This is a genomic window from Paenibacillus sp. NPDC101420 (assembly GCF_050277435.1).
Lineage (GTDB): Bacteria > Bacillota > Bacilli > Paenibacillales > Paenibacillaceae > Paenibacillus_AQ.
Genome location: NZ_JBNNSE010000002.1, coordinates 346,030 through 401,400, shown reverse-complemented (window position 1 = coordinate 401,400; position 55,371 = coordinate 346,030). Strand labels below are relative to the sequence as shown.

50 protein-coding genes and 1 riboswitch (1 of these 51 only partly in view) are annotated in these 55,371 nt (G+C 44.1%); of the genes, 9 read left to right on the top strand and 41 right to left on the bottom strand.

The window, feature by feature from the left end; all coding sequences use genetic code 11:
- Positions 1 to 145: 145 nt before the first annotated feature.
- Positions 146 to 294: riboswitch (FMN riboswitch) on the bottom strand.
- A 208-nt stretch (positions 295 to 502) separates the two neighbouring features.
- Together ACQKMP_RS10570 and ACQKMP_RS10565 are read left to right on the top strand one after the other, a co-directional pair.
- Complete coding sequence (locus ACQKMP_RS10570; protein WP_427469355.1) at positions 503 to 1,693, top strand: substrate-binding domain-containing protein; 1,191 nt, start codon at positions 503 to 505, stop codon at positions 1,691 to 1,693.
- A gap of 207 nt (positions 1,694 to 1,900) precedes the next feature.
- Positions 1,901 to 3,403, top strand: a complete 1,503-nt coding sequence (locus ACQKMP_RS10565; protein ID WP_427469734.1) for an N-acetylmuramoyl-L-alanine amidase — start codon at positions 1,901 to 1,903, stop codon at positions 3,401 to 3,403.
- Between the two features lie 51 nt (positions 3,404 to 3,454).
- Here the strand turns inward: ACQKMP_RS10565 and ACQKMP_RS10560 are convergent, their stop codons facing one another.
- The 5 genes from ACQKMP_RS10560 to ACQKMP_RS10540 all read right to left on the bottom strand — a co-directional run bounded on the left by ACQKMP_RS10560 (position 3,455) and on the right by ACQKMP_RS10540 (position 7,375).
- The gene (locus ACQKMP_RS10560) at positions 3,455 to 3,859 is read right to left on the bottom strand and encodes a VOC family protein (RefSeq protein ID WP_379424383.1); all 405 of its coding nucleotides are present in this window, start codon (positions 3,857 to 3,859) and stop codon (positions 3,455 to 3,457) included.
- A 23-nt stretch (positions 3,860 to 3,882) separates the two neighbouring features.
- Positions 3,883 to 5,355: a carboxylesterase/lipase family protein gene (locus ACQKMP_RS10555; RefSeq protein ID WP_427469354.1), complete on the bottom strand. Its 1,473-nt coding sequence runs from the start codon at positions 5,353 to 5,355 to the stop codon at positions 3,883 to 3,885.
- A gap of 18 nt (positions 5,356 to 5,373) precedes the next feature.
- Positions 5,374 to 6,528, bottom strand: a complete 1,155-nt coding sequence (locus ACQKMP_RS10550; protein ID WP_339242793.1) for an AI-2E family transporter — start codon at positions 6,526 to 6,528, stop codon at positions 5,374 to 5,376.
- Between the two features lie 169 nt (positions 6,529 to 6,697).
- Positions 6,698 to 6,847 (bottom strand): hypothetical protein, encoded by a 150-nt coding sequence (locus tag ACQKMP_RS10545; RefSeq protein WP_427469353.1) that lies wholly within the window; start codon positions 6,845 to 6,847, stop codon positions 6,698 to 6,700.
- A gap of 168 nt (positions 6,848 to 7,015) precedes the next feature.
- On the bottom strand, positions 7,016 to 7,375 hold the full coding sequence (locus ACQKMP_RS10540; protein ID WP_042190321.1) for a (2Fe-2S) ferredoxin domain-containing protein: 360 nt from the start codon (positions 7,373 to 7,375) through the stop codon (positions 7,016 to 7,018).
- 145 nt (positions 7,376 to 7,520) lie between these two features.
- Here ACQKMP_RS10540 and ACQKMP_RS10535 point away from each other — a divergent pair, with 145 nt between their 5' ends.
- Both ACQKMP_RS10535 and ACQKMP_RS10530 read left to right on the top strand, forming a co-directional pair.
- Positions 7,521 to 9,107 (top strand): AraC family transcriptional regulator, encoded by a 1,587-nt coding sequence (locus tag ACQKMP_RS10535; RefSeq protein ID WP_339242799.1) that lies wholly within the window; start codon positions 7,521 to 7,523, stop codon positions 9,105 to 9,107.
- Between the two features lie 103 nt (positions 9,108 to 9,210).
- Positions 9,211 to 10,230 (top strand): ABC transporter substrate-binding protein, encoded by a 1,020-nt coding sequence (locus ACQKMP_RS10530; protein WP_339242801.1) that lies wholly within the window; start codon positions 9,211 to 9,213, stop codon positions 10,228 to 10,230.
- Positions 10,231 to 10,373: 143 nt separating this feature from the next.
- Here ACQKMP_RS10530 and ACQKMP_RS10525 read toward each other — a convergent pair whose 3' ends face one another.
- The 6 genes from ACQKMP_RS10525 to ACQKMP_RS10500 form a co-directional block, all read right to left on the bottom strand.
- Complete coding sequence (locus ACQKMP_RS10525) at positions 10,374 to 11,399, bottom strand: iron-hydroxamate ABC transporter substrate-binding protein (protein WP_427469352.1); 1,026 nt, start codon at positions 11,397 to 11,399, stop codon at positions 10,374 to 10,376.
- 132 nt (positions 11,400 to 11,531) lie between these two features.
- Positions 11,532 to 13,157 (bottom strand): helix-turn-helix domain-containing protein, encoded by a 1,626-nt coding sequence (locus ACQKMP_RS10520; RefSeq protein WP_427469351.1) that lies wholly within the window; start codon positions 13,155 to 13,157, stop codon positions 11,532 to 11,534.
- A 143-nt stretch (positions 13,158 to 13,300) separates the two neighbouring features.
- Positions 13,301 to 14,341: an NAD(P)/FAD-dependent oxidoreductase gene (locus ACQKMP_RS10515; RefSeq protein WP_042190330.1), complete on the bottom strand. Its 1,041-nt coding sequence runs from the start codon at positions 14,339 to 14,341 to the stop codon at positions 13,301 to 13,303.
- A 42-nt stretch (positions 14,342 to 14,383) separates the two neighbouring features.
- On the bottom strand, positions 14,384 to 16,099 hold the full coding sequence (locus ACQKMP_RS10510; protein ID WP_042190332.1) for an ABC transporter ATP-binding protein: 1,716 nt from the start codon (positions 16,097 to 16,099) through the stop codon (positions 14,384 to 14,386).
- Positions 16,100 to 16,142: 43 nt separating this feature from the next.
- Positions 16,143 to 17,177, bottom strand: coding sequence for a FecCD family ABC transporter permease (locus ACQKMP_RS10505; RefSeq protein WP_042194295.1), 1,035 nt, complete (start codon positions 17,175 to 17,177; stop codon positions 16,143 to 16,145).
- 2 nt (positions 17,178 to 17,179) lie between these two features.
- Complete coding sequence (locus ACQKMP_RS10500; RefSeq protein WP_042190334.1) at positions 17,180 to 18,238, bottom strand: FecCD family ABC transporter permease; 1,059 nt, start codon at positions 18,236 to 18,238, stop codon at positions 17,180 to 17,182.
- A 213-nt stretch (positions 18,239 to 18,451) separates the two neighbouring features.
- On the opposite strand from ACQKMP_RS10500, the gene ACQKMP_RS10495 reads away from it, so the two are divergent.
- Positions 18,452 to 19,459, top strand: a complete 1,008-nt coding sequence (locus ACQKMP_RS10495; protein ID WP_379424389.1) for an ABC transporter substrate-binding protein — start codon at positions 18,452 to 18,454, stop codon at positions 19,457 to 19,459.
- Positions 19,460 to 19,550: 91 nt separating this feature from the next.
- On the opposite strand, the gene ACQKMP_RS10490 is transcribed toward ACQKMP_RS10495, so the two are convergent.
- The 13 genes from ACQKMP_RS10490 to ACQKMP_RS10430 form a co-directional block, all read right to left on the bottom strand.
- Entirely contained in the window at positions 19,551 to 19,772 is a 222-nt protein-coding gene (locus ACQKMP_RS10490) for a hypothetical protein (RefSeq protein WP_042190339.1), read from the bottom strand.
- A gap of 18 nt (positions 19,773 to 19,790) precedes the next feature.
- Entirely contained in the window at positions 19,791 to 21,794 is a 2,004-nt protein-coding gene (locus ACQKMP_RS10485) for an FtsX-like permease family protein (RefSeq protein WP_427469350.1), read from the bottom strand.
- Complete coding sequence (locus ACQKMP_RS10480; protein ID WP_427469349.1) at positions 21,784 to 22,551, bottom strand: ABC transporter ATP-binding protein; 768 nt, start codon at positions 22,549 to 22,551, stop codon at positions 21,784 to 21,786. The genes ACQKMP_RS10485 and ACQKMP_RS10480 overlap by 11 nt, the downstream gene beginning before the upstream one ends.
- Positions 22,552 to 22,687: 136 nt before the next feature.
- Complete coding sequence (locus tag ACQKMP_RS10475; protein WP_427469348.1) at positions 22,688 to 24,094, bottom strand: MFS transporter; 1,407 nt, start codon at positions 24,092 to 24,094, stop codon at positions 22,688 to 22,690.
- Between the two features lie 191 nt (positions 24,095 to 24,285).
- Positions 24,286 to 25,290 carry a helix-turn-helix transcriptional regulator gene (locus ACQKMP_RS10470; protein ID WP_427469347.1) on the bottom strand — a complete coding sequence of 335 codons (1,005 nt, stop codon included), beginning with the start codon at positions 25,288 to 25,290 and terminating at the stop codon, positions 24,286 to 24,288.
- Positions 25,291 to 25,483: 193 nt separating this feature from the next.
- Positions 25,484 to 26,569 (bottom strand): chemotaxis-specific protein-glutamate methyltransferase CheB, encoded by a 1,086-nt coding sequence (gene cheB / locus ACQKMP_RS10465; protein ID WP_427469346.1) that lies wholly within the window; start codon positions 26,567 to 26,569, stop codon positions 25,484 to 25,486.
- A gap of 41 nt (positions 26,570 to 26,610) precedes the next feature.
- Positions 26,611 to 28,209, bottom strand: a complete 1,599-nt coding sequence (locus tag ACQKMP_RS10460; protein ID WP_427469345.1) for a HAMP domain-containing methyl-accepting chemotaxis protein — start codon at positions 28,207 to 28,209, stop codon at positions 26,611 to 26,613.
- 204 nt (positions 28,210 to 28,413) lie between these two features.
- Positions 28,414 to 29,076: a response regulator transcription factor gene (locus ACQKMP_RS10455; protein ID WP_427469344.1), complete on the bottom strand. Its 663-nt coding sequence runs from the start codon at positions 29,074 to 29,076 to the stop codon at positions 28,414 to 28,416.
- Between the two features lie 40 nt (positions 29,077 to 29,116).
- Positions 29,117 to 32,050: a PAS domain S-box protein gene (locus ACQKMP_RS10450; protein ID WP_427469343.1), complete on the bottom strand. Its 2,934-nt coding sequence runs from the start codon at positions 32,048 to 32,050 to the stop codon at positions 29,117 to 29,119.
- A gap of 97 nt (positions 32,051 to 32,147) precedes the next feature.
- Positions 32,148 to 32,903, bottom strand: a complete 756-nt coding sequence (sigF, locus tag ACQKMP_RS10445; protein ID WP_042129724.1) for an RNA polymerase sporulation sigma factor SigF — start codon at positions 32,901 to 32,903, stop codon at positions 32,148 to 32,150.
- 11 nt (positions 32,904 to 32,914) lie between these two features.
- The gene (gene spoIIAB / locus ACQKMP_RS10440; protein WP_042129726.1) at positions 32,915 to 33,370 is read right to left on the bottom strand and encodes an anti-sigma F factor; all 456 of its coding nucleotides are present in this window, start codon (positions 33,368 to 33,370) and stop codon (positions 32,915 to 32,917) included.
- Complete coding sequence (gene spoIIAA, locus ACQKMP_RS10435; RefSeq protein ID WP_042129729.1) at positions 33,367 to 33,720, bottom strand: anti-sigma F factor antagonist; 354 nt, start codon at positions 33,718 to 33,720, stop codon at positions 33,367 to 33,369. The genes spoIIAB and spoIIAA overlap by 4 nt, the downstream gene beginning before the upstream one ends.
- A gap of 175 nt (positions 33,721 to 33,895) precedes the next feature.
- On the bottom strand, positions 33,896 to 35,083 hold the full coding sequence (locus tag ACQKMP_RS10430; protein ID WP_042194299.1) for a D-alanyl-D-alanine carboxypeptidase family protein: 1,188 nt from the start codon (positions 35,081 to 35,083) through the stop codon (positions 33,896 to 33,898).
- A gap of 324 nt (positions 35,084 to 35,407) precedes the next feature.
- Between ACQKMP_RS10430 and ACQKMP_RS10425 the strand changes: the two genes are divergently transcribed.
- Positions 35,408 to 36,421: a serine hydrolase domain-containing protein gene (locus ACQKMP_RS10425; protein WP_427469342.1), complete on the top strand. Its 1,014-nt coding sequence runs from the start codon at positions 35,408 to 35,410 to the stop codon at positions 36,419 to 36,421.
- Between the two features lie 104 nt (positions 36,422 to 36,525).
- Here ACQKMP_RS10425 and ACQKMP_RS10420 read toward each other — a convergent pair whose 3' ends face one another.
- The 9 genes from ACQKMP_RS10420 to ACQKMP_RS10380 all read right to left on the bottom strand — a co-directional run bounded on the left by ACQKMP_RS10420 (position 36,526) and on the right by ACQKMP_RS10380 (position 44,782).
- Positions 36,526 to 37,857, bottom strand: coding sequence for a pyrimidine-nucleoside phosphorylase (locus ACQKMP_RS10420; RefSeq protein ID WP_042190358.1), 1,332 nt, complete (start codon positions 37,855 to 37,857; stop codon positions 36,526 to 36,528).
- 152 nt (positions 37,858 to 38,009) lie between these two features.
- Positions 38,010 to 38,834 carry a purine-nucleoside phosphorylase gene (locus ACQKMP_RS10415; protein ID WP_076284512.1) on the bottom strand — a complete coding sequence of 275 codons (825 nt, stop codon included), beginning with the start codon at positions 38,832 to 38,834 and terminating at the stop codon, positions 38,010 to 38,012.
- Positions 38,835 to 38,879: 45 nt separating this feature from the next.
- On the bottom strand, positions 38,880 to 40,058 hold the full coding sequence (gene deoB, locus ACQKMP_RS10410; RefSeq protein WP_042190363.1) for a phosphopentomutase: 1,179 nt from the start codon (positions 40,056 to 40,058) through the stop codon (positions 38,880 to 38,882).
- 227 nt (positions 40,059 to 40,285) lie between these two features.
- Positions 40,286 to 41,179 carry a site-specific tyrosine recombinase XerD gene (xerD, locus tag ACQKMP_RS10405; protein ID WP_042190365.1) on the bottom strand — a complete coding sequence of 298 codons (894 nt, stop codon included), beginning with the start codon at positions 41,177 to 41,179 and terminating at the stop codon, positions 40,286 to 40,288.
- 158 nt (positions 41,180 to 41,337) lie between these two features.
- Positions 41,338 to 41,571: a DUF4227 family protein gene (locus ACQKMP_RS10400; RefSeq protein WP_076284510.1), complete on the bottom strand. Its 234-nt coding sequence runs from the start codon at positions 41,569 to 41,571 to the stop codon at positions 41,338 to 41,340.
- Between the two features lie 162 nt (positions 41,572 to 41,733).
- A complete protein-coding gene (locus ACQKMP_RS10395) occupies positions 41,734 to 42,198 on the bottom strand; it encodes a Fur family transcriptional regulator (RefSeq protein WP_042129744.1) in 465 nt (154 codons plus the stop codon).
- 89 nt (positions 42,199 to 42,287) lie between these two features.
- Positions 42,288 to 42,938: a stage II sporulation protein M gene (gene spoIIM / locus ACQKMP_RS10390; RefSeq protein ID WP_339242821.1), complete on the bottom strand. Its 651-nt coding sequence runs from the start codon at positions 42,936 to 42,938 to the stop codon at positions 42,288 to 42,290.
- Positions 42,939 to 43,019: 81 nt separating this feature from the next.
- Positions 43,020 to 44,219 carry an endonuclease Q family protein gene (locus ACQKMP_RS10385; protein WP_427469341.1) on the bottom strand — a complete coding sequence of 400 codons (1,200 nt, stop codon included), beginning with the start codon at positions 44,217 to 44,219 and terminating at the stop codon, positions 43,020 to 43,022.
- Positions 44,210 to 44,782 carry an NUDIX hydrolase gene (locus tag ACQKMP_RS10380; RefSeq protein ID WP_076299537.1) on the bottom strand — a complete coding sequence of 191 codons (573 nt, stop codon included), beginning with the start codon at positions 44,780 to 44,782 and terminating at the stop codon, positions 44,210 to 44,212. The genes ACQKMP_RS10385 and ACQKMP_RS10380 overlap by 10 nt, the downstream gene beginning before the upstream one ends.
- A 77-nt stretch (positions 44,783 to 44,859) precedes the next feature.
- Between ACQKMP_RS10380 and ACQKMP_RS10375 the strand changes: the two genes are divergently transcribed.
- Entirely contained in the window at positions 44,860 to 45,033 is a 174-nt protein-coding gene (locus ACQKMP_RS10375) for a hypothetical protein (RefSeq protein ID WP_379424399.1), read from the top strand.
- 95 nt (positions 45,034 to 45,128) lie between these two features.
- On the opposite strand, the gene ACQKMP_RS10370 is transcribed toward ACQKMP_RS10375, so the two are convergent.
- Entirely contained in the window at positions 45,129 to 46,256 is a 1,128-nt protein-coding gene (locus ACQKMP_RS10370) for a tripeptidase T (RefSeq protein ID WP_339266270.1), read from the bottom strand.
- Positions 46,257 to 46,354: 98 nt separating this feature from the next.
- Here ACQKMP_RS10370 and prli42 point away from each other — a divergent pair, with 98 nt between their 5' ends.
- On the top strand, positions 46,355 to 46,456 hold the full coding sequence (prli42, locus tag ACQKMP_RS10365) for a stressosome-associated protein Prli42 (protein ID WP_094872112.1): 102 nt from the start codon (positions 46,355 to 46,357) through the stop codon (positions 46,454 to 46,456).
- 82 nt (positions 46,457 to 46,538) lie between these two features.
- Here prli42 and lipB read toward each other — a convergent pair whose 3' ends face one another.
- The 5 genes from lipB to lpdA all read right to left on the bottom strand — a co-directional run bounded on the left by lipB (position 46,539) and on the right by lpdA (position 52,400).
- Positions 46,539 to 47,249, bottom strand: a complete 711-nt coding sequence (gene lipB / locus ACQKMP_RS10360) for a lipoyl(octanoyl) transferase LipB (RefSeq protein ID WP_076284505.1) — start codon at positions 47,247 to 47,249, stop codon at positions 46,539 to 46,541.
- A gap of 57 nt (positions 47,250 to 47,306) precedes the next feature.
- Entirely contained in the window at positions 47,307 to 48,668 is a 1,362-nt protein-coding gene (locus ACQKMP_RS10355; RefSeq protein ID WP_427469340.1) for a dihydrolipoamide acetyltransferase family protein, read from the bottom strand.
- Between the two features lie 158 nt (positions 48,669 to 48,826).
- A complete protein-coding gene (locus tag ACQKMP_RS10350) occupies positions 48,827 to 49,813 on the bottom strand; it encodes an alpha-ketoacid dehydrogenase subunit beta (RefSeq protein WP_427469339.1) in 987 nt (328 codons plus the stop codon).
- Between the two features lie 3 nt (positions 49,814 to 49,816).
- Positions 49,817 to 50,848, bottom strand: a complete 1,032-nt coding sequence (locus tag ACQKMP_RS10345) for a thiamine pyrophosphate-dependent dehydrogenase E1 component subunit alpha (protein WP_042190387.1) — start codon at positions 50,846 to 50,848, stop codon at positions 49,817 to 49,819.
- Positions 50,849 to 50,978: 130 nt separating this feature from the next.
- Positions 50,979 to 52,400: a dihydrolipoyl dehydrogenase gene (gene lpdA, locus ACQKMP_RS10340; protein ID WP_042190390.1), complete on the bottom strand. Its 1,422-nt coding sequence runs from the start codon at positions 52,398 to 52,400 to the stop codon at positions 50,979 to 50,981.
- A gap of 167 nt (positions 52,401 to 52,567) precedes the next feature.
- Here lpdA and ACQKMP_RS10335 point away from each other — a divergent pair, with 167 nt between their 5' ends.
- A complete protein-coding gene (locus ACQKMP_RS10335; RefSeq protein WP_379424401.1) occupies positions 52,568 to 52,873 on the top strand; it encodes a DUF2627 domain-containing protein in 306 nt (101 codons plus the stop codon).
- Between the two features lie 172 nt (positions 52,874 to 53,045).
- Here ACQKMP_RS10335 and ACQKMP_RS10330 read toward each other — a convergent pair whose 3' ends face one another.
- Positions 53,046 to 54,905 (bottom strand): ABC transporter ATP-binding protein, encoded by a 1,860-nt coding sequence (locus tag ACQKMP_RS10330; RefSeq protein WP_427469338.1) that lies wholly within the window; start codon positions 54,903 to 54,905, stop codon positions 53,046 to 53,048.
- Positions 54,886 to 55,371 carry the end of an ABC transporter ATP-binding protein gene (locus tag ACQKMP_RS10325; RefSeq protein WP_427469337.1) on the bottom strand. 1,248 nt of this gene lie beyond the right edge of the window, so 486 of the gene's 1,734 nt are visible here — the last part of the coding sequence; its start codon lies off the right edge, out of view — the gene reads right to left on this strand; its stop codon occupies positions 54,886 to 54,888. Before ACQKMP_RS10325 ends, ACQKMP_RS10330 begins: the two co-directional genes overlap by 20 nt.

Here is a 55,371-nt window from a genome sequence, read left to right as displayed (position 1 = left end):
AAGCTGTTACATTACTCATAATTCCATTCTCCTTGTCGATACAAACCCTCGATAAGAGACCAAAAACCCCCGAATCACCATAAAAGGTCGACTCGGGGGCATTATCAATAAAGACGTACAGGATAGACTCCTAGCGCCTTTATCTTATGATCCTCTCCCATCCGGACTTTACCGTCGGCTCTGGATTCACACCAGATCAGTCACTTCTCTGCAAGCAGAACAAGTGAGTCGCGGGCTCAGTTCGCTTTGAACATTACCGCCGGTTGGGAATTTCACCCTACCCCGAGAATCTTGTATTCCGTTGTTTTTTTCACAATCTCAGAATAAACCTCTTCTTGCCATTCGTCCAGTACTTTATGAAAATATACATAAAATTTTCATGTATCACAGCTTTTCTTACATATTTTTTTCGTTATTGTTCTACTGTCCCATCCCAAAAAATCTGTATAATGAAATTATGTTTATTTTTCCATAGTTTAGGAATTTTTCTAAGGAGGTTGTTATGAAGGAATCATTTTGGACGAAGGAGTCATTTTGGACGAAGTTATTGTTCTCCTTTTTTGCTGTCGGAGTCATAGCTTTTTTAGGATTCATAGGTTCGATAATTACCGCGCTTTTCGGGGGACTAATGTTTTATACTCCACTTGTGGCAATTTTATCTGTTGTGATAGCTATTTATGTTGTACTCCTTATATTTAATGTGTTGTCACGAAAAACAAGCAATATTATATTGCTATCCATCCTCGGACTTAGTGCGCTCGTAACCGCAGGATATGAGATCAAACAAGCATATATCAACAGCATTGCCACGGTCGATGATCGGGAAGTTAATTTGGTACAATACGAACCTTTTGCTGAGAATACCAAAGCAGTGAATTTGGATAAACCTTCTTCATATCATATCGATAACAACTTACCAAAATTGGATGGCGCAACCGCACTATACCCACTGTATTCAGCTTTCGTGCAATCTGCTTATCCTGCGGCCAGTTATAATCCATATGATTTCCAAACAAGTCAAGTGATTTGCAGTAGCACGCCGGAAGCTTACAAAAGACTAATCGAAGGTGAAACTGATATTATCTTTGTCGCTGCTCCTTCTCTTGCCCAACAGAAACATGCGAAGCGAAAAGGCGTCGAGCTGAAGCTCACACCCATCGGCCGCGAGGCTTTCGTATTTTTTGTGAATAAACGAAACGAAGTAACTGGACTTTCCACCGCCCAGCTTAAAGATATCTACGCAGGCAAGATCACCAATTGGAAAGATGTAGGCGGAACTAATAACCGTATTCGCGCTTTTCAACGCCCAGAGGATAGTGGGAGCCAGACGATGCTGCAAAAGTTTATGGGAGACACTACACTCATGACACCTCCTAAGGAAGACGTGGCGGATATTATGAGCGGAATTATTAAGCAAACCTCCAGTTATCGCAATTATAAAAATGCACTCGGGTACAGCTTCTTATTTTACGCCTCAGAAATGAATCAAAGTGGGGAAATTGCACTACTCGCCATCGATGGTGTTAAGCCCGACAAAGAGAGTATTCGCAGTGGACAGTACCCTTTGGCTACAGAATTTTATGCTGTGACTGCTGGAAGTGACAACCCCAATATTCAGCCCTTTCTAGATTGGATGCAATCTGCTCAAGGTCAGGAATTGGTAGAAAAAACGGGTTATACTTCTTTGCAATAAAATATTGTTAGGGAAAGAGAGCTAACCCAAATGTTTGGGAAAGCTCTCTTTTCGCTTTTTATACCGAAATTTTTCCTTTTTCACTCTAAAAGAGCGCAACTTTTGGAAACTATTGTCGTTTAAGATTTATATAAGCCGAAACTGCATCATAGGAAGAAAAAGTAAGAATTGCTAGAAACCAAGAAACGGGGATGGTAGGGATTGCAGATGAAGAAGTTTGGTTTTTTGGCGTTACTGCTGCTTTTGTTGGTGCTGGTTCATCCAGGAACTGGTTATGCCGGCTCTGCAGAGACACACATCAATCTAGACGGCAATGATCTTAAGATTTCAAAAGAAGCACAAGTTCAAATTGTAAATGGAAGCGTGATGGTTCCACTTCGCCTCGTTACGGAGCAGCTTGGTTATACCGTGAAATGGGATAATGTGACCAAGACTGCAACCATTGAGCAAAAGGGAACGACATTAAAGCTTATCGTGAATAATGCGATGGCAGAGGCTTCGGGGAAACAGGTAAAACTGGACAACCCTCCTTTTCTCAGTGGCAACACGACCCTCGTTCCTTTAAGATTTGTTGGTGAACAGACAGGAACTACTGTCGGTTGGGATAATGTGACCAAAACGGTATACTTAACTTCTCCAGTACCAGAGATTGGCGGAAGCGAACCAGAAATTACAGTTCCAGACACATCTGTAACCGCACCCTCTGATAATGGATCGAATGGTAACACAACAACTGATGGAAACACCTCGACGGCAGCAGTCACAAATCTTAGCTTCATCGATAACAAGCTCATCATCGCGATGAACGGCAGTGTAACACCAAATGTATTCACAATGACAGATAAAGACCGAATTGTCGTAGATTTACCGAATACCAGCTTTGGCGACAGCTTTCATCAGAACCTTTCTGTCGGAAAAAACCAAAGTGGGCAGTTGACGATTACCGAATATCCTAACGTCTCAACCATTCGTTATTCATTATTCAGTAGTTCTCCCTCTACGATCCGGATTGTGATTGATCTGAACAGCGCGAATAACTACAGTGTAACGAATGCTAACGATGGACTTATTATAGTGGATCTAAATGGGACAAGCACAAGCACCCCGCCTCCTGCAACCACTGTACCTGAAGTACCGGTCACAACGCCTCCACCTTCTACTGGCAACACAGACAAGAAGATAATCGTTATTGATGCAGGACATGGTGGGAAAGATCCCGGCACTGGAAGTAACCGCAAAGAGAAGGATTTCACCTTGCCAACAGCACTAAAAATTGCAGAATTACTAAAGAAAGAGCCAAATATCGAGGTTGTGCTCACTCGAAGTGATGATACATACCCGACCCTGCAGGACAGATCCAACCTCGCCAATAAGGTAAAAGCAGATTTGTTTATCTCTGTCCATGCCAATAGTATCCCAGTGGGCAGTAAGAGCAATCCTAGTGGTACAGAGACCTATTACACACGTAAAGATAGTTTATTATTCGCGCAAACCGTTCATAAATATCTTACTGTTGCTACAGGTCTTCAGGATCGAGGGGTTCGTCAAGCAAATTATCATGTAACAAGAGAAACTAAAATGCCAGCCATTTTATTAGAATGCGGTTACTTAAGTAATACCAAGGACGAAGCATTACTCTTCACAGTAGATGTTCAGAATAGGATAGCCGAAGCAGTAGTTCTAGGGATTAAGGAATATTTAGGTCGATAGAAAAAAGGGGAGCTTCTTAGCCAATTGGCTAAGAAGCTCCCCTTTCTATTTTTATTCTTGTTTGTTATTCCAAACACTCATTCGTTCTCTTAGATTAGAAGTGTGTAGCTCTAACTGAATCCCATCTGGATCGAGAAAGTTGACGGTCCAGCCTACTCCCCTTTTAACAGGTCCTCTAATGATTCGTACTTCGTGGGTACGGAGTACCTGTAAAGCCTCCTCGAAATGTTCTTCCGCTATACTAAAGGCAATGTGGTCTATCCCAATTACACTGCCCATTAATTCAGTGTATTCTGGCTTTTCAATGAGGCAAATCCATGCGCTTCCCCATTCCAGATAGGCATCTGTATTGCCTTTGTGTATTAGCTGAAGACCCAAAATACCAGTATAAAAATTCAATGAACGTGATAAATCACTCACATTTACCGTCACATGATTAAATCCTTGGACCTTCATCCCCGTTCATCTCCTCAGACTTCTCAAACCAGAATAGAGACAATTCTCTTGCGTTTCTCTGAATCGGGATCTTGAGTTACTCGCATCTCTTCATCAAAGATCAGTGTAGGACGTTCTTCCAGATTATACTCAGGCCATGATAGCTCAGATGTAGCTGGGTTTCCTCGATGAGCAAAGGCAATCCATGCCGTATGCATACTTTCAGCCAATTTTTGCATCGCCGGTGTAATTTCCACACCCAAGCGAGTTACATGAGACAAATTGTTAAAAGCATAGACAATTTCCGCACCATGTACAGCTTTGTTTAACAATGGATGGCCAGGGACCGTCCCATCAAAACGATACATCCACACAGGCGCATAGGCCAATTGATTCTCAGCTAAGGATATAGAGGTTCCCCAGAAATATAGATCCGTTAGAATCTCCGCCTGGCCTTCCCATGTAGAAGAATAGTGGCTGGCAACCTCCGCCAGACTTCCAGTTCCCATCATCTGCTCCAGCGCCTTGAGCGATTCATCAAAGTCTGCACCTGGTGTTTCTCCCCTAAAAAATAAATTCCCCTCATCTCGATTGGTTCCAATCAACAAAGGAATCCCTTGGGCCGATCCTTCTGCCACAGCCTGTGCAGGATCTACAGGAAGCGTATCCCCATCAATGACAGGCTGAAATAACATGCCTATTGAACCACCCGTTAATTTAATAGTCATTCTTGTGGCTGCTTCTATAATTTGTTCCGCTGAGAACGTATTAAGTAGGCTAGTATCTCCATCGGGAGAAATGCCTAGTTCAGTAAGTAATGCTACAGCAATATCTTTTCCTTGTTGATTTGGCAAGGTTTGAGCAGCCCCACTTTGCATGATCGCTCCAGCAAATAATCCCTTTGCAGCAGGCATAGCCAGAAGGGCAGCGATACTCATGCTGCCAGCTGATTCTCCAAATACCGTAACTCGCTGAGGGTCGCCTCCAAAGGCGGCAATATTAAGCTTTACCCATTCCAGCGCGGCAATTTGATCCAGCAAGCCTTGATTAGACGCAAATCCATCACCAAGCGAAGACAGATGCATAAAACCAAATGGTCCCAGTCGATAATTAATCGTCACCAAGACTACATTACCATTCTTCGCGAAGCTAGTGCCATCAAACTGTGGCTGACTTCCAGCACCAGTCACAAATGTACCCCCGTGGATCCAAAACATTACAGGGAGTGCCTCGCCTGGGGATGCAGGTGACCATACATTTAAATACAAACAATCTTCAGAATGACGAGGTGTTAAGCCACCGAAACGCGTACCTCTCGTATCCGCAGGCTGATGGCTAACTGGACCAAATTCAGAAGCATCTCTAATTCCGCTCCAAGCTTCTGGTGGCTGCGGCGCACGAAATCGAAGCTCTCCAACTGGTGGAGCGGCAAAAGGGATTCCACGCCAAACGTTCACGCCATCCTCCTCTCGTCCTTGAAGCTTACCGTAAGAGGTTACTGCTATCGGTCCTACCATTAAATTTCACCCTCCACATTATTCCTTATTCTCTTCAATCTGCTTATACAATCCGGACTGGAACCGGAACCATTGAAAAATATGTGTAAATACAACCTTGAGCACCGCGTAACCAGGAACTGCAAGGATAATGCCAAGAACGCCAAACATTTTGCCGGCAAAAATAATCACAAAAATGATCGTGATCGGATGAATCTTCAGTGTCTTGCCCATAATCTGCGGAGAGATAAACTTTCCTTCAATCAGCTGTACAGCCGTCCAAACGATGATCATCTTCAGCAGCATAAATGGTGAAGTGACCATGGCCACAATTAAGGCTGGTGTAATAGCAATTGCCGGACCCAAATAGGGAACAACTGCTGTACAAGCAGCGGCAATGGCAAGGACAAGTGAATACTCCAGACCAATAATCAAGTAGCCAATATAGAGCAGCGCACCAATGCAGCAGCTTACTATAATTTGCCCTCGAATATAGGAAGATACCTGGGCGTTCATCTCCGACATTACCATCCGAGTCTGCGGCTGCAGCGCGGTAGGTACAAATTTCAAAATGTAATCTGGCAATCTTTTTCCATCACGAAGCAAGTAGAATAGAATAAACGGTGTCGTCACCACCGCCAGCACAATCTCCGTAACGGCTCCGACGAAGCTCCCTACACCTGTTAGCGCATTATTCAGAAAAGAAGTGCCCCAAGCCGTAATTTTACTGGTGATTTCACTTAGGTTGGTTCCTATACTATCTTGAACTTGACCAAAGAATTCGCTTCCCGTCAGATTCATAAATCGTTCCTGGATCAAGTCACTATACCTTGGAAAATCGTCAATCAAACCAGATAATTGCGTTCGAAGAATCGGAATCACCATCACCAGAATCAACGTAATAATACCCGCAATTAACAGATAAAGAATGATGATTGCATACACACGTTTCATCCTGAATCTTTTTCCCATCAGGTCTACTAACGGATTCAGCAAATAATAAGCGATACCGGATAGTAACAATGGTGCAGCCACCGTGTGCAGCAATACAGATATAGGCGTAAAAATAAACGGTATCTTTGAGAACACCAGGATAGTTACCCCAGTTAACAATAAAATAAGTAAGGCTACCACAAATTTATTGTTCAGAAAAAACTTCTTAAACTTCCCCGGCCACACCTGCAGCCTCTCCATCGAACCCTCTCCCCCATGCGCCACCTTATATGAAGTGTTATTTTATTCACTTTTTAATAGCATAGTCAACGTTAGGGGCGCAAGTCAAATTTGATATCTGCAATTCTGCCCGCCTTCACAAAACCAATCGATTGATATACTTTGTTAGAATCCGGGTTTTTGGCATCTGCTACGCCATGAATTCTGCAATCGTAGTACTGTATTCTTCAGTCGCAAGCATCATATATGTATGAAAAGTTTCTTCATGTAATTCACAAAAAGATTCCGTAAACAACTGCGCCGTTTCTGCATGATCATCCACTGTAAACCTCTTAAACATGTCTATTCCCCCTAGATCTTCCTTTCATTCAATCATAATCCTCTACTAAACAAAAAGAAACGAAGTTGCTTTCCTGAAAAGACAAAAAAATACCGCCAGCGCATTGACGGTACTTCAATCATTTCTACTTAGATTTCACTTAGCTGCGAACCTTCGATCAGTGAACAGCTATTTTTTCTTCTTCCCTTTAGCTCCCTTGTCATTTGCAGCCATCAGCTGACCATCATATGTATACAGCAGATGATCCTCAAGTCTCTCGCCTTGTAAATGCTTCCGTACTAGCGATTTCGCTGATTTAGGTGTGATCTCTTTATACCACACGCCTTCAGGGTATGCGATCACGACGCAGGAATCTGAACATCTACCATTACAACGGGTTACCGTCGTATGTATAAGACTCTGTGCACCTTGCTTTTCAATCTCATCTTCTATCGCTTCAGCTACCTCTTCACCTTTATGTTTCTTGCAGCTGCTACCATTACATATCAACAAGTGACTTACGGTTCCTTGTAAATTCCAAGTTGTCATGAAATCCCCATTCCTTTCATACCTAAAAATATTCGTTAGCGGATTATTCTAAACACTATCATAAGAGCCATTATAGTCAATAGAAAGAAAGACTGGTATACTATAATTGAGAATGATTATCATTGAAAAGGGAGCGATTTCTACCATGCCCATCCAATCCGGCGGGATGCCACATCATTCCCATCCTTTTTATATGCCTGTTAAGATTAGTAGCCTAACAAGTCTTTCCCACTACGCAACCGATAACATCCCAGCTACGAATTCCTGTATTATGTTTGTCTGGGAAGGTAAAGGTCAGCTTGAGATAGATGGCGAACTTCATAGCCTCGAATCCGGAAGCATCATGATCTTTGCTGCAACTTCAAAATTGAAGCTAGAGAATGAGCAACAGTTACAGGGGATGTGGATAGAGTACACCAGTATGCCCAACCGTAGGCAAGAGCATTATTTTCTAAATGGCAGCCCAGCCTTACACCACGCCTCCACACAATTGATCGCATTGTCTGGTGAGCTTTACAGTGCTTGGATAGAACCCGATGATCGGAAACCGTTTAAGGTCCAGCAATTATTCACCCAATTCATCGTGGATCTTCATCATGAACTGACTGCAAAAAAGGAGACTTCAGGAGGATGGATTGAAAATGTGTTTGAATACATAGAAGCTCATTACAACGAAGATATTACTCGGGAGCAGATGGCTACGTTAGCTGGGGTAAGCCCTGAACACTTCTCACGTACCTTTCGTAAAATTATGGGTCAAACTTTCAGCGCTTATATTACACTGTTAAGAATCCGCAGAGCACAGCAGCGAATCCTCACCAGTTCCCCAAATCTAACAACACTGGCGCATGAGGTTGGTTATGAAGAAGGAACTTATCTGAGCCGTAAATTCAAGCAGCTTGTGGGTCTTTCACCTACAGCCTATCAGAATAAGAACAAAAAAATTGTTGCTTTAAACTACAATCACACAGCTATCCTACGGGTACTGGAAATTATGCCTCAACTCGGTGTTTATTCGGATTGGCATCGGAGCTTAGAGCAAGTGCCAGCCTCCAAACAACTTACGATGAACGAAGGTAACTCTTCCCTTCTATTTGATTCGATAGCTTTAGCAGAGCCAGATATCATTATCAGCTACAATATTCCTGAGAATAAGATGCTGACTCCAGTTGCTCCGGTCATTGAATTACCCTTTATGCAAATGAGCTGGCGAGAGCAATTTGGCTTGATCGCTGATGTAGTCAACCGGCGACAGCGAGCAGAAGAATGGTTAGGTCATTACGATGGGCTCTGCCATACTGCCAATAAGAAACTGAATCATTCGATAGGATCGGAAAGAGGGACAGCTATCGTTTGGGAGCTTAGTTCCCGAGCAGCTTATTGTTTCAGTAGCAGTTACGGTAGGGGGTGTCAGATTTTGTACGGAGATCTTGGATTCAAGCCACCATCCATCATTATGGAGAACGGAATAATGGATTCAGGGTATCTAGTGTCATCTATTGAGGAAATCGGAACCTATCCTGCAGACTATATTATTATCACTAGCATCCCATCATCTTCTGAGGGAAGAAAACGCCTCTCTCGCCTTCTGCGTTCTCGTGATTGGAAGCAGTTAGATGCAGTCCGTAACAATCGGGTATACATCCTGAACCAGGGTGACATGTTCTATGGATTTGATCCGCTGTCTTCTCAAGCACAGCTTAAAGAATTGCTGCATGTGATGACATCATAAATATGCACAAACGAAGATCATATTCGTCCATAGTAAATAACCAGAGAAGATTGTAAAGTTCTTATTGAGAATGATAATCAATTACCATAGGAGGAACAACAAATTGCATAATCTACAAAAGAATACTTCGAAACAGAATCATTGGCTTCTATTTCCCTTCATGCTGACGTTAATTCTAGTCCTATCAGCTTGTGGAAATTCCAATACTACGGTGGAGAATACAGGTGGTATCAGTAATACAACAGCAGCAACACAAGCACCAACCGAAACTAATCAAGAAGCAGAAAGTGCTGAAACTCCTACTGTCAAAACAGTAAGTACCGTAAAAGGTGATGTTGAAATCCCTGTTCATCCTAAACGAATTGTCGCTGAGGAATACTTGGGAAGTCTAATAGCTCTTGATACCATTCCTATCGGAGCTCCAGGCTTGACCTTAGAGAATATGTATTATAAGGAGGCTCTTACCGGTGTTACAGACACAGGGGCGTACGGTAAAATGTCACCTGAAAAAATCATCGCACTAAATCCTGACTTGATTATTTCGGGACAAGCAGAAAGCTATGAAACGCTTAGCAAAATTGCTCCTACCATCATTGTGCCTTACGGGGATTTAAAAGATGCTCATGCAGAATTAACCTATTTCGGAGAACTCCTTGGAAAGGAACAAGAAGCAAAGAATTGGCTTGCAGATTATGACAAACGGATAGCCGAAGCTAAAGCAAAAGTGGACAAGGCCCTCCCGGCAGATGCAACCTTCTCCATCATGGAAGACGGTGGAAAATCCATCTGGGTCTATGGCGATAACTTTGGCCGAGGCGGACAGCCCATCTATCAAGCGCTTGGTCGCAAGCCGCCTACAGAAGTAGCAGCGGAGATTATGGAGAAGCAATGGGCGGAAATTTCTAAAGAAGCGTTAACTAAATATGCCGGAGATTATATTATCTTAACCTCAAATAACCTTACAGAAGCTGATTACAAGGCTGATTCATTTTGGGGCAACCTTCCTGCAGTCAAAAATGGACACCTCTATGTTTGGAAAGAAGAACGTTCCTGGTATTATGACCCTATCGCGGTATTAACCCAGACCGAAGAGCTGGCCGATTGGCTAATAAATAATAAATAATGCATGAGGAAAAGGGATGTCCGAAGCCATAGCGGCTAAGCGGACATCCCTTTATTGTTGTACAAAATTCCTACTAAGATAACTTATAAGCATCTAAAGGCGTTTTATCTGTGAGTGTTGTTATCTCACGCTTCAAATTTAACTTATTGTAGGGACTTCAACAACGTGACTATCTCATCCAGCTGCTTGTCCAGCGCATAAGCATCAGAGAGATAATAAGTTTTGAGATCGTAGGTGAACACATGACCCGCCTTAACAGCAGGTAGACTTTTCCAGAAGACACTGTCCAGAATGTCCAGCTTATCCTGCTCCACACCACGACTGAAGCCTTGGAATATATAATCAGCTTCTCCTAGATACTCGGGCAGCGTTTCGAGAGAAAGGGAAGCCCAGCCTTCCTTAAAGGCTACCTCTTCGACAAGATCAGGTGCATGCAGCCCCAATCCGTTGTATATAATCTCTCCACCACGCCCATATGACGAACCGTATAGAAACAGCTCTTTACCGGCAATTTCAAAGATTGCCACCTTTTTGTCAGCTGCGATCAGATCGGCCAATTCCGCTTTCTTCGCTTCCAGCTTCTGATTGAAATCCGTCACCCATTTTACAGCCTGCTGCTCCTTGTTCAAGATTTTCCCGATCTCAATCAATCGTTCCTTATAGTCGTATTTACCCCAAGGAATAAAGACAGTCGGAGCAATCTTGGAGATTTGCTCATAGGTATCTTCCTGATAAGTGATAATCAAATCCGGTTCCAGGCTCGTTATTTTCTCCAGGGACACCGTCATGTCATCACCCACTACTTCTACACCTGTAAGCGCCTCTTTGAAATATGGATGATTCAAGATGTCATTCCCAGCTACGGCAATGGGCGTCACCCCCAGCGTCAGAAGATCACCGATAAAGTCTTGTACCGGAATTACAATTCTTTGTGGATTGCGTGGGATCTGCACCGGACCTTTATCGCTATCGTATGTCCAGTACTCTGCATCAGCAGCCGGCTCCGTGCTGGCAACTACAGAATCATTAGTGCTTTTAGCCACTTCAGCAGACGTGCTAGCTGGAGCATTCCCCTGATTAGCAGCTTGTCCGCATGCGCTCAACATTAGCACCAGCGTAAGTACAACGGCTATCATACTTGTTTTTCCTAACGATATTACTCTGTACAATGTAAATCCCCCTTGAGACTTTATATTATTGTGATATTGATAATCAATATCATTTAGATCCATGTTTAATATAACGTCTCCGTGGGAAAACATATATACACGCTAATACATCAATTTGGCTATGGACGATTGTCAGCTTAACTTATGGCCGATTAACAAATCTGTCTGTATCTCCAACTGACGTTCGAGTGCAAGCCCTTCGCTGCCCCAAAATTCCTCAAGCTTGAGGTAATATATGCGTTCATTCCTGAATGCTGGAAGATTGCGCCAAACCACACTCTTGCTAATGCGTTTACGTGTTCTCGACATCCAGTCCTCTCGTCCTGATACAACCACAAACATATGGTCAGCCGCGTATATTGGCAATTCCGACAGTGAGATGCATAGATGATCATTCCGCTCCAGAACATCTGACCTTACCTTGTCCGGCGGAGCTAACCCTAGCATTGGATACAGATTGTACACACCTCGGGCTGTATGATTCCAGATATAAATACTGTTATCTTGCCTAATCTCATACACCGCTACCGTTTCACCAGATTCAATTAGTGAGGACAAGCGCTGCTTGGCCAAATCTATTTTCAAATGATAGTGTCTTATCCATGCTTCTGCCCTCTCCTCTTCTCCCAGCAGTCTGCCGAATAAACGAATCTGTTCTAAGCGGTCCATTTCATCACATTCCACCGTAACTAGTGGACCCAACTTTTCCATCCATTTAAGCTGACGGGGGCTCAGATAGGTCGGTGCAATGACTATATCAGCTTCCAGTCCAGACAAGTCCGCTTCCGCCGAACATCCCTGCAACTCAAACGATCGTACATCCGCCAGTTCCGGCTGTAAAAGCAATGAGTAGTTCATCACATCTTTTTCAACCGCGACAGGCTTCACACCCAGCGCAAGTAAATCCCCGAAAAATTGCAACGCTACAATCCGCTTCGGTTTGGGACGCAAACGGAAATCTGTTGGAGTCATCCCGGTGACTTGCTTGAATTTCCGGCTCAGATATAGTCCATCTGAATAGCCTACTTTTTGAGAAATTTGCTGGATTGTTGCTTGACTGGACATCAAATATTTTTTCGCTTTATTCACTCTTAAATGAGCTACATATTCGGTGAAGCTCCACCCCGTCTGCTTGCGGAACCATACTGAGAAATAGCGAGGATTAAATCCCATCATTCTAGACATCATCTCTCGCGTAATCTCCTTTTGGATGTTCTGGTGAATATAAGAGAGCATTCTGAAATATGAACTATCCGTAATGTCTGCTTCAGTATCAGCCTCTACAACCAGTTGATGCAGCTGATGCAGCAAGGATTGAATTCTATCTGCCTGTGCTTCTAAATTATTGGCAGCAACGTCTTCCAATTCGCTGAATAAGCGGGTTATTTTATTCGTCGTACGTACTGGTAAAATCCCATTGACCGGAAAAAATTCACGGCAAAGTCCATAGACCAATTCTTGCTCAGTGCTATTGCTTAGCCCATATACCTCATAGGAGATTGCTAGAACAGAGATAACGGACTCTAATGGAGCATTAATATGATAAGTCGCACCTGCGCTTAAAAAAAGAATTTCACCTATTTTAAGAGCTACTGTCTCTCCTTCAATGGTTATTAGAACGGTAGCTTCTTTTGGTGTCAGGAAGAGTGGGGACTGGGCCATCTGGAGATTACTGATGTGACCACCGCCGCATTGGCGTTTCCCAGCCTCTTTTAACATATAAATTCTGTGTACCAGGTTATTATTAGATAGCTTCATTCCTGCTCCCTTCCAGATCATCAGGCTATTAAACCTTGAAATATAAAGAAGGCGCATAAGGTTTTTCTCTCCGCTCGAAATGGATAAGAAGCCCTATACGCACAACATTAAAATCAAACCTATTCCTTAAGAATTTACCGCTATTAATGGTCGTCAACGACACCAAGCGCCTTATTCTTCTCTTTGAACCGCTCATTGTGAGAAGACACATAAGCAACTTTAGCCGCAGTTGGATCTATGAACAGCTTGGCACTATTAAGCGCCAGAACTGCATCGGTGAAGGCACCGGCAATTAAACGTACCTTACTTGTATAATCCACAAAGTCACCAGCTGCAAATATGCCTGGGAGATTGGTCTCCAGCTTATCAGATACGTTCGCACACCATTCGCCCATATCAAGGCCCCACTCTTTTAACGGACCAAAATCGCTCTTAAGACCATGGTTTACGATCACTGCATCCACTTCAAATTGCTCTGATTCACCTGTCTCTATGTGGTTGATCGTCACCTGATCTATCGTTTCCCCATTACTGCTGTGTAATTGGCTTACTGCATAGGGCACGCGGACATTGACCGAAGATTCCTTCATCCGCACAATATTTTTCTCATGACCCCCAAACTGTTCACGACGGTGAACAATCGTTACACTTGCTGCAATCGACTCCAGTTCATTTGCCCAGTCTACTGCAGAGTCTCCTCCGCCGGAGATCAGCACCCTTTTACCACGGAATGGCTCTAGCTCCTGAACGGTATAATGAAGATTCGTCACCTCATAGCGATCCGCACCTTCGATTTCGAGCTTAGCCATTTGTAGGATTCCGTAACCAATTGCCAGAATAACGGTTCGTGTCCAGTGTTGTTCCCCGGTAGACGAGGTTAAGATATATGTCCCGTCTTCTTGTCTCTCTTGATTCATAATTTGCTGTCCCAACACAATGGTGGGTTCAAAGGTCTGCGCCTGCTCCTTGAGCTGCCCGATCAGCTGATGACAAAGAGTCGGCGTTACTCCGCCTACGTCCCAGATCATTTTTTCAGGATAAATAAGCATTCTTCCTCCGAGCTCATCCTTCGCTTCAATCAACTTCGTCTTGAGGTCTCTCATTCCACTATAAAAAGCTGTATACATCCCAGCAGGTCCGCCGCCAATAATCGTTACATCGTATAATTCCAGTTGATTGTTCATTATGTCCCTCCAAAAGTATATTCTATTGATGCCCTTAGCTTCTTACGCTCCAAATTGTGCCTCATGTAGTCGACTGTAAATTCCAGTAGTCTGTAACAGTTCTTCATGTCTGCCTTGTTCAGCGATACCACCTTCCGCAACAACAACAATACGGTCGGCATTCTTGATCGTTGCCAATCGATGAGCAATAACAAGCGTCGTACGACCTTGTGACAACTCTGCAAGTGCTTCCTGAATTGCGGACTCCGTCTCGGTATCCAACGCCGATGTGGCTTCGTCTAGAATGAGAATCGTTGGATTCTTCAGGAACATCCGGGCAATGGACAGCCGCTGCTTCTGACCTCCAGAGAGCTTAACGCCCCGCTCCCCGATCATAGTATCCAGTCCAGCAGGCTGGGATTTGATCAGCTCTTCCAATTGGGCGCGCCGTGCTGCCTCCCAGATTTCTTCATCGGAGGCACCCAACCGCCCGTAAGCGATATTCTCACGGATGGTTCCGTCAAACAGAAATACATCTTGCTGTACAATCCCGATGTGTGAACGAAGAGATTCAAGCTTCATGGAACGAATATCAATTCCATCAATGCTAATATTACCCTCACTTACATCATAGAAGCGAGGTAGTAGACTACAAAGCGTTGTCTTACCCGCACCAGATGGACCGACCAGAGCAACGGTCTCTCCTGCTTGAATCGACAGATTCACATTTTGGAGTACGTTCTCTTTATCGCTGTAGGCGAAAGCCACATCATGGAAGGTTATATTCCCCTTAAGATCATGAACTGTCTTAGCGTCAATCGCATCATCAACATCCGGCTCCGTCTCCAGCAGTTCGAGATAACGTTTGAAACCTGCAATGCCTTTGGGATAGGTCTCAATGACCGAGTTAATCTGTTGTAATGGTCCTAAAAATACATTGGACAACATCACAAAAGCAATAAATTCACCGTAGGTCATTTGCTTCTGGATTACAAAATATGTTCCGCATACGAGAACAAATAACGAGACCAGTTTCATGAGAACAAAGCTAAAGGATGAATTCCAAGCCATAATTCGATAGGTCATCAGCTTTGTTATACGGAAGCGTTCGTTATTGACCGCAAAACGGGAAATTTCATGATTCTCATTAGCAAAAGCTTGCACAACGCGGATCCCGCTTACATTGTTCTCCACGCGTGCGTTATAGTCAGCAATATCCGCGAACATAATGTGGAAGGCTTTAGACATTTTCCGGCTGAAGTACATGGATAAATAAATCATAAGCGGAACGATCACAAACGTCAGAATAGCTAATTGCCAATTGATACTGAGCATAATGCCGAACACACCGAGCAGCGTCATTACTGCTATAAAGAGATCCTCTGGCCCGTGGTGGGCAATCTCACCGATGTCCATCAAATCATTTGTCATCCGGGATACTAGATGGCCGGTCTTGTTGTTGTCAAAGAAATTGAAAGATAACTTCTGAACTCGGTCAAAAAGCTTTTTTCTCATATCCGATTCGATATTAATCCCCAGCTTATGCCCCCAGTAAGTGACGACAAAATGCATAAAGGCACTGACAATATATATCCCCAGCAAGCCGAGGCATGAATAGAGTATCCATCTCCAATTGCCGCTTGGCAGCAGATCATCTACTACCCGGTTAACGGCTAACGGAAAGACCAGTTCAAGTAGTGCAGCAGCAATCGCACAAGAAAAATCAAGAATAAACAATCCCTTATAGGGCCTATAGTAAGCAAAAAAACGACGCAACATGTTAATAATTCGCTCCTTCTGGTGAGAGATCAGCCTACTTTCATCAAGATTTCGTACGGGCTAACAAATACAAAAAGTATGGTGCTCCAATTACAGCTACAACGATACCCGTAGGAATCTCAGACGGCTGGAGGATCCAGCGTCCAATGGTATCCGCTGTAATAACGAGTAGTGACCCAAGCAGTGCCGAAGTCGGAAGCATGAGTTGATGCTTCGGCCCAACTAACCGTCTCGCCAAATGGGGTCCGACCAATCCCACAAAACCAATTCCACCGCTGACAGCGACACTCGCCGCTGCTAATCCTACCGCAGCCGCAAGAAGCCGAAATTGTTCCTTCGTTACTGCGGCACCAAGTCCCACAGCGGTCTGCTCCCCTAGATTCAGTACGTTCATCACCCTTGCCTTATAGATGACATAAGGCACCAGAATAAGAATCCACGGTAGGAGTGAAAGTACAAACTTCCAGCTTGTTCCCCAAATGCTGCCTGCTAGCCAAGTAGCGACGAATTGGTATTTTTCTGGATCAAGCCTTAGCGTAAGCACGATCATAGCTGCACTCATCCCAGCTGCGACAGCTACACCAGTCAACAGTAGACGCATAGGCGATATTCCTTGGTGCCGTTTATAAGCTAGAGCATAGATTAAGGCAGCTGTAAGCCCCGCACCGACGAACGCTACCATTGGCAGCAGATACACTGGAGCCGCGGTTGCCGTAGGGTAAAAAGAGATTAACAACATAACCATAATTCCTGCACCAGCATTAATCCCTAAGATACCAGGGTCCGCCAACGCATTACGAAAGACGCCCTGCATCACAGCACCGGATACAGCCAGACCTGCCCCAATTAGAACGGAAATCACAATACGTGGCAGCCGAAACTGAAACAAGATTAACTCCTGCTTGTCGGTTCCTTTACCGAACAATGTATTAATCAACTCCATAGGAGTCAAACGTATGTAACCTGTATTCATACTAATAATAAAAGCAATCACAATTAGTACAGCCAACGAAATCATGATAATTAAGCCCCGTTTGTTTTTGGCGGCTTCGAAGGAACCGAATGTCGTCTTTTCCATCATTACAGCTCCCTCCTTTCTTTACGTGCAAGATAAAGGAAGAATGGTACACCAATCAGTGCAATAATAGCGCCAAGTGGCGTTTCATTAGGTGGATTAATCATCCGCGCAGTTAAATCTGCAAATACAGCAAGTAAACTGCCGAGGATCGCTGAACACGGAATAATCCATCTGTAATCGACACCCACAAAAAATCGTGTCAAATGCGGAATAATTAGTCCAATGAAACCAACTGCACCAACTACGGCAACCGATGATCCAGCCAAAATCAATACGATTAATGCACCTGCTAACTTCACAAGCCCTGTACGCTGACCTAGACCTTTCGCAACATCGTCACCTAAACTGAGCATCGTGATCGATCGAGAGATTACCATTGCACCAATTAAAGCGGCCCCTATCCAAGGGAACATGATTTTGAGTTGGATCCATTTCGTTCCAGCCACACCTCCCGCATACCAGAAGGCTAAATCTTGACCGATGTGAAAATATAAAGCTACCCCTTCACTCAGTGCCGACAAAAGCGCACTAAAAGCAGCACCGGCCAGCACCAAACGAGCAGGAGTTAATCCTCCCTTAGCAAGTGATCCAATTCCGTATACGACGCCCGCGCCTACGCCGGCACCCACGAAAGAATATAGAATCAAATACATAAACGATAAATTTGGAAAAAAAGCAAAACATAGTGCAAGCGCAAATCCTGCACCTGAGTTGATACCCATCAGACCTGAATCAGCCAATGGATTTCGCGTCATCCCTTGCATAATGGCGCCAGCAACTGCAAAGCTAGCCCCTATCATTGCCCCGCCAAGTACACGAGGTAATCTTAATTCTCTAATAATCTGATGATCCATGATCTCCGGATCAAAGTGAAACACAGCTGACCATACCACAGACAGCTTAATATCTGCTGCACCGAAGGAGACGGAAACAGCAATTCCTAATAATAATAGCGCCAGACCGCCGACCAAGATTAATGTTGCCGCCCAAGGACGTGAACGAAATTCTCGTTTAACTACTCCTTTATCGGCTCCTATCCTGGTAGTTATCTGTTGATTCATGAATGCCACCCTATTTCTGTGAAATTGATTCTCATTATCATTAGACTATTGTAAATTACATTTCCTAGGTTTGGCAATAGATAGATTTAATTGGAACCATTTAATTTATTGCATTGACAGAAATTCTAAGCTTTGATACAGTTCAAATTGAAAATAATATTGATAATGATTCTCATTATTATTATTTGGTACATATACTTAGGGAGGTTTACCATGCTAAAAAGAAAGACCCTTTTCCCCATCCTGGCACTCGTAATGTTATTGTCTGTATTTGTGACGGCTTGCGGGGGAAACAACAATGCTTCATCTAATACACCAACAGCGACAACTGAAACAACAACAGCCCCGAGTGCAGAGGCAACAGCTGTTCCTGATGCTTCCGCTGCCGAAATGCGCAGCTATGAAACTACTAAAGGTACTGTTCAAATCCCAGTTAGACCTCAGCGGATCGTTACAGATTATTATGGTGGGGAATTACTCTCCGTTGGAGCTAACGTCATAGGCGTTGAACCTAGTACTTTTGATAACCCCTTCTTGAAAGACCTGCTCAAAAACACACAAGATGTTGGTGCTCCAGTCAACGCTGAGAAAGCATTAGAACTTGCACCTGATCTAATTGTAGTTATGTACGACGACAACTATGATGCTTTATCCAAAATCGCTCCAACCATTCATATACCATACGGAACTGCTACGAACATCTATGAAACCGTAAAACTGTTTGGAGATATTGTAGGAGCACCTGATAAAGCTGAGCAATTCATTGCTGACTTTGAGAAAAAGGCTGCTGAAGGCCGCGAAAAGCTTAAAGGTGTCGTGAATGATAATGATACATTCGGAATTTATGAGCTGACTGACAAAGGTGAGCTATGGACCTTCGGTAACAATGCAGGCCGTGGTGGACAAGCCCTATATAATGCACTTAAGCTGAAAATGCCTACTAAGAACAGCAATGACAACCAAACACTTCAGCTATCCATGGAGCTATTGCCAGAATATGCAGCGGATTACATGTTCCTAACTACTTATGATCCTGATAAAAAAGGTGATAAGCTGAAAGAGCTGAAGGAATCACCCGTTTGGAACGGACTTGCTGCTGCGAAGAACGACCATCTGTTCTACAACGATTTTGATACCTTCTATCGCTATGATCCTATTGCCATTACCGCACAAATCGATCTGTTCGTTGATATGATTCTTGAGCGCAACGGTAAGAAATAAGAATAGACACATAAAGAAACACCCCACTTATTAGGCATCGCCTAAAGTGGGGTGTTTTGGTTATACATAAGAAGTTTCTGTTAATTTTATATCATCTAGTATATTCATTATACTCATCGGTGTTATTTAATTTTTTGTACATATACTCATCATTTTTAAGCTTATAGAGCTGCCCCATCCCAGCAAATACGAAAAACAGCACCAAAATTAATCCATACGCATAGGTGAATTCACCAATATAAAAGCAAGTGACTATCGCAACAAGGGTCAAGATCATTAATGCGACTGCAATTCTGGAAAAAATCTTTTTCAAATGGAATCCCCCTACGTTTTATTTGTTAATATTATCATAATTGGAATTAAATTTACATCTTGTATTATTCGTTGTGGGAACATCAAGCAGTTCGATATGTGCTAGCATATTGCGTGTGTATATTTTGGTGTATATACGATAAATGAGGACTTGTAATAAAAGATACGCTCCACCTACCAACAAACAAAACCACATCGGCTCCAGAGCTGTAGACATTTCAACCCTGGAAGAACTAACAACATAAAAAGAAGACAATGCAATACCTAATGCATACGGGAGAAAAAACAGCACTTTTAAAGGGCCGCCTATAATGCGAGCCACGTCCTTAGAAGTAATTCCAATCTTGTTCAGCTTCCTGAATTTGATCCTCTCACGCTCTAAATCGGTCTGAATACTGAAATGCAGCACTATCCCGGAGGCGCCGAAAAATATTAAACCAACAAATGAAATTACGAAGATTCCAAATCGGCCAGACTCCTGTAACTGTAGATAGTCACTTATTCTAGACTTCGTAGAGAATACGAGAGCTTCGTGCCGTTCATTGCCATACCAGGACTCTGTATTGTCTTTGTTATATTTGGCTAAAGCGGCATTTAACTTAGCATCTATATCCACAGTTTTTTTCCAATCCATAAAATTCAGGAGCTGAAGGTTACCGATCGCTTTTTTATTTTCCGCTTTCAGCGCCATATAGTCCTCTTCGTTTACAATAACATGAAGACCATTCATAAGATTCGGCACAGGGTTAAATAGCATTTTAAAAATAAGTCCTTGTGAGTACAACGTATGATTCCCGGAAGAAAGCTTCATTTCGAAGGTGGGCATCTCTGGTCTTTGATTCTTCCATTCTTCTCCTCGAGCAACTAAGGCAAGATTAAGAAAGTGATCTTTCTCCACATGATAATCACTGCCGATTAATGTGTTGATGTTTTGATCCAAAAATACCTTGAAATTGAACAAATCAATGTATTCAAGCGTTTGGTGTGAAATCAGCGGTGTAGCACCATGATCCGTGATTTCGCTGAGTGTCTCAGATGGAAGGCTATTTTTCCCGAATACTTCTGCATAGGCAATATCATAAGGGTTGTTTTTCACAGGAATATTCTCAGCATCCCAGGTAATATAAAAGATAATACCGCTTAGAGAAATTGTTATGAAGACGAGGAAGGTGATAAGAGAAAGCACTATTTTGGAGCGACCAAGGGTATAGTTCAAATCGGAGCTAAACATTAAATGCTTGTGATAGGCTCTGCTTGATCGCGATATAAAAAGTTTCATCCAGTCCCCAAGTCCTGACAGCAGCAAATAGACACCCACCATACTTACTCCCAGATTGATTAACATCATACGGGCATCATCAGGACTGTAATGAGTAATCATATCATAAACGGAGATCCCAAGTAGTACGACTCCGATGATCCCTGTGATTTTACCATGAAGAAGGCTACGTTCTGCGGTTCTGGATTCTTTTAGAAGGCGTACAATGTTGTATCTCAGCGTTAATATTAATTGGATTCCAATCACAGCTATGTAAATAATCCCGAAGAATTTAATGGTATACAGATAACTTTCCAGCGTAAGTGAAAAAGAACTGCCCCCTATATTAACAAACAACGAGATGATGAAGAAGAAAAGACCGGAGAAGACCGTCCCTGCACCTAAACCCGTGAGAATCGAAGCTAATGCAATCAAGCTATTTTCTAACAAAATAATTTTACGGATATTGTGGCTCGTCATTCCAAGAACCATTAACAGCCCAAAGTCGCTTTTTCTAAATTTCAAAAAAGCCATTTGCGCATATACAATAAATAGAACAGCAAACACTCTCATAACCAAGAAAGGAGCATATAAATTACCAGACACCATTCCATTCACTTGATAGGGGTCATTAAAATCAGGGTTTATATACAGGGAGTAAAAGGCGAAAAAGACCATAATCGTAAAGCTGCTGCATAGGAAAAATAACAAGTACCTTCTAAGGTTCGCCTTAAACATCTGAATAGCCATTCTCCTAAAGGTCATCTTCTCCCCCTCCAATGAAGGCCAGACTCTCCAGAATCCTATCAAAAAATGCTCTCCGTTCTTTATTGTCCCTAGTAATCTCTAATAGAGCCTTCCCATCCTTGATAAAGAGCACGCGATTACAATAGCTGGCCGCAAAAGGATCATGCGTGACCATCACAATTGTTACTCCTTTCAGAGCATTCAGTTTGGCGAAGGTCTTCATTACTATACTTGAGGATTTGGAATCCAAATTCCCCGTCGGCTCATCCGCAAAGATCACCTCCGGATCATTAATAATCGCTCTGCTAATCGCCGCTCGTTGTTGCTGTCCTCCTGAAACCATATACGGATATTTATCCTTCACCTCGCCCAGATCAAAGAGCAATAACGTCTCATCTGTCTTGGTATTGATGTCGTCTACCTCTTGGTCATCCAGAACCATGGGCACCATTATATTTTCCCGTAGGGTCAGGCTATTCAGCAGATTGTAATCTTGAAAAACGAACCCCATTCGCTGCCGGCGAAACAGTGCAAGCTCATTCTTAGACATCTCGCTTATACTAGTCTCTGCAATCCGGACTACCCCACTATATTCCGTGTCGATCCCGCTAAGGATGTTTAGCAGCGTCGTTTTACCACTCCCCGAAGGCCCCATAATCGCAACAAGCTCTCCGCTATCCACACTCAGGCTTATGCCGTTTAGCGCCCGAAACACATTCATTTTGCCCTTGCCTTTATATTCTTTTGAGAGATTCTCTACCTCTAGAATAGGCATGCTCGCACCGTCCCCTTCATAGCTTGGCGGATTAACATTAAATGGAATTATGTTATTCCTGTAAATACTATAAAACTAAGTGAAGAGAACAGTTGTTAGATTCCTCACAGAACAAGAATACTTGATTCCTCCTCTATCATTTCCGCTCTCGCAAGAAACAAAGACAAACAAAACCAGTAAAAGCAAGTCCTCCGATAGCTGCCAGTGAGAAGGAAAACGCCCTTACATAATCCGATAAATCTGCTTCCAAAAGAGAATGCTTCAACGAAGTGGAGAACAAAATACCGATTAGAGCCACCCCTAACGAATTTGCTAAATACATAAATGTAGTGATCAGACCTGATCCTGTGCCCGTAATCCTTGCTGGTACTGAACTGAGCGTGACGTTGACTAATGGTGTAGTAGCCATGCCGAGACCGAAGCCATATATCAATAATATTAAAATATTTCGTGCGCCCAGTAGATGCGTCGCATCCACATTTAGCTCCCATATAAGCAATAAACTAGAGCATCCCATCATCAACGCTCCTATTTTAAGTACTTTCATACTCCATCTTCTGACTATTCGAGACGATCTCAGGGAAGTCAGAAAAAAGCCTATACCTATAGCCAAAAAAACCAAACTCGTATCTTGAACATTATAGTGCAAGCCAAATTGCATATAGTAGCTTAAAACAAAAAAGAAGGAGAACATACCTAGATAAAGGACAAGCACAGTCGCCAGACCTACACTAAATGTTCGATGTCTGAAAATAGACAGATCGACTAATGGACAATTCCCCTGCTTTCCTTTCCGATTTTCAACCCAGATAAAAGTAAACAACACGAATAAAGCTATAATTAGACAGCCTGAGATCCACAATGGCCACCCTTGTTTTTGTCCCTCTGATAACGGATAGATTAGCAGGAACAAACCGATCAGTAGTAGGAAGCTTCCCATCCAATCAATACTGTGCGTTTGCTCGGCCCGTGTTTCAGGAACAATCGGCATTAACAGCAAGACGAGAAGTCCGAAAGGCACATTGAAAAAAAATACCGTTCGCCAACCGAGGTCGAACGGATTCCAATTCACAATAGTGCCTCCGAGAATAAATCCGAAAGCGAATCCAATGCCAATCATTGCACCATAAATACCGAAAACAAGCCCTTTTTCCTTTGGCAGAAAGCTGACCTGAAGTGTAGACAAAACCTGAGGCTGGACAAGCGCAGCTGCCATACCTTGTACGATGCGAATAACAATCAGAAGTGTCGGATCTGAGGTCAAACCACCCAACACTGCCATAATCGTAAATCCACTCACTCCGATAATCAGCATTCGTTTTCTGCCGTATACATCCCCAAGCTTTCCACTAATGATCAACGCCACAGCTAATCCTAGCGAAAATCCGGTGACGATAAGCTGTGCTTCAGAGAAGCTCGCATTCAAGCGATTTTGCATTAATGGAAGGGCGACTTGAATCATATAAGTATTCAATGAAATGAGTAAAGTTGGAAGTAGAATAACCCATAGCGCATACCAACGTCGCGAATCAACTCCTTGCATTGTATTACCACCTCTTTATGAAATCTATGATAATGATTATCAATTAGAATAGTCTTTTTCTCTACCTGTTAAGGGAGGTTTACTCCTTGATAAGGGAGCAAACACAAAAAAACCTCAAGCAGGCAGAATATAGTGTTCGATTCCGAACCCTATGTTCTACTGCTTGAAGCCATCTATAAGTACAAATCCTTCTAGATCCTATTTCGCTCCAAAGTCTGTTGTTCGATACGTTTTAAGTACTCGCTTGGATTGCAGCCATAGTGCTTACGGAAGGTTGTCGTGAAATTGCTGACATTACTATATCCGACCGAAACGGCTGTTTTTCCTATATTCAAACCTTCTACCTCCATGTACCAAAGCGCCTTCTCCATCCGCTTTATACGAACAAGCTCGAAGATCGTCATGCCAAATAACTCACGGAAACCCTTTTTTAGCTTGAATTCATTGATGCCTACCCGCTTGGCTAACTCACGTATGGACAGCGGTTGTTCGAAATGGATTTGCACCAACTCATGTACCCGCTTTAGATTTATAATATCATCAGGCCGGAACGTCATACTCCCGCTCATAGAGCCGTAACCATCGGACTCCCCAAATAAAGCGATAAATTCAAGCGCTTTGCTCTCCATATATAATCGTCTCAATGTTCCATGATATGTACAATGGATCATTTCAAAGACACATTTTCGAATCGCCGCAGTGTCAGGATAACGGTCAATATTTCCACGATGATGTTTAAGCCAGTTCTCCATCTGTTGTTTCTCCGCTAGATCTCCGGCATAATACAGCAGTTCGCTAGGAGCTAGCCGTATTTCTAACAATTGATTGGGGACACCAGCTTTTTTCTCTTCATACACCTGAACATCCTCTAAAAAAAGAACATTGCCTGTTTGTTTCTCCGTATGACTTTCCTTGCCGTTCCATTCGCAATAGATTTCTCCACTCACGTTATAGCTTAGTTCGAACAACGGACAAGCTTCCTGAATGTAGAGCTTCATATCTTGTTCGTAAGTTATATCCGTATACATGATCTCCATACCTGGACGAATTCGCGTACGAGTAATGCTTCCCTGACCGATATGCGAGGGTATGGTAAGACGTTGTTCCCACTGGTTGTGCTCAACATGCCCTTCTATCCGCTCTGTAAATTGTTCAAAAAGATCATGAATCTCCAAATTCAATATTTTTAAAGCCATCGAAAGCCTCTCCTTCTTCGCCAATACAAATAAAGCCATTCACAACTCAAATGATAATCGTTATCATTTGTAGGTGTCAACATGGAATAAATCTATAGGATTTTTATCCCCACTTGGGATGAAACCCTAGGTTTACATAAAAAAGCGTTGGTGGATTTTCCTCCTACCAACGCCTATGGTAATAATTTATTCATCAAATTTGTTCGTCCAACATCCCCGTAACCTCCATAATCTTCGAGGCTAACAAAAATGAAGGAGCTTCATAATCCACGCACTTGAGCTCAACCGCCGCTTCAGGCATTTCATTTACAATCGAAGTCTCTTGCGACTCTACAAGGGTAGATTGGGCGCCAGCTTGTTTGGCATTCAGCATGCCTCTTGCGCCATCGTTTCCCCTTCCCGTCATTAAAATCAAATGCTGCTTCAAGCTTTTCAGTCCAGAAATCGATTCGAACAATACATCAATGGATGGACGGTATCCGTTCAATGGAGCTTTCTTGTGAAGTTTGATTCTACATACTTGCCCTTGCTGAACTACAGTCATATGACAATTACCAGGTGCAATATATGCCGTTCCTCCAAGTACCAATTGATCATCTTTCGCCTCAACCACCCGTACACTTGAGAATCGATTCAATCGTTCTGCTAATACTTTCGTATACTTGGGTGGCATATGCTGAACGATTAATAAAGGATATGGGAAGTTTGCCGGGAGCGAGCTAATTACGATTTCAAGCGCCTTCGGACCACCAACTCCACATCCTATGGCTACGATTTGATCGAATTCATCCGTACATCCGTTCTTAGAATTGTCTTCTGCCTGTAGTCCTATCATCACTTTCGAAACAGTAATATTGTTAAGGATAAGGGTTCTCAAAGGAATTTGAGCAGCTTGTTTAATTTTGAATATTAGCTCGTCTTTTATTTGGGATAAATCAGGTCCATGGATTTGAGTGGGCTTGGATATAAAGTCCACTGCTCCGTTCTGTAGACCTGTGATGGTTGCTGTTATTCCATCCTTTGACCCCGAGCTTAGGATAAGGATAGGGGTTGGACGTTGTGACATAATACTAGAGAGCGCTACTAAACTATTCAATTCCGGCACTTCTATATCAATCGTCACGACATCAGGCCTGAGTTCTTGAACCATGCTAACCGCTTCGGATGCATTTCGAGCTGCTCCAATGACCTCGATAATTGAATCCTCCGCAATAAGGTTCGAGATCTGTTTATGCATTATTACTGAAGTAGCTACAACGAGCACCTTTAACTTTTGCACTACTTCTCCTCTCCTATCAATGATGATCCCCATGACACGGTTTATTTAACTTTAAAAATAGATACGAGTGCATTTAGTTCCTCCGCAAGCTGTGCTAATGCATTAGCCGTTGTTGCCGTTTCACTACTGCTTGCCGCCATTTCTTCCGTTGCTGCCGATATGCTCTCAATCGAGTACAACACCTCTGATGACTGCGCGGCCTGTTCTTCACTGGCAGCAGCGATTTCTGTTACTTTATGAGCGGTATCGTTCACCATAGAGAGAATATGATCAAAGGCTTCCCCATTTTTTTGTGAAAAAGCTACGCCTTCGACTACCGCATTCACACTTTGGTGTGTATTTTTTTGCATTTCTTTAATTATGTCCGTGACTTGCTTAGTAGCCTCACTGCTCCGCTCTGCTAGCTTTCTTACTTCATTCGCTACAACGGCAAAACCTCGGCCCTGTTCACCTGCACGAGCCGCTTCTATAGCTGCGTTAAGAGCCAGCAAATTTGTCTGTTTTGCAATATCATCAATGACCGCAATGATCTCGCCAATTTTATCTGAGCCTTCTTCTAGTCTAGACATTTGGTTGTTAAGTAACGTCATCCCTTGAATGGAGTCAGTAACCACCGCACCTCCATCCTGAGCAATACGCATCGTATGATCTGACAGTTCTGAGGCTTGCTCTGCACTCTGAGCTACTGAATTAATCGCTTCAGACAATTCTCGGAACAACTCATTCATCGTTTGCGCTGCAGTGGCTTGACTCATACTGCCGCTAGCTACTTCCTCAGTACTTGCTGATATTTGCTGTGCTGCCGCCGAGACACTTTCCGCAGAGGATAAAATCCCCCCCACAGTATGTCTTAAGTTCAGAACCATTTCATTCACAGAATTCGCAAGTTTTCCGATCTCATCCTTAGAATTTAGATTCGAAGTTTCGCTTAAGTCTCCATTGGCTACTTTACCTAGCAGGCGCATCACTTGATTAAGAGGCCGTGCTATAATTTGCGAGATTAGATAGCCAAAACCCACGCTGATTAAAAGTGCAATGATAGTAACACTAAAGGTAATCAACCGAGAGGATTGATATAATTCATTGGCAGTATCACTGGATTCCTGTGCCTGCTTCATATTGATGTCAATTAAACCTTGCAAGAAATCCGTCATCTCTGTAGTGGCCAGCTGTAAATCTCCTGTCAGCAAATAATTCGTATATTCTTCATTACTAATGATCTTCTTATCCAATTCAATTGCATGATCCACGCTGGTGGTATAGCGTTGCCAGATCTCAGGATAATCCTTCATTTTCTCTAATTCTTCTTCTCTCAATCTTGTCTTACTATATTTACTCATGATGTCTTCAATGCTTTGGACATTCTTATGTAATTTATCCCGATATTCTTTTTTCTTCACCTCGGTTTGGGCCATCGTATTTATATCCCGGATGTTTATTCTATTCGTTAAAAAAAGTTCATTCGCTTCACCGAGATAGGCAATCGGTGTTAAGCGATTTTTATACATATCCTCGATGGACTCATCCATCTTACTCAAATTACTTATTCCATAGAATCCTACAAAGCATAAAATGACTGATACCAACACAAATGCTGAGATTAGCTTCACTGCTGTTCTCAAATTATAAAACCATTTCATCCTTCTGCACCTCATTACGTTAGTCAATTTTTAGTAATTCTTAGGAACTATTTCATCATAAACGGTAAGCAGAATATGGTAACCGAAAAAAAATAGCGTGATCACGCAAAATTATTGCGCACCTCCGCAATGAAGCGCAAAACAAAAAATCCCGCCTCACTATCTAGTGATCGGGATTTCAATCTATAGGGTTGTTACGTATTTTCACAATGAATTAGTAAAATCTGATTCCTTCAATATTCCGAGCCGTTTAGCTTTAATAGCCGCTTCAATTCTAGATTTCACATTTAGCTTTTGGAACAAATTCGTTAAACTATATTCTAGTGACCGCTGACTCATAAGCACAATCTCCGCTATTTCCTTATTACTTTTTCCTTTTGCGATTTCCGTCAGCATTTCATGTTCCCTTTTGCTAATCATGGAGGTTGTTTGTTCATCATTGATTTCTAATCCTTTAGGCGGTACTTTTCTTAACTGCTTGACTAAGGTCCGCGGTAGAATGACTTCCCCTCTTAATGCACATCTTACCGCTGTAATCAACTGCTCTCTATTGGTTGTTTTTGAGATAAAACCAAAGATCCCCGATTCGATCATCAGGTTAAATTTGTTAGTAAATTCATATCCGGTGTAGATTAAGATAATCGCATCCGCGTTCATTGTTAATACTTGCTTCGCCAAATCAATCCCATTCACATCCGCGATATGAAGATCAAATAACATTACGTCAAAGGAATGACTACTCACCATTTCAAGCACTTCATTCGCTGAATTAGCTAGAGTAACCTTCATGTCTCCCTCTTGCTCTAATATCATTTTAGTCCCTTCCATAACAGATGGATGATCATCCACTAACAATATTTGAATCATGCCTATGACTACCCCTCTATCCAATTGTTATGCCGCATGATTAATCTGCAGGTATAGATATATTGACCGCTAATCCCTTTTTATCTGGCGATCGGAATACTATTGACCCATCCATACTTCGAACCCTTTCCTTCATCCCATAAATCCCCATACTTGTAAGTGAATCCTCACCAAATAAATTCATTCCGATTCCGTTATCTTTATAATCCAAATGAATATGATTCTCTTCACTAGCTAAGGTGATGTAGACTTCTGTCGCAAAAGAGTGCTTTGCTGCATTAGCTAAAAGCTCTTGCACAATACGGTACAGACCTATAAGCACTTCATCATCTAACTTATGCGTGAACCCTTCAGACTCGAAATAAATCTGATAGTTGGTACGTAGCTGCGTAAATTCAAACAACGTCTCCAGCGAGGAGATAAGACCTTCATTGATTAATGCAGGAGGTCGGAGCTCGTTACAAATAATCCGCAGTTGATAAATAACATCAAGTAAACCTTCTGAGATCTGTTCTAGTTGTTCTCTAAGTTCCCCATTAATGGACCTTTCACCTAAAAGAAAATCCAGCTTACGATACCAGATAATCTGTTCTTGAAGCGCTGAGTCGTGTAAGTCCTGAGCAAGTCTTTTTCGCTCATTCTCGGATAAATTAAACATAAATCGGAGAAGCCATGTAGGAGCCACTTGCTTAGAAGCTGCTAGCTCAAGATCCTTCGTTAAATCTTCGATAAGCAAAAAATGATCAAAGAGAACACTGACATAACGGGTAATCGTCTCAAGCCACACTCGAATAGAGCCGATTTCTAGTAAAAGCGTCTTCTCGTTAATCGATAGCAAGTAGCTTTTTCCTCGGGACTCCCCGATCTTGAGTGAATACCCTTGCTCAGTCTCGATAATTTCACATAATTTATCATGGTTAGATTCAACTGCGATAAATTTTATATTTGATATCTGCAGAGTTTCTCTGACTTCTCTAAGTAACCGCTGCTCCATATGACTAATCTTCATCACACCAAAAAGATCTTGGGAGAACTGATCGAGACTCATTTGCAGGCGAAAATACCGTTCCTCACTCTCTCGAATAATCTGCTCTGTATGTTCTCTGTCCTCATCTGCTTTTTTTCGATCACTAATATCCCTAAATATAGAGATACATGCGACTTTTCCTTTGTACAAAATGGAGCTAGCTGTTACCTCTACATCGATAATCGTTCCATCTGAACGTACGACTTTTTGTTCAATAGGAGCTAAGATCTTATAGGGTTCTTTATAGATCTCTCGCATGCGTTCTTTCGACAGCCGCAGATACTCCGGGTGCGCCCAAATGAAAATATTTTTACCGATCAATTGACTCTCATCGCTAACTCCAAATAATCCAAGACAAGAGAAATTTACATAAACAAACTTATAATCGCTATGCAGAACAACCGCTTCAGGCGACATCTTGATCAGCTGCTGATTGAACTCCTCGCTTTCCCTTAATTCATTTTCCATTTGGACTCTCTTAGTAATGTCTCTTGCTACAATTACGATACTCATTACTTCTCCATCCTCACCTAGAACAGGAGTAGCAAGACATTCTAAATTTAAGATATAACCTTTTGTGTGAATAAAACGATTGTAAAACATCTTGCTTGCTTTTGTCCGAAAAATATTTGATATCTGTTCACGCAAGTTTTCTTGCTCATCTGGATCGATATACTCTAGGATGGTAGTGTCCTTGATTAAACCTACAGGAATACCGATTAGGGTTTCGCAGGAAGGCGAGGCTACAATGAAATTACCTTTTTGATCCAAAACCCCCATCATATCCTTCATGTTATTAATAATAAGTCTATACTCTGCTTCACGCTGTGCTAACTTGTGTTCTACTTCTACTGCTGATGTTATATCTCTAGCAACTACAAAAGCCCCAACTATACGACTATTCACATAAACCGGGATATTTTTCATAGACCAATGGCTCACTGATCCATCCTTACGGGAAGAGGCCACAACATAGTGCTGAGCAGATCCCCGTACTGTTCTTCCGAAATAATCCAACATCCTCGGCATATTCTCTGCTCCAAATAGATTCATGATGGACAAATTCTCTCCGACCATACTTAAAGCTTCTCCAGTAATTTGCTGTGCCGTAGAATTGATTGCCAAAATATTACCTTGCAGATTCACCTCACATACGACGTCTGAGTTATAGTCAAATAAGGATTTATAGCGCTGTTCACTTTTGAGTAAAGCCTCCTTCATTAACTTTCTTTCAGTAATATCTGCCAAGATCCCATCAAGCCGAACTACCGCTTGGGATTCATCCAGACTGGGTATGATTCTGACCTGTAACCATCGAGGCTCACCACTTGCGTGGATGATTCGATATTCACTAAGTTGTGGAATCCCTTGACCAACTGATGATATGATCTCTTGAATCAAGGGGTTTTCTTCCTTATAAGCAATACGAAGCCAAAAATCATCCTCTTTTGCCTGCTCAACGGAATAACCGGTGATATTGAGAATGGCATCCGATATAAATAACACTTTCTTAGATACGTAATCGTAAGACCAAACCGCCACATCTAGATTAGAGAACATCTGTTGATACAAAGAAAATGTGCTCTCTAACTGAATCTGTGCCCTTTTTTGTTCAGTAATGTCCAGCATAATTCCATCTATTCGGCAGACCTTGTTCTCCTTATTTAGGATAGGCGTGCCGATATTTTGAACCCACTTCAGTCCTTCAGTAGGTAGTTGCATCCGATACTCAAGACTACTGATATGACCAGCATTTAATCTTTCCATGTAGGCATCATATCGATCACGATCCACTACATTCACAAGTTCCCGTAAAAAACTAGGGCTGTGCTGTTTAGTCTTACTTGTGCAACCAACCCATTCCTCTAAAATTCTCGACATCGTCAGTAGATTTTCTTCCATATCCATAGACCATGTGATCACATTCTCGTCGCCGAGTGAATGCATATTGAGATCACCTCCACATAAAAAGCCCCCCCTTTTCGGGGCGGCTTTTTGTTCTAATTCGCTATTTTACAAGCGTCATTACATGAATAACTTTATCCTACTGAGCAATCTGCTCACGGATATTCTGCAATATTTTCTTCTCCAGCCGGGATACCTGCACTTGAGAGATCCCTAGACGACTGGCGACCTCCGACTGCGTTTGATCACGATAGTAGCGAAGATAGACAATCAGACGTTCACGTTCACTGAGGCCTCCGATAGCTTCATTTAATGCCAGCTTATCGAACCAACGCTCCTGTGATTCGTCAGCGATTTGATCAATCAGCGTGATCGGATCTCCATCATTCTCAAACACCGTCTCATGGATAGAGGTCGGTGGTTTATTGGCTTCTTGAGCGAATACCACTTCTTCGGGTGTAACCCCTAGCGCTTCCGCAACTTCACCAATCGTAGGCAGACGATCAAGCGTTTTAGACATTTCGTCCTTCATCTTACGAACTTTATTAGCCATTTCCTTAAGGGAACGACTGACCTTCAAGGTGCCATCGTCACGAAGGAAACGCTGAATTTCACCGATAATCATCGGCACCGCATAAGTGGAGAACTTGACCTCATAGCTGAGGTCAAATTTATCAACGGACTTCAGGAGTCCAATGCAACCGATCTGGAACAAATCGTCAGGCTCATACCCGCGGTTCATAAACCGCTGTACTACCGACCAGACCAGTCGGATATTACAGCTTACAAGCGTGTCGCGGGCAAGACTATCTCCGGCCTGACTGAGCGCGATAAGACGTTTGACCTCCGCATCGTCCAAATAGGTCGGCGGAGCTTTTTTTGACTCTGCATCCATGGCTCCAACCCCTAATTGTATAAAGCTTTTTTCGAGACGATGGTTTTCTTCATTGAGATAGAAGTACCGTGTCCCGGTTCACTAGTGACTTCAAATTCATCCATGAAATTCTCCATAATAGTAAAGCCCATGCCCGACCGCTCCAGCTCTGGCTTAGAGGTATACAGCGGCTGTTGCGCCAGCTCCAAATCCTCAATGCCCCGTCCTTGATCCTCAATGGTTAGATGTACCGTTTCGTTGTCCAGCGATGCCGAAATGGTCACAATACCTTCCGGATCACTATCATACCCATGAATAATACAGTTGGTGACCGCTTCCGACACGACTGTCTTCAGATCATTCAGCTCGTCCATCGTAGGATCAAGCCGGGAAACGAACGCCGCTACGACTACACGTGCGAACGATTCGTTCTCCGAGCGTGCAGCGAACTGCACGTTCATGAAGTTACCAGCCTTACTATTTGTCATAACGCAACCTCCAAATCCGAGAGTGCAGTACTCTCGTCGTCATATAGGGGCATGATTTTGAACAGGCCTGACATTTCCAGCAGCCGCTTCACAGGTGCCGTTGCGTCACACACAACCATTTTTCCACCTTTACTGTGGATCAGTTTATACCTTCCCAGAATCACGCCTAGGCCTGAACTGTCCATAAACTGCAGATGCTTAAGACTAAGAACCAAATGCGATACCTGACCACGCATAATCGCTTCATCCATATCCATTCTTACAAAATCGGCTGCGTGATGATCCAACTCCCCTGATAAACGGACAATCAACACACCCCTGTGATGCTCCATCTCCACATGAGAATTCATGCTTGCCACTCTCCTCTTCGTTGCTTTGAAAACTGACCTTGAAAGACAGTACCTATTCCCTTCAAGGACAAGGTTTTCTACGCGGCAAATCAGGAATCCTGCCTCACGACAAAACTAGAAGAAAACCCCTATGAATCTACAGAGTACATGGGGGTAATCTACAAAAAAACTGTTTTTAATCTACGCCGAACATCGAGCCTGTTGTGCGCTTAAAGAGCTTCCACCAGCCTGCTTTCGGCACAGCTTCCCCTGCTTTTAATTCATATTCCTTAATCACTTGGGTTCCTTGGTAGACCACTAGCTTGCCCACAGATTGACCTTCAGCTACTGGAGCCTTCACGCTTTCCGGCAATACTAGTTCGTGGCGAATGCCTTCTTGAGTCACACCTTTTTTCAAAAGAACACTGTACGTCTCTTTGGCCGTTATCGGCAGCTCGGATTTTACGCCCTTTTCAATCTTTAGGGTGCCGATGGCATCCCCTTCTTTGTGGATCGTGTGTACTTTATATTGCGAGAACAGGTAATCGAACATACCTGACACTTCACTATTGCGTGTCTTTGTGTTCGGCTCGCCTAGCACAACAGCGACAGCACGAAGGCCATCTCTTGCTGCTGTAGCGGACAGACAGAATTTTGCCTCAGCAGTATAACCAGTCTTCAAACCATCAGCACCAGTGTAGAAACGCACTAGCTTGTTCGTGTTCACCAACCAGAACGGTTTGGTTGAATCCTTACGTAAGTAATCCTGATAGGAACCGGTATATTTGATAATTTGATCATGCTTCAAAAGCTCACGACTGATGACCGCAATATCGTAAGCTGAGGAATAGTGATTGGCGGCTGGAAGACCGTTGCAGTTGGCAAAATGGGTATCTTTTAGTCCCAGTTCCTCTGCACGTTTATTCATCAGATCGACAAAAGCACTCTCTGAACCAGCTATTTTCTCCGCCATCGCCACAGAAGCATCATTACCAGAAGCCATAGCGATACCTTTGAGCATATCGTCTACCGACATTTCTTCACCAGGCTCCAGAAAAATCTGCGATCCACCCATAGAAGCCGCATATTCACTTGTTCGCACCTTATCAGTCAGCTGCAGCCTTCCTTCATCCAGCGCTTCCACCGTTAGTAACATTGTCATAATCTTCGTAATACTTGCGGGAGGCAGCTTATCATGGCTGTTCTTCTCATAAATAACAGTTCCGGTACCAGCGTCCATCAAAATAGCAGAACGTGCTCCCGGTGCGAGGTCTACAGCGGCAGCATTACTGCCAGAGTCCTTGGTTTTTTCTTCTGCATAAGCGCCTGACATAGGTCCTAGAACCGATACAGCGATACAGAGCACAAGCACAGCAAAACGCATTTTTCTCACAATGGTTCCCCTCCTGAACGTTAACCTTCATATCACAGGTACTGTGTTCCAGTTTCGTCAGAAAGGGTGAAAATTATTCCATTTTTAAGGAAATAACAACAATTATTTATCTCAAGAAGTAAGGATGTCATCAATTAAAAAAAGCCCAGCAGCAGTTGCAGAGCATTTTTATTATAGGGGAGATTAAATAATATTTCAAATTTAAAGTATTTCCATTTTTTTAGCTCTCATTTTAGGACTTTTAAAGGTAAATCGTAGACTATCACGAATGCTAACTAAGAACCTATAATGTCTTACAGAGGAGTGAATATACGAATGAACCCACTTGAAACTTATATTGAGACAGAAGCAAAACAGAACGATTTCTCAGGCGTAGTACTAGCAAAACAATATGATAAAGAAATCGCCAGCAGCTGTCACGGTTATGCCAATAAGTCGGATAAGCGCGAAAACAATATTCATACTCGGTTCGGGATCGCTTCCGGGTGTAAAATATTCACAGCAATTGCCGTCTGTCAACTGGTCGAAAGGGGATTGATTTCTTTCGAAAGCAGATTATCAGACTATCTGAAGAAGGTAGAGTTCCCTCTCTTTAGTTCTGAAATCACCATACATCAGTTGCTTACGCATAGCTCTGGGATTCCTGATTATTTTGATGAAACAATCATGGATGACTTCGAAGAACTGTGGAAGACACAACCTATGTACACTTTACGGCAGCTGGAAGACTTTGTACCGATGTTTCGAAACCTCCCCATGATGTGGACCCCTGGTGAACGTTTCCACTACAACAATGCCGGATATATTGTGCTAGGTCTTCTGGTGGAGGAATTGAGTGGAATGTCCTTTTCCGATTATGTGGAGCTTCACATCTTTAAGCCTTGCGGAATGGAGCAATCCGGTTACTTTACGTTAGATGCCTTACCAGCCAACTGTGCACTAGGATACATAGAGGAAGAGAACGGTCGCTGGAGAAGCAATATCTATTCAATCCCGGTAAAAGGAGGCGCTGACGGTGGAGCTTTCGTAACCGCTCCCGACATACAGTTATTCTGGAGCGGGCTAATGAACCATACCCTTTTGAGTCCAGTACTCACTTCATTGTTGCTTACTCCCCACATACATGTGGATGGTGAAGGCTATTATGGTTATGGTGTATGGATCACCCTCCGAGAAGAAAAAGTGTTCAAGTTTCACATTATGGGCTACGATCCCGGTGTTTCCTTCCGATCGGCTTTCTATCCGGCTAGTGGAGAGACTGTGGTCGTATTATGTAATACAAGCAGCGGGGCTTCTCAGATTTTCAATCTTATCGATAAGCATTTGTAGCTGCTCCGTCAAAAACGTAAAACAGCGAGCCTCCTATTAACGGAGGCTCGCTATTTTACTCTCTATTTCAGGTCTTTGTCATGAAAATAATTACATTTCCTTGGCTAGTACCGTGTTACTCCATCCTTCGTAACAAGCGCGAATACCAGTGGCAATGGTGGAACCGATTCAGAAGTAATACGGTAAGCTTCCAGCACCTTGCCCTCAGCTTCCTCTACTTTCTTATCACTGGCATCATTGATATGCAATACTGCAAGTGTATCCCCAATCTCTACAGCATCTCCAACTTTTTTAGAGAGTTGAATACCTACAGCCAAATCTATTACAGATTCCTTGGTTTCACGTCCTGCACCAAGCAGCATAGCAGCAATGCCGATTTCTTCTGCTTGAATCCCCTCAATGTAACCCTTAGTCTTCGCTTTCACTTCAATGAATCGTTTAGCAGCAGGGAGTTTCTCCGGATCATCGATTTGCGAAACATCTCCGCCTTGCGCACTCACGATCTGTTTGAATTTCTCCAGCGCTGTGCCATCTTCAATATGTGTCATCAGAATCGAACGAGCCTCCGCTTCATCCTTGGCTTTACCGCCAAGAACAAGCATCTGACTGCCCAGAATAAGGCAGACTTCCTGCAAATCTTTAGGACCGTGACCCTTCAAGGTCTCGATTCCTTCCTTAATTTCCAGCGCATTTCCGATCCCGTAACCCAGTGGCTGATCCATATCACTGATGATCGCAACGGTATTACGACCCAAATGGGTGCCGATATCCACCATAGCCTGGGCAAGCGCAATAGAATCATCAAGCGTCTTCATAAAAGCGCCGCTGCCGGTTTTGACATCCAGTACAATGGCGTCTGCACCCGCTGCAATCTTCTTGCTCATCACTGAGCTTGCAATAAGAGGGATGGATTCAACAGTTGCTGTTACATCCCGAAGGGCATACAACTTTTTGTCAGCGGGTGTAATGTTGCCCGACTGGCCGATCACGGCAGCTCCGATCTCCCCTACTTGATCAAAGAAACGCTCGCGATCCATCTCTATAGAAAAGCCAGTGATCGACTCCAGCTTATCAAGTGTACCTCCTGTATGCCCAAGTCCGCGGCCGGACATCTTCGCTACCGGTACTCCAGCAGAGGCTACCAACGGTGCAAGCACCACGGTGGTTTTATCTCCCACTCCACCTGTGGAGTGCTTATCAACCTTAATGCCTGCGATTGGGCTCAGATCCACTTGATCACCAGACATCGCCATTTCCATCGTTAGATCGCCGGTCTCCCGTGCGTTCATACCTTGAAAATAAACCGCCATAGCCCAAGCGGAAAGTTGATAATCAGGAACTTCACCTTTACTATAGCCTTGAATTAGAAAGGATATTTCCTCACGGCTCAGCTCTCCACCGTCTCTTTTTTTCTGAATAATGTCGACAGCTCTCATTTTACACCTGCATTTCACGGACATTTGCGCGAGCAAATCCGATATATTTTGGTTTAGTTACATTAACTACCTGTTCATGCGTCAATGGCTTAAATTTAATCACTTGTGTCATAAAGATGACCTCCCAGTAATTCAAAATGCAGTGCCCGAAATTACATTTTCGGAATAAAGCCTAAGACCAGTTTCAAGAAACGTTCACGCACACGTTCTGCAGTTTCCATCACCTCTTCATGATTGAGAGGTTGATCGAGGATTCCCGCGGCCATGTTAGTAATACAGGAGATGCCCAATACCTCGATACCTGCATGACGAGCAACAATGGTCTCCGATACAGTAGACATACCCACAGCATCGGCACCTAGCGTACGAAGCATTACGATTTCAGCAGGCGTTTCGTAGCAAGGTCCCAATAGACCTGCATATACGCCTTCTTTGAACTCGAAATTCTGCTGAGCTGCCGTTTCCTTCGCTACCTGGATCAGGCGGCGACTGTAGGCGGTCGACATATCCGGGAAGCGCACACCAAGTGCAGGATCATTAGGTCCTATTAAAGGATTCCTTCCAGTCATATTAAGATGATCCGTAAGAAGCATAAGATCACCCGGCGTGAAATCAGTGTTCACTCCACCAGCTGCATTCGTTACTAGTAAACTGGCTATACCAAGCTCTTTCATAACTCGTACAGGGAATGCCGTTACCTCCGGTCCATAACCTTCATACATATGAAAGCGGCCCTTCATCATCACGACTCGGCGGCCTTCAATCATACCAATCAAAAGCTCGCCCTCGTGTCCTTCTACAGTAGACACAGGAAAGTGAGGAATCTCATCATATGGAATGCTTACTCCGTCAGTAATAAGGTCTGCCAGTACACCAAGGCCTGAACCAAGGATCAATCCAATTTCCGGAGCCACCGGACATTTATCTTTTATATATATGGCTGCTTCTTGAATTTCTTTTTGAGTTAACGCGCTCATGGATGATCCTCCTTCATTGATGTTGTGGAGCAACCCACAACCCTTTTATTGCAGTTTCGCTAAAAAGCTTGTCCCATACTGCGGCGCCTTCGCACCAAAGTTATCAGCAATGGTTGCAGCTACATCAGAGAAGGTTTCACGAATGCCCAAACTTTCTGGATGTTTAAACCGCGGGCTATAGATTAAGAGCGGTACATATTCACGGGTATGGTCAGTTCCACTATGGATCGGATCGTTACCATGGTCTGCAGAAATAATCAATAGATCATCTTCACCGAGCGTAGATAGAATTTCAGGCAGGGCCTGATCGAACACTTCCAGTGCACGACCGTATCCTTCTGGGTCACGACGATGTCCATACAAAGAATCAAAATCCACCAGATTCGTAAACAGGAAACCGTCAAACGGTTGACGAAGCTGCTCAATAGTAACTTCGATTCCATGTTCATTGCTCTTCGTTGGATAAGAAGCCGTAACTCCTTCTCCTGTAAAGATATCGTTGATCTTACCAACCGCGATAACATCCTTACCGATATCAGTCAGCGCGTTCATTACCGTTGGTTCTGGCGGCTTCACAGCATAGTCATGCCGGTTTGGCGTCCGAACGAATTTCCCTGGTTCGCCAACATATGGACGAGCAATCACGCGACCAACCGAGAATTCTGGAGCCATCGTCAGCTCACGGGCTATTTTACAAGCGCTGTACAGCTCTTCAAGTGGAATGATATCTTCATGTGCAGCAAGCTGGAATACGCTGTCCGCAGAGGTATAGACAATCCAAGCACCGGTTTTCATTTGCTCTTCGCCGTATTCAACAAGAATCTCCGTTCCGGAAGCCGGTTTATTCCCGATTACCTTACGACCAGTTGCCGCTTCGAACTTCTCAATCAATTCTGCTGGAAAACCGTCAGGATACGTATTGAAAGGAACCTCAATCTTCAGCCCCATTAGCTCCCAGTGTCCGGTCATCGTATCCTTGCCTACAGATACTTCCTGCATTTTTCCGTAGTAACCTGTTGGTGAAGCTACAGGCTCTAGCGGTGGCAGCGGAGCAATATTAGCTAACCCGAGCTTCTGGAGATTAGGAAGCTTCAAACCAGGAACACGATCCAATATATGACCAAGCGTGTGCGACCCAGCATCACCGAAATTCGCAGCATCTGGCGCTTCACCGATACCAACACTATCTAGAACAATAAAACCAATTCGTTTAAATGAGGACATTGTTGTCTTCACTCCTTTTTTAATGTAGATATTCTTTCGTACCAACAAGAAGAAACGGCTGTACCGTCTTCCAGAAGACATACGCTTCCGAAGCTAGCGATACAATGTACCGCTTATCAGGTATCCGTTTCTGCTAAAAGATAACCTGCGGATCATTCCCCAGTCTATCCTTTCAGTATGATTCCATCATAACCATCTTACTCACAAAAAGCATCTTTAAAGCAGAATTATCGAGCTCTAGGATGGTGGCTCTCATATACTTCCTTCATATTCTTACGGGCTATACCGTTATAAATCTGAGTCGTCGAAATATCGGCATGACCCAGCATTTGTTGTACGGAACGCAAATCTGCTCCGCCTTCCAGTAAATGGGCTGCGAAGGAATGCCTAAGTGTATGCGGGGTAATATCCTGCTCAATGTTTGCTTCCCGTGCATATTTTTTTATGATTTTCCAAAAGCCTTGCCGGGTTAATCTTCCGCCTAGACTATTCAGGAACATGGCTGGTTCCTCCTGGTGATCACGAAGCAGCTTGTCCCGCATAAGTGAAGTGTAAGCCGCTACACTCTCAGCTGCAAGGGTTCCAATGGGAACTACCCGCTCCTTGCCAGAAGTTCCTGTACAACGCGCAAATTTCATATCCGTGTGCACATCATCCACGTTAAGTGAGATTAATTCAGAGACCTTTATGCCTGTTGCATAGAGTAATTCCAGCATAGCCTTATCGCGCATCCCTTGTGGCGTACTTACATCCGGCGCAGCCAATAACTGCTCTATTTCCGAAATGGTAAGCACCATAGGAGGTTTCTTATCAGGCTTCATGGTCTCCATGTCCAGTGTAGGATCCTGCTCAATCAAACGTTCCTTCAGCAAATAATGAAAAAAAGCACGGAGGGACACTGCGCTCCTGTTCAACGTTGCTGTTGCTCGACCAGCTCCGCGTAATGAGCCGAGATATAATATCACATGCGATCTTCGGATCTCATCAGGCTGACTAGCCCCCCGCTCTTCAGCGAACTCCAGAAACTGCGATACATCCCTACCGTAAGATTCCAGTGTATTCGGGGACAAGCCTTTATCTCCGGACAAATAATGTAAAAACGGCTGCAAGTGTGACTTCATTATTTCACGCTCCTGTCCTGGCGCAGCTACTCATAGTGACTTCCTGCAGCACATTCAGCATGAGGGTTCTGCAGATGTGTACATTTAGTATACGCTGCATGAATCCACCTTGTTTTCTTCGACATTCTTCTCGCTTGTTCCTGCTTCCTGCGAAGCTTTCATTCTCCATACCAGTAATAGAAGCGCAAACGCTGTCTTGTATCCAGACCATCATCACTACGATCGGCATGATCAAAAGCCCGAACAGCGGAGCCTTCAGGAATTCCATAATTCTCTATCGGACTGATCCATTCACCAAGCCAGCTCATAGCACTGTAGAGCAAATAGCTTAGAGCCACAAACATGATCATAAAATACAGCTTTCGAACTGTTTTGGGCACAGAAACGATCATATGGACGCCTCCCTCTAAAATACAGTTAAGATCTGCTCGTCCTTCACCTTATGCACCAAAACGGACTGATATGTATACCTCCAATAGACCAATCATTTAAAAAGCTCTCTCCGGTAAAAAAACCGGGGAGAGCTTATGAAGTGAATTTCATTATAAGATGACTTAGGACGGATTTCCGTTTGAATTATTCTTATCGCTACACCGATAGCATATCCCATGAAAATCAAGTCTATGATCAAGCACTGTGAAATTAAATTCTTTCTCCAGTCGCTCTTCTAACGGACCTAGCCAATCCTCGCGAATCTCATCCATACTACCGCATTGCACACAAATTAAATGATGATGATGGTGCTTCGCAGTATCTGTTCGCAGATCATAACGGGCGACACCGTCACCGAAGTTAATCTTTTCTACGACGTGAAGCTCGCTAAGAAGTTCCAGGGTACGATATACAGTCGCAAGACCGATCTCGGGAGCTTTCTCTTTCACGAGCATAAAAACATCTTCTGCGCTAAGATGGTCTTCCTCATTCTCCAGCAGCACTCTTAAGGTCGCTTCCCGTTGGGGTGTAAGCTTGTATCCTTGGGATTGTAACTGTTGCTTAATTTTGTCTATCCGAGCTTCCATTGTCTCCCTCCCCCTTGGAAAATAACCTCACCGGTCTTCAAACCACTTCTTCCATTATAGGGGGTGTCGCTTTGAGAAGTCAAACGCTTTTACTGCAAGCCCAAGGTAGTCACTGCTTGTACAAGTGAAGGCGTAACCCAGCGCATCATGATCGGCGTAACATAGGTCTCAAAACTAGAAATGCCCAGAATCAACAGTGCCATTACAAGTGACAATATGGTGTACATAGTAAAAGGTCGAGTCACTGGCGTCCGACGTTGTCCTAGCACTCGGCTACGAATCATCTGTAAGGAGAAGGCGATCGCCGCTGCACTACTTACTAACAACACAGGAATCAGTACCAGATTGTGCGGAGCCACGGAGACTAATGCGAAAAGCATTCCATGCCATGAATATTGACTTACTAGACAACCGACCGTAAAGCCGATCAAAACCCCTTTAAGAAAATCAAGAATCAAGATTCCCGGAAGCCCAATGACTGATAATCCAAGGATCCAGATCAGCCCAATCCATTTCAGATTTAAGGCCGCTATACTCCAGTACGAATCAGGTGCTGCGGATAGACCCTGCTGATCAACCGTTACAAAGAAATTTCCTAGATAATCCCCCAGCTCCTGTTGCTGATCCATCGTAAGCGCACTAACGATAAGAGCTCCAAATACAACACCTACCAGAAATAATACGCCGACAAAAATATACAGAGGCGTCTGTTCCTTCATCATCAGCCTTAAATTACGCATCGAGACGTTCCCCTTTCCGGTTACATGTTACACCATATGAGAAAACGTCCCGCGATATGACTTGTCCTTAGGACAATAACTCTACTTTCCAGGTTGTACGACTTTACCGTATGTTCCCCCACCGCCTGCTGATAATTCCAATATGCCTGAGCGGGCTCTAACGATCATAGCCGCCAAATCCACTCCTACTACGCTAGCAATTTCCGCTTCACCACAACCATGTAAAATGTTCATCTCCGTGCCAAAAGCTTGCAGTAACGCGTTCATCTTAGCCTTCCCGAGGCCTGGAATAAATTCAAGTGGAACCTGATAGTGATAAGGCGGACGGCTTGCGGGTACTAGAGGCGTCTTGCGGTCTGCGATATCTAGGATCCGGTCGAATACACCTCTCACCAATTTAAGACTGCCACAATACTGGCAGCGTTCCGATGTGACATAAGCTTCGTCAATAATACTGCCACAACCTCCGCAGTAGGTTCGGTGGTATTTACCCAGCCGGGGGTTAAGTCCGAAATTGGCAGTTACCTTCCGCCCTTCCTTACGTTCTAGTGCGAGTCGTAGTTCAGCAAAAGAAGGTCGTGCCAACGCCATTACATTATACTCGCGACCTAGTTTGCCCAGTGAATGCGCATCAGAATTCGTTAGGAATGTGAAGTCATCCAGCTCAGAAAGATAACCCGCCATTTCCGAATCTGCACTCAGCCCTAGCTCAACTGCTGCTATGCGATCCAGATCAAAGATGTCTGCCATACGCTCCGCTGCACAGCCGTACAAGCCCTTGTGAGGCGTGAATATATGTGCAGGGATAAGAATGCCTCCCCGCCCATAAATCTCATCCTGAAGCTCCCTAGCCGGAGCATACAGGCGCTGGGAACTTAGATTCACATTCCGCATATAGCGGCTCATCCACGCACTAAAATCGGTCATGCGCTCCACGTCCGGCATGTAGGCGAGCACATGGCACTCTTTTCGCCCAGGCTCGCGGATTTCAATCTCTGTTCCCAGAATGATCGTAGTCCCTCGGTAAGCAATCCCTCCACCTTCAGCTAACGTCATCTCTCCAGATTCCAAGGAACGCTGAATATCACGTAGAACGCCTGGTGAATGACTATCAATAATACCGATCATTTCTAGTCCCTTGCGCTCTGCAGCCTCTTTGGCAATGCCCGCAAAGGTAAGCTCGCGGCTGCCGCTGATTTTGACCGCTTGTCCTTCCGACGTTCGTCCAATATGAACATGCAGATCGCAATAGAAACTCTTCAATTCAGTTGTTAATTCCATTGGCCTGTCAGCGTATATAGATGCCAAGCATACACTGCCATCATCGTCTTCGCGTCCGCGATGCGCCCGTCAGCCATATATTGATACGCTTCCTCCAGGGTAAGCTCCGAAACTTCTAGAAATTCGTCCTCGTCCAGGGACATATCCCCTGGCTTTGCATTAGTAGTCACATACAAATGAATAATCTCATCGGCGAAGCCGGGAGAAGTATAGAAGGATTTAAGCAATTTCAGATCTCCACTGTGAAATCCAGTCTCTTCTTGAAGTTCACGACCAGCCGCAACTAATGGATCTTCACCTTTATCCAGCTTCCCAGCCGGAATTTCTACTTCAGTGCGTTGCATGGGCTGACGGTATTGCTCTACAACAAGCATTTTGTTGTTGTTTAAAGCAAGCACCGCTACGGCGCCGGGATGCTTCACAACTTCACGTGTCGCAGTATTTCCATCAGGCAGTCTCACTGTGTCCACCTGTAAAGATATAATCTTCCCATCAAAAACAGGCTGTGTAGATAATGTCACTTCATCAAGCTCGGGTTTGCTGTGCAAATGTTGTTCTCCCATAAAGTTTCTGGTCTCCTTTTTCTCTATTGTGCATACGGTGTATTATAGCAAACTTAAAGGGAAAGAAGGAATTTCAGATGAACGAAATCTTCAGCCGTACAAGCTCATCCGCAGTTACAATGGTAGGTAAACCGGAGGAAATCAAGGCCATTTTATCTAGGTGGATAGAGCGGTATGGGCCCGATATGCCTCTCTCATACATTCTCTCCCTAAAGGATCAATCCAAGATCATTCCAACCAAAGCAGGGTGAATTCTTAATCAAACATGCTTTTATAAATATAAGGAGCTGCTCCCAAGCTTAATAACTTGGAGGCAGCTCCTTCATTTAATTAAAAGAACTTTAGGTTAGCCCTTCACACTCTCTTTAACAATATTTACTACAAGCTCAGCCACTTTAACGATATCTTCGGCTTTAATTCGTTCCTTAGTGGTATGAATATGCTCATATCCTACAGCGAGATTAATGGTCGGAACATCTAAGCCATTGAATACGTTAGCGTCACTTCCTCCACCAGAGTGGAACAGACGCGGCGTAAGACCCATAGAAGTGATAGCCCGCTGTGCAAGCTGTACCACTGGATCATTTTCATTAAAGCTGAACGCCGGATAAATAATTTCACTGCGGAATTCGCATTCTGCACCGTATTCGCGGACAGTGGTCTCCAGTGCTTCACGCATCGAAGCGATTTGATCGCCAACTTTTTCCTGCACGATACTACGTGCTTCTGCGTCCAATTGAACGTGATCGCAAACCACATTCGTAGGTCCGCCGCCAGCGAATTTACCGATATTCGCAGTCGTTTCGTTGTCGATCCGACCAAGCTTCATGGCAGCAATCGCTTTGCTGGCTACTTGAATCGCACTGATGCCGTCTTCTGGATTAACACCTGCATGAGCTGATTTCCCGAAGATTTGCATCGTAATCTTAGCTTGTGTAGGTGCCGCAACTGCAATCGCACCGACTTCACCATTGGAATCGAGTGCGAAACCGAAGTCTGCATCCAAATTGCTCGGATCCATCGAACGTGCACCTAGCAATCCAGATTCTTCACCCGCAGTAATTACGAACTGAATCTGACCATGTGGCAATTTTTGCTCTTGAATCACTCTGATCGCTTCGAACAGTGCAGCTAGCCCAGCTTTGTCATCTGCTCCAAGGATCGTAGTGCCGTCACTTGTAATCCATCCATCCGCGCCGAGCGTAGGCTTGATATTTTGTCCAGGAACAACTGTATCCATATGGCAAGTGAACAGAAGCTTTGGCGCAGATCCACCGTTCTCAGCCGGCCAGGTAATGAACAGATTACCCGCTCCATGTCCAGTTCTTTCCTGGGAATCATCTTCGGTAACTTCTAAGCCAAGAGCGTTAAATTTGCTCTTGAGCACATCGGCAATCTGCCGTTCATTTCTTGTTTCACTATCAACTTGGACAAGCTCCATAAATTCTTGAATCAATCTGTCTTGTGAAATCACTGGACTTCCCTCTCTTTCGTGAATACGTTACAATGGTTGTACAGAAAGACCATCCATCTTCATGCTATTAACTTAAACTAAATCTAAAGGAGTTACTCATGCAACGTAATAAGTGGTTCAAAATCTTCATCTACGTCATGTTGTTCGCCATGATTGCCTCTACGCTCTTTATGGTTATCGAGCCTTTCCTTGCAGGATAATCTCTTCACAAGGAACATTGATAATAGCGGCTAGGGACCCCCTTGCCGCTATTTGGCTTGCATGTTAGTTCGTTATTAAACCTTAAGCCATAGTGCCAAAGAACTCATCCTGCTCTTCATAAGGAAAGTGTCTTAGGAAATATGGAACCAATTCTTTGGCCACATCTTGTAGTTCAAAATGACGACCTGCACACTCTTCTAGGGAAGTTACTCCAAATTCAGTGATACCGCATGGAATAATCCCTTGAAAGCCGTATCCAGATATTCCTTCAGAAATGTTAAAAGCAAAACCATGGCTAGTAACAAACCCTCTTCGGAATTTGCTTTTGTTAAACTTGACACCAATGGCACAGATCTTCTCGTCGCCAACCCATACCCCTGTATACTCCGGCTTCCGTTCCCCTACAATTCCGTAGGATGCCAAATAATCAATAATCACTGCTTCCAGACTGCGCAAGTACCCGCGTAAATCTACCTTACCTTCTTCACCGAGCATAAGGATCGGATAACCTACAAGCTGACCCGGTCCGTGATATGTAATATCTCCTCCCCGGTCGATTTCAAACAGCGCAATTCCTTTTTCTTTGAGCTGCTCTTCATCTAGAAGAAGATGTTCGGGATGATTCTGTGAACCAATAGTATAGGTAGGCGGATGCTGCAAAAGAATCAATCGTTCCGGCTGCTCACCAGCATCAATGGCGTGCACACTTTCCTTTTGCAGATCCCAAGCCTCCCCATACTCCATAATAGGGTCATATGAAATCTGCAGCTTACGAATATCCGAATTATTCATACCGTCAGGTCCCCTTTTTCAGTCTCATGCCTGCACAGTTTGGCTCGTTATTATTTTTTAATAAAGTTTTGTATCTGGGGTATATCCTTCAATGTTATCCTTGACGCGTTGCAAGAAACGACCGCAAATCACTCCGTCCAGAATCCGATGATCCAGCGACAGACAAATATTAGCCATTGACCGTACACCTATCATATCGTTAATGACCACAGGTCTTTTTACAATTGATTCAAACGTTAAAATCGCTGCCTGTGGATAGTTAATGATTGGATAAGAAAGAATGGAGCCAAATGAGCCGGTATTATTTACAGTGAAAGTCCCTCCCTGCAAATCTTCCAGACTCAGTTTGCCTTCGCGGGTTTTTTGTGCCAATTCATCAATCTCACGTGCCAGCCCGGCAACGTTTTTCTGATCAGCCTTCTTAATTACTGGAGTGATAACCGAATCTTCAGTACCTACCGCTAACGAGATATTAATATCACGTTTGACAATAATTTTGTCTACAGCCCAGACAGAGTTCATAATCGGGTAATCCTTAATCGCACTCACAACAGCCTTCATCATGAAAGCCAGATAGGTTAGATTGATACCTTCCTTACGCTTGAACTCATCCTTATGTTTATTGCGCAGTGCGACCAGATTAGTCACATCTACCTCAATCATTGTCCAAGCATGCGGAATCTCCGAGACACTTTGGCGCATTCTTGTAGCGATTGTATTCCGGATTGGTGTTACATCAATCAGGTATTCCGAACTGCTGCCTCGGCCACCCTCGACTTCAATTGTTGGAATACGAGGAGATTCGCTCAAATGTAGACCCGAATGGCGAAGAGGCTCTTCCGCCTTCTTCTCTTGGGCTTGAATGAACTGTGGAGCAGGCGGTTGTGATACCACTGGGGTTGGTTGACTAGCAGAAATCGAAGCTGGAGATGTAGCTCCGCCACTTTCGATGAAGGCCAGCACATCCTTACGGGTAATTCTGCCCCCCATACCAGTACCCATAACTAAAGTCAGATCTATGTTATGCTCAGCCGCCAAAGTCTGTACCGCAGGAGAGTAGCGTGCACGCATCGTATCGTTAGCAGTTGAAGTCGCATTTTGTTCTGCAACATTATTAGCTGCAACTGTGTTAGTGTTAGTCACGTTTGCAGCAGCAGATGCAGTCACAGGCACGGCAATACGACAAATGACTTCGCCGACATTGACAACCTGACCTTCTTCCGCCAATAGTTCACCCATAACTCCATCTATTGTTGAAGGCAATTCAGCATTTACTTTATCTGTAATAAGCTCACATATTGGTTCGTATTGCTCTACCGGATCGCCCGGTTTCTTCAGCCATTTGCCGATCGTCGCCGATACTAGCGATTCCGCCAGCTGCGGCATGATCACGTCAGTCAACTTTTGGTTGTCAGACATCTTTTCACTCCTCAAATGTTTTACGAAGTAAAACTCACTTCGTAAGCATAATCTTAAAAGTTTTACGAAGCTTCGCTTCTTAGAAATACTTCGCAGTAAAACTTGCATCGTAAGCATAATCTTTAAGTTTTACGAAGCTTCGCGTCCACTCAACTATTTTAATATTGCGCCAGTCGAAGCATTTCCGCCTTCACTTTTTCTTTGCTAAGCATGAAGAACTTCTCCATTGGCGGGCTGATTGGCATCGCTGGAACATCGGGACCACAAAGACGGAAGATCGGCGCGTCTAGTTCAAATAGACAATGTTCAGCGATAATCGCCGCCACTTCGCCACCAATACCGCCCGTTTTATTGTCCTCGTGCACAATAAGAACCTTCCCTGTCTCACGAGCAGCAGCTATGATCGCCTCACGATCAAGAGGCTGCAAGGTCCGCAGATCCAGAATATGCGCTGTAATGCCTTCTTCGCGCTCCAATTCTTCTGCTGCTTGCATCGCAAAATGCAACGGCAAACTATAACCAATAACCGTAATATCTGTTCCCTTACGCAGCAGATTAGCTTCGCCAATTGGAACAATGTAATCACCTTGTGGCACTTCTTCCTTGATCAGCTTATAGCACTTTTTGTTCTCGAAGAATAAAACCGGATCAGGATCACGTACGGCTGCCTTCAATAGTCCTTTTGCATCGTAAGCTGAGTAAGGTGCGACAATCTTCAATCCTGGTGTACCGAAGAAAATCGATTCCGGGCACTGAGAATGGTATAGACCGCCGAATACACCGCCGCCGATAGGCGCACGTATGACAACCGGGCAATTCCAATCGTTATTTGAACGATAGCGGATTTTGGCCGCTTCGCTAATGATTTGATTCGTTGCTGGAAGCATGAAGTCAGAGTACTGCATTTCAGCAATCGGCTTCATACCATACATAGCTGCACCAATCGCCACACCAGCTATAGCTGATTCCGCTAACGGTGTATCTAGTACACGCTCTTCTCCGAACTGTTCTTGCAGGCCTTTTGTTGTGGTAAATACGCCACCTTTGAGACCCACGTCCTCACCAAGCACAAACACGGATTCATCGCGTTCCATTTCTTCCTTCATCGCGAGCCGAATGGCATCGATATATTCCATTATAGCCATGGTTTATGCTCCTCCTTTCAGGTCGGAATCACTGTAAACATGCAGCAGTGTATCTTCCGGTTTCGGAAACGGAGCGTTGTCAGCATATTCGATAGCTGCTTTAAGCTCAAGATTGCATTCAGCAATAAGATCTTGTTCTTGCTCGTCACTCCAAAGTCCCAGACCAATTAGGTAATTTCGGAATCCTGCTACGCCGTCCTTCTTCCAATTCTCATCAACCTCTTCTTTGGTCCGATAAGCCAAATCATTATCCGAGGTGGAGTGTGGAGATAAACGGTACATCATGGCTTCGATCAACGTAGGACCTTCACCCGCAAGTGCTCTTTCCCGAGCTTCCTTAACGACACGATATACTTCCAGTGGATCATTGCCGTCTACACGCACACCTGGAAACCCATAACCCAGAGCTCGGTCGCTGACCTTACCGCCAAGCTGTTTGTGAGCAGGAATAGAGATCGCGTACTGATTATTCTGACACATGATAATAACCGGTAGCTTATTCACTCCGGCAAAGTTACAAGCTTCATGAAAATCGCCTTGGTTGCTAGAGCCTTCCCCGAAGGTTACAAATGAGACGAATTTTTTCTTTTGCATTTTGGCTGCCAAAGCAAAACCAACCGCATGAGGGACCTGCGTGGTTACAGGACTTGAGCCTGTCACAATACGCAGACGCTTACTACCAAAGTGACCTGGCATTTGCCGCCCACCACTGTTTGGATCTTCTGCCTTTGCGAACACAGACAGCATCAATTCACGAGTAGTCATACCCACGGAGAGTACGAAAGCATAATCACGGTAATAAGGTAAAAAATAATCATTCTGCCGGTCCAGCGCAAATGCTGCTGCTACCTGACCCGCCTCCTGGCCAATGCCGGAGACATGAAAGTTAATCTTGCCAGCGCGCTGAAGCAGCAGACTGCGCTCGTCGTATTTACGTGCGAGCAGCATATATCTGTACATATCGATGACCTGGCCGTCACTTAGTCCAAGCTGCTTATGTCTGTTAATCGTTTCTACAGTATCTTGGGATTCCATAAAGAGATACCTCCTTATTCATAAAGCCTGAGTCTTACAGGATTTAAGACCAATTGTATCCTGATCTTAAAACCTGGTACTAAGACTTGGCTTGAGTTTATTATAATCCCTTTTTACCCAAAAAGAAAAGCTAAATCCCGATAGATCTTCCATCTACAGCTAACATTGCTTCTCCAACGATCTCCGAAAGTGTAGGGTGAGCATGAATAGCCTCGCCAACCTCCCAAGGTGTTGCATCCAGCAGTTGAGCCAATGCAGCTTCCCCGATTAGATCCGTAACATGCGGACCTATCATCTGCACACCGAGAATATCTCCGCTGCTTCGGTCCGCCACAACTTTAACAAACCCGTCCTTCTGACCGTACACAATCGCCTTGCCAATGGCCGAGAAGGGGAATTTACCAGTTACTACATCATGTCCCAATGCTTTAGCTTCCTTCTCAGTGTGACCCACACTCGCAACTTCAGGACGTGTGTAGACACAACGCGGTACAAGATGTGTATGATAAGGATGAAGTTTCTCACCGGAGAGATGATTTACCGCCATGATACCTTCATGGCTAGCGGCATGAGCTAATTGTAGCCCACCGATACAGTCGCCAATCGCATAAATATGCGGCTCAGCCGTTTGCATACTAGCATTTACAGCGATAATTCCTTTATCAAAGCGAATATCTGTATTTTCCAGACCAATATTCTCTACATTCGCTACTCTACCTACGGATACAAGCAGCTTTTCTGCAGATAGACTTTGAGTTTGCTCTCCCTTACGGGCATCGATCGAAATTCCATCGTCCGTTACCTTGCAGGTTGCAGCATCCACTGTAGTTTCAGTCAGTACTTTAACACCACGTTTTTTAAGTAAACGTTGCAGTTCTTTAGCTACTTCTTCATCCTCTTGAGGGAGTAACTGACTAGCAGCTTCAACTACCGTAACCTGTACTCCGAAATCAACCAGCATAGAGGCCCATTCCACCCCAATTACTCCGCCTCCAACAATAATGATGGAAGAGGGTAACTCGTCGAGGGTGAGCGCTTCGTCACTGCTAAGAATAACTTTCCCGTCTGGTTCCAGACCAGGTAATACACGCGGACGAGATCCTGTAGCAATAATAAGATGGTTAGAGACCACTGTTTCCATTTCACCGTCTTCTAGTTCCACAGCAACAGCACCACTACGCGGTGAAAAAATAGAGGGACCCGTCACGCGCCCCTTGCCTTTAATAACTTGTATTTTATTTTTGCGCATCAAATATTGTACGCCCTGATGAAGTTGTTCAACTACCGCTTCCTTGCGCTTTTGTACTTTTGGGAATACAAGCTGTACTCCGCTTGTCTCAATGCCATAGCTCTCGCTCTCATTGATTTCAGCATATACTTCTGCACTTCTGAGCAGCGATTTGCTAGGGATGCAGCCACGGTGAAGGCAGGTTCCTCCCAGTTTGTCCATTTCGATGACGACGACGGACTTTCCAAGCTGAGCAGCGCGAATGGCTGCCACATATCCCCCGGTTCCTCCGCCAAGTATGGCCACGTCACATGAAATTGTCATGATATGTATCCTCCAGTCATTACACGTAAGTTCATTTTACATTGTATATTGTACTCTCTTTTTAGCGTATTACAAAACTTATAAACGTCATATCCAAATGGACTTTTTCTTACTAAAGCGTTATCATATGGTTGAATCTAATGGGCTAAGAGGGGTAGGAGACACTTATGAAACTATTAATTTCACGCTTCATTGCCATCCTTATTCTTGTGTTTCCTGGTTTAATTGCAATGAAGGGCTTCTTAATGATGAAGGACGATATTTTTGATTATATCTCTATGCACGGCGATGAAACCGTTGTTCCAGATTTTGCTTGGCTGCATTTCGGCGGAGGGTTTCTGCTCTTTGCAGCAGGTATGACTTTCCTTGGCGGCTGGATTCTGGCAAGAGACCGCAAACGTAATTATGTTGGCCCTCGGTTCAAGGAGAAACAAAAAGCGAAACAAGCTGCCGCGCAAGAAACGATCTCATAAGCAGCATAATCATCCCCTCATTGTACAATCGAAATCTATTGCACATTCTGCAATTAAACCATCCGACAACTCACTTCAATGTATAATGAAAATCCACACATTACATAAAGGCGAGAGTTTTCATGGACGCGACCTGCGCTTCCTTGAAAACTCCCGCCTTTTTATGCACAGCTTAAAGCCTAGCCTTATCAAGTATTTCTCTACGACCGCCTTGCACCAACTCGCTGTACAAGCCACCTTGCTTCAACAACTCCTCATGGGAGCCCTGCTGCAACAATCTGCCCCCTTGAAGAACAAGAATTCGATCAGCTGCACGGATGGTACCCAGTCTATGGGCAATAACGAAGCTGGTTCGTCCCTTCATTAGCGCCTGAAGTCCTTCCTGAATCTTGATCTCTGTCACCGTATCGATACTGCTAGTGGCTTCATCAAGAACAAGCATCGAAGGATTGGCAAGAATGGCTCTTGCAATGGATAGCAATTGCTTCTGTCCTTGGCTTATGCCGCTACCATCTGCAGAGAGCATTCGATCATAACCTTCCGGCATTCGGATAATAAAAGAATGAGCGTTAGCCAGCTTGGCCGCCGCCTCGACCTCTTCATCGGAAGCATCCAGTCTACCGTAACGAATATTATCGCGGATGCTGCCCTTGAATAAAAAGGAGTCCTGCAATACAAACGCCATATGGCTCCTCAGGCTTTCACGCCGAATCGAAGTGACATCTAAGCCATCCAGCGTAATCTTACCCTGATTAGGATCATAGAAACGAGATAACAGCCCGATAAGTGTTGTTTTGCCGGCACCGGTAGGTCCTACTAAGGCAATCATCTCACCAGGCTTCGCTTCAAAGCTAATATCATGCAGTGTGTTAGAACTTCCGTCATATGAAAAAGATACCTTTTCGAACTTCACTGCACCTTCAACTTTAACCAGCGAAGTGGCTGCACCTTCATCTTTAGCTTCCGTCTCTTCGTCCAGCACTTCAAACACTCTTTCCGCTCCTGCAACCGCTGACAGTAGTGTATTCCACTGATTCGCTAAGTCATTAAGAGGGCGAGTAAATTGACGCGTATATTCTACAAACACAATAATCACACCGACCGTAATCGCTCCGCGAATCGCTAACAAACCACCGACTCCAGCCACAATAGCGAAGCTCAAATTATTAAGTCCATTCATCAGCTTAGGAATGAAGCCAGAAATCGACTGTGCCCAGTATCCAGAGAGCATAATTCGCTCATTGCGTTCATGAAATCCGGCAATGACCCGTTCCTCTTGTGAAAAAGCCTTGATAATCCGTTGACCGGATAACGTCTCTTCTATATAACCGTTTAACTCACCCACATTGCGCTGACGTTCCTTAAAAAGCGGACCCGTACGCCGAGTAATCCAGCGCATGCCTAATAACATTAACGGCACAACCAGGAACGTGAGCAGCGTCAGTAGAGGACTGAGCCAGAGCATTACCCCCACCGTGCCGAGCAATGTCAAAACACTGGAAAAGATCTGAATAGCTGAGCTATTCAGCGTAGAGCTGACATTCTCAATATCGTTGGTGAGGCGACTCATAATTTCGCCCTGCTGTCTCCGATTAAAAAATGAGATGGGCAAGCGATGAAGATGGGAAAACAACTCCGTGCGCATCCGAAATACGGTCTCCTGGGCAATTTCAATCATCCATATATTTTGCAGCCAAGAAGTTAATGAATAGAAGATATAAACACTAGCTAGACTGATCAGAAAAATCGTCCACGATCGTCCGCCAGTGCCTTCCAGATAATCATCCACAGCTTTACCAATCATATAAGGCCCGAGCAGTGCTAAAGCCGAGCTGAAGACTACCATTAAGAGAACGAGAAAAAGCTTAGCTTTACGCTCGGCAAGGTAGCTCCAAATCCGCATGAGCGTGCCGCCCCAATCCTTCGCCTTTGCTTTTGGCTTCCCTCCAGCAGCTGAACCAAGGCTTCTTCCTGCTCCAAGCTCAATGACAGGTTTTGGGTGACGAAAGGGTTCAAGAATTGCTTTGAACATGCTGCTTCGCCTCCTCTACCTGTGATTCATAAATCTTGCGGTACAGCGCAGAGCTTGTCATAAGCTCCTCATGTGTTCCCTTACCGATTAAGCGTCCTTCATCCAACAGCAGAATCAAATCTGCAGATGCAGTAGAACTGATCTTCTGAGTAATCAGGAAGGTTGTACATGAAATCTCTTTCAGTGCCTCCAGCAAAAGTCCTTCTGTCACAGCATCAAGCGCACTCGTACTGTCATCGAGGATCAAAATAGCAGGTTTCCTCACAAGCGCCCGAGCAATGGTCAAGCGTTGCTTTTGTCCACCAGACAGATTTACCCCTCGCTGACCAAGCATTGTATCATAGCCATTGGGCAGATCCATCACTGTTGCGTGAATTTGTGCGGCAGCTGCTGCGTGTTCGATTTGTTCCTGTGTGGCATGTTCATTGCCCCAAGCGATATTATCGCGAATCGATCCGCTGAAGAG

What these genes read in the sequence shown, in the direction of transcription:
- ACQKMP_RS10570 (WP_427469355.1), top strand. Translation starts at nt 503, where the DNA reads ATGAAGGAATCATTTTGGACGAAGGAGTCATTTTGGACGAAGTTATTG.
- ACQKMP_RS10565 (WP_427469734.1), top strand. Translation starts at nt 1,901, where the DNA reads ATGAAGAAGTTTGGTTTTTTGGCGTTACTGCTGCTTTTGTTGGTGCTG.
- ACQKMP_RS10560 (WP_379424383.1), bottom strand. Translation starts at nt 3,859, where the DNA reads ATGAAGGTCCAAGGATTTAATCATGTGACGGTAAATGTGAGTGATTTA.
- ACQKMP_RS10555 (WP_427469354.1), bottom strand. Translation starts at nt 5,355, where the DNA reads ATGGTAGGACCGATAGCAGTAACCTCTTACGGTAAGCTTCAAGGACGA.
- ACQKMP_RS10550 (WP_339242793.1), bottom strand. Translation starts at nt 6,528, where the DNA reads ATGGAGAGGCTGCAGGTGTGGCCGGGGAAGTTTAAGAAGTTTTTTCTG.
- ACQKMP_RS10545 (WP_427469353.1), bottom strand. Translation starts at nt 6,847, where the DNA reads ATGTTTAAGAGGTTTACAGTGGATGATCATGCAGAAACGGCGCAGTTG.
- ACQKMP_RS10540 (WP_042190321.1), bottom strand. Translation starts at nt 7,375, where the DNA reads ATGACAACTTGGAATTTACAAGGAACCGTAAGTCACTTGTTGATATGT.
- ACQKMP_RS10535 (WP_339242799.1), top strand. Translation starts at nt 7,521, where the DNA reads ATGCCCATCCAATCCGGCGGGATGCCACATCATTCCCATCCTTTTTAT.
- ACQKMP_RS10520 (WP_427469351.1), bottom strand. Translation starts at nt 13,157, where the DNA reads ATGAAGCTATCTAATAATAACCTGGTACACAGAATTTATATGTTAAAA.
- ACQKMP_RS10515 (WP_042190330.1), bottom strand. Translation starts at nt 14,341, where the DNA reads ATGAACAATCAACTGGAATTATACGATGTAACGATTATTGGCGGCGGA.
- ACQKMP_RS10510 (WP_042190332.1), bottom strand. Translation starts at nt 16,099, where the DNA reads ATGTTGCGTCGTTTTTTTGCTTACTATAGGCCCTATAAGGGATTGTTT.
- ACQKMP_RS10505 (WP_042194295.1), bottom strand. Translation starts at nt 17,177, where the DNA reads ATGGAAAAGACGACATTCGGTTCCTTCGAAGCCGCCAAAAACAAACGG.
- ACQKMP_RS10500 (WP_042190334.1), bottom strand. Translation starts at nt 18,238, where the DNA reads ATGAATCAACAGATAACTACCAGGATAGGAGCCGATAAAGGAGTAGTT.
- ACQKMP_RS10495 (WP_379424389.1), top strand. Translation starts at nt 18,452, where the DNA reads ATGCTAAAAAGAAAGACCCTTTTCCCCATCCTGGCACTCGTAATGTTA.
- ACQKMP_RS10485 (WP_427469350.1), bottom strand. Translation starts at nt 21,794, where the DNA reads ATGACCTTTAGGAGAATGGCTATTCAGATGTTTAAGGCGAACCTTAGA.
- ACQKMP_RS10480 (WP_427469349.1), bottom strand. Translation starts at nt 22,551, where the DNA reads ATGCCTATTCTAGAGGTAGAGAATCTCTCAAAAGAATATAAAGGCAAG.
- ACQKMP_RS10475 (WP_427469348.1), bottom strand. Translation starts at nt 24,094, where the DNA reads ATGCAAGGAGTTGATTCGCGACGTTGGTATGCGCTATGGGTTATTCTA.
- ACQKMP_RS10470 (WP_427469347.1), bottom strand. Translation starts at nt 25,290, where the DNA reads ATGGCTTTAAAAATATTGAATTTGGAGATTCATGATCTTTTTGAACAA.
- ACQKMP_RS10460 (WP_427469345.1), bottom strand. Translation starts at nt 28,209, where the DNA reads ATGAAATGGTTTTATAATTTGAGAACAGCAGTGAAGCTAATCTCAGCA.
- ACQKMP_RS10455 (WP_427469344.1), bottom strand. Translation starts at nt 29,076, where the DNA reads ATGATTCAAATATTGTTAGTGGATGATCATCCATCTGTTATGGAAGGG.
- ACQKMP_RS10450 (WP_427469343.1), bottom strand. Translation starts at nt 32,050, where the DNA reads ATGCATTCACTCGGCGACGAGAATGTGATCACATGGTCTATGGATATG.
- sigF (WP_042129724.1), bottom strand. Translation starts at nt 32,903, where the DNA reads ATGGATGCAGAGTCAAAAAAAGCTCCGCCGACCTATTTGGACGATGCG.
- spoIIAB (WP_042129726.1), bottom strand. Translation starts at nt 33,370, where the DNA reads ATGACAAATAGTAAGGCTGGTAACTTCATGAACGTGCAGTTCGCTGCA.
- spoIIAA (WP_042129729.1), bottom strand. Translation starts at nt 33,720, where the DNA reads ATGAATTCTCATGTGGAGATGGAGCATCACAGGGGTGTGTTGATTGTC.
- ACQKMP_RS10430 (WP_042194299.1), bottom strand. Translation starts at nt 35,083, where the DNA reads ATGCGTTTTGCTGTGCTTGTGCTCTGTATCGCTGTATCGGTTCTAGGA.
- ACQKMP_RS10425 (WP_427469342.1), top strand. Translation starts at nt 35,408, where the DNA reads ATGAACCCACTTGAAACTTATATTGAGACAGAAGCAAAACAGAACGAT.
- ACQKMP_RS10420 (WP_042190358.1), bottom strand. Translation starts at nt 37,857, where the DNA reads ATGAGAGCTGTCGACATTATTCAGAAAAAAAGAGACGGTGGAGAGCTG.
- ACQKMP_RS10415 (WP_076284512.1), bottom strand. Translation starts at nt 38,834, where the DNA reads ATGAGCGCGTTAACTCAAAAAGAAATTCAAGAAGCAGCCATATATATA.
- deoB (WP_042190363.1), bottom strand. Translation starts at nt 40,058, where the DNA reads ATGTCCTCATTTAAACGAATTGGTTTTATTGTTCTAGATAGTGTTGGT.
- xerD (WP_042190365.1), bottom strand. Translation starts at nt 41,179, where the DNA reads ATGAAGTCACACTTGCAGCCGTTTTTACATTATTTGTCCGGAGATAAA.
- ACQKMP_RS10400 (WP_076284510.1), bottom strand. Translation starts at nt 41,571, where the DNA reads ATGATCGTTTCTGTGCCCAAAACAGTTCGAAAGCTGTATTTTATGATC.
- ACQKMP_RS10395 (WP_042129744.1), bottom strand. Translation starts at nt 42,198, where the DNA reads ATGGAAGCTCGGATAGACAAAATTAAGCAACAGTTACAATCCCAAGGA.
- spoIIM (WP_339242821.1), bottom strand. Translation starts at nt 42,938, where the DNA reads ATGCGTAATTTAAGGCTGATGATGAAGGAACAGACGCCTCTGTATATT.
- ACQKMP_RS10385 (WP_427469341.1), bottom strand. Translation starts at nt 44,219, where the DNA reads ATGGAATTAACAACTGAATTGAAGAGTTTCTATTGCGATCTGCATGTT.
- ACQKMP_RS10380 (WP_076299537.1), bottom strand. Translation starts at nt 44,782, where the DNA reads ATGGGAGAACAACATTTGCACAGCAAACCCGAGCTTGATGAAGTGACA.
- ACQKMP_RS10375 (WP_379424399.1), top strand. Translation starts at nt 44,860, where the DNA reads ATGAACGAAATCTTCAGCCGTACAAGCTCATCCGCAGTTACAATGGTA.
- prli42 (WP_094872112.1), top strand. Translation starts at nt 46,355, where the DNA reads ATGCAACGTAATAAGTGGTTCAAAATCTTCATCTACGTCATGTTGTTC.
- lipB (WP_076284505.1), bottom strand. Translation starts at nt 47,249, where the DNA reads ATGAATAATTCGGATATTCGTAAGCTGCAGATTTCATATGACCCTATT.
- ACQKMP_RS10355 (WP_427469340.1), bottom strand. Translation starts at nt 48,668, where the DNA reads ATGTCTGACAACCAAAAGTTGACTGACGTGATCATGCCGCAGCTGGCG.
- ACQKMP_RS10350 (WP_427469339.1), bottom strand. Translation starts at nt 49,813, where the DNA reads ATGGCTATAATGGAATATATCGATGCCATTCGGCTCGCGATGAAGGAA.
- ACQKMP_RS10345 (WP_042190387.1), bottom strand. Translation starts at nt 50,848, where the DNA reads ATGGAATCCCAAGATACTGTAGAAACGATTAACAGACATAAGCAGCTT.
- lpdA (WP_042190390.1), bottom strand. Translation starts at nt 52,400, where the DNA reads ATGACAATTTCATGTGACGTGGCCATACTTGGCGGAGGAACCGGGGGA.
- ACQKMP_RS10335 (WP_379424401.1), top strand. Translation starts at nt 52,568, where the DNA reads ATGAAACTATTAATTTCACGCTTCATTGCCATCCTTATTCTTGTGTTT.
- ACQKMP_RS10330 (WP_427469338.1), bottom strand. Translation starts at nt 54,905, where the DNA reads ATGTTCAAAGCAATTCTTGAACCCTTTCGTCACCCAAAACCTGTCATT.